Genomic DNA, 57,671 nt, shown 5'->3' with positions numbered 1-57,671 from the left:
ACTATAGCTTCTTACAGTGACAACAAAGCTCTTGCGCTCTACCTGCACCTGATTGATGTCACCATCGCCATTATCCCGTGCTGTCACGGTAATAGTATAGTCGCCACGATGTCCTGCTTGCGGTGCAAAACGGATCACACCTTTAACATTGCTGCCAGACTGGGTTTGAGTATACGTTGCAAAGCTTGGTAGACCCTCGATTTGTAACTCAATTGGATTGCCATCTTTATCTGTTGCGGTCACTGGAATTTCAATCACAGCACCTTTATCCACAATCACACTTTCAAGGTTACCAATTTCTGGCATACGATTGGCATTGAGTACGTTAATGCTAAAGATTCGCTCTGTAGAAAGTGGCTGACCAGTACCATTACCGTCATCAGTCGCTACCACTCTAATCTTGTAGATACCTGCTTGTTGATAATTTGGATTCCAATAGATTTCCAGTGTGTCAGGGTCAAAGGTTGCTCCTTCTGGTAAACCTGTAACCACATAACTGACAGAAGCAGGCACATCCGACATCTGCACTGCCTGTCCTTGTGGGTGTGATTTAAAGGCAGGTTCAAATCCTGGATTGTCAGGGTCAAACGCAAATACACTTAAGCGAACACTTGCACCCTCCAACACAGTCCATGTTGGACTAGATTCAAATTGTGGTGCAGCATTGGCATTATTTACTACCAATGTCAATGTTTGCGTTGCAACTGTACGAACAGGAATACCACCATTACTTGGAGTATAGGTTGCCACTAAACGGATTGGAATATCATAACTACCCGCCTGTGCATAACCTGGTGTCCATTCTAGCCAGCCCGTATCTTTATTTAGGATCGCACCACTTGGTAACCATTCAGCACTATAATTCAGTTTGATATCCTGACCAGAATACTGCATCAATCCATGTGGTAGGTTTCCTGCCAGTTGTAAACTAAAACGCTCACCCTCTCGTAATTGCTGTGCTGCCACAGGCAATAACACAGGTTTTTCGTAGCCTTGTTTTACCGTAATATTGAATTGATAACGGCTTTCATGTTTCCCATCAGATACGATCAACTCAATATTTTCATATTGACCTGCCTGATCATAAGCTGGTGTCCAAGTTAACATGCCTGTAGCGACATCAAACTCAGCACCAGCAGGTAAATTACGCACAACCATACTGAGACGATCACCATCCTCATCTGCTGCCAAGAGTTGCTGACTGAGACTTTGTCCTTCCGTTAAGACGATATCTCGTATCGAAGCAATCACTGGCACATGATTTGCGCCATCCACCTGAATTTTGATTCGTTTAAGGGCAACGCCACCACGACTATCCACTACTTTAAGCAGAATTTCACTATCTACACGATCTTGAGTCGTTGGAGTCCAATGCAATTGTGCATGTGCTTGATAGCCTTGATCTGTAATTTGACCGATCTGATCAAAACTCAACTGTACACCTTGTGGTGCTTCCACAACACTCCAATAGAACTGATTACCGTCCTGATCAGTGGCTGTTAAATCCAGATTCCAGCTTTCATTGACATTAGCCTTGAGTTTAGTTTCATCATAACTCATCACTGGTGGCTGATTGTCATAAGGAAGGGCATAGACCTGATGTGCAAGATCGAATTTTAATAAACGAGCAGCATCATTCGATAGGGTGATATCTTCCGCTTTGACCACAGATACAGTAATACCTGTGAGGCTTTCTCCAGCTTTTAGACTGCCACTATGTGCCTGTAAATAACTGCCAATGTCCAGTAACCACAATTCATTTTGTAATCCTTGACCCTGTATTGCTGCAACAATCCCACCATTAAAATAATGACCTGGATCAAGTAACAATAACAATGGTCCCTGAATATTGTCCTGACCAATATTGGTGAGTTTTACATCATAACTGACCGTGCCATTTAAACGATCTGCACGGGTTTTATCAAACTCAATGTGAACAAAGGCACTGTAGTCAGTCACTGTAGTAAATGCCGCGGTATACACACCCTCAAGTCTAGTTTGTTTCGCACTCTGTAGATTAGAGGACACCTCAAGTCGCCATTGTCCAGCAGCAATATTTGGTAAAGTCACAACGATACTATTGGTGGCCTTATTCCATTGCACTGATTCTGGAGTCAGGACTTGATTAACATTCTTGCCTACACCGACGAAACGATAGTTTGCTGGATTTAAAACGCTGGCAACATCAGTACTATCATTACCATTATTTCCTAACCACATTGCCTGATCAAAGCTGATGGTTGCATAGCTTAATGGTAGTGGAATATAAGCACCATCCTGAATTGAACTGGCAACGACCGTTGGAGCTTTCAGCAAAGCAATTTCATCAATCGTATTAGTTTGTGCAACCAAGATACGCTGGTCATGTGTAATCAGAATCGATTCACCACGAGAACCCCCTTGGGCCAATTGAATTGCCTGACGTTTTGCCAAGCTAATCATCCAGACAGCCGCATTATCCTGCTTTGGTAATGGTTTGCTGTTATTGCTGAGCTGTTGGCTATTATTGGCAGAAGCAAATAATAAACCTTCAAACGCAGTACCTTTTTGTCCAAAGACCAAACTATCAATAAGACCATTTAAGGTATATTCAACTTCTGCTCGACCCTTGGTTTTTCCTGTCAATGGGAAACTGATGATATCGGTTTTGCCAACATGAGAGAGAATATTGGCACTGGTCCAGCGGACTGCCCATAAACGACCATCTGGTGCAAAACTTAAATCAGACACCAAAGCATTAGAGAAATGCGCCCATTGCTGACCTTCTGGTGCATTAAAATCAAAAATCTCAATGCCATTACCAGATGAAACATAGATGCGATCTGTTTCAGGTTCAACCGTCAAAGCATGGGTCAATGGTTCATTGGCAGGTCCTTTGATTCGCTCAATAATCTGACCTGTTGAATAATCCAGTAACCACAATTCCTGTCCAGTGAGTACCCATAACTGGCCTTTTGAATCGACTGCCATATCCATAATCGGTTGATCAAAGGTATACAATGGTTTTTGTTGAGTGCCACCATCTTCTCCATAGATAAACAATTGATTACGATACTGTCCAGCACTGACCAAAATACGATGGTCAGGCAATTCAACCATAGCCAATGCACCCACTCCGCCTTGACTGGCATTAAAACCACTGGCAAAAATATTTAGAGTAAAAGGCGATAAAATAGAATTTAAATCAGTATTTTGATTTTTATCAATTTGCCCTGCCAAACCTTTTTGTGTCTCAGTAAATAGTACATTATCTTGATAATGACGATCCTGAACTGCTTGAGGAATCTGTGCAGTTTGCTGCACGGACTCAGGGCTACCGATTTCAGTCAATAATTGTTGTCTTGAACCATCATCGGGAATCACAGCATTGCGCACATGAGCAATCTCCTGATTTCCTGCAATATCTGTCGCAACAGCAAGAAACTCATACTGTACACCCACCTCCCCAACAAAAAGTAATTCACCTTGAGCTTGAGTCAGTTGTTTATGCCAAATTCTAAAATCACCGCCATTTTCTGCCACATATAAAGTGACATGCTTAATACCACTCACATCATCTTGTGCAATCCATTGCACCTGATAATGTACTTGATCTGCTGTCGTACTTTGTTGAGAAGTAACTTGTAATATCGTCGTTGGACGTTGATTGTCTAAAATATAAGTCAATAATTGGCTATCGACAGGTGGTGTTTGATTTAAATAAATACGAGCCTGTGTCACGATTTCTTCATTGGATTTTGCGGTTGCAAGTGACTGAATGGTATAACCAACAAAGCCTTTATTATTGCCATCCAACTTTAATAAATGGTGCAGATTCTGTGTTGAGACCTCACCTGTATTTGGATCAATGGCTTGGATGAGCCAAGTGAGTACTCGATTTTCTGCATCAATACCCGCACTGATTCGTAAGATAAAGCCTAGACTGCCTGTAAAATCAAAATCACTACTAAAGCTACTACGGTTTTCTGGTATATGGATATTGATATCACCAATTTTGATATCTGTTAAACGTAAGGTATATGGATCAAGCTGTTCATCAATTTCTGTTACTAGACGAATTTGATTTAATACAGACTCTGTTGTGTTCTGGAAACTGATTTTAAATGGTAATGCAGTATCACTTGGCACGTAAGTTTTTCCATCCACATGTGGCATGACAGATGGACCTTGCACATGGACAATATCTTGATTAATCGCAGCCATTTGCTGTAGGTATTGCGTCAATGCAAGTGCTTGTGCCCCAATCGGATTAAACTCTTCATCCAATAGACCTAAGTAGCGCAAATACTCTAATTGAGATTTACCACCAGCAAAAATATTAAAGTTAATAAAATGTTTGTTATTGTCATGATTTAAAATCAAATCTTCTGATGTGATATTCTTTGGAACAGGACTTAATGCAAAAGCACCATCTTCACTTGTACGAGCTTCGTAGTACGCAATTTGCGCTTTTAAAGCTTCTGGATCACCTGCCCATTTTGAAGTATCTCCATACCATTTTTGCATTTGTTCAAAAAATGCCAACAGACTTGCCTGAGTTTGATAATTTTCACCAGCTTTAGATAACAAAATCCCTGTAGCTAGATTTGCTGTTAAACTCAATACCTGCACATTATCTCGAATCGCTGGTGCCTGATTTTCTGGGCGTAATAATCCAGCATCTTCTAAGGCAGCCAACCACCCTTGTACCCACTGATCTGCATCCGCAGCCAATGCTTTTAAGCTTACACTTGCCATCACATCTGCCAAAATTACATCACGCATTTTTAGAGCATGAGTCATTTGATCTTGTATAAACTCAACACGAGTAATTGGTGTTGCAGCAGCGGCAATATTAAAACGAAAATCCAATGCTAAGAGTTCTACCTTAGTTAAACGCTCTTCAGGATCAAGGAAACGTGTTGCCAATCCAGCCGAAATTTTATTTAAATCCTGAATACCATTATCTAATAATCCTTGTACTTTCCATTCTGGATGAATCATATAGAGTTTTTCACGCAACCCTTCAAAATCCATATTTATCCATTCTGTTAAACCTGGATAAGTTTGAATATTAAAGGTGAATCCAGTAAACCCAGATGCATTCATGTCAAAGGCATAACCTGGGGCAAGGTTAATCCCTGAAGTATTTAATGTTCCATCTAGACTCGCCCAAGGAATATTTTTTAACTTATTAGAATCTGTTGGGGTTGCACCATAGTGCTGTGTATTTGCTTGATCCCCTAAAATAATACCTGATGGTTGCCCACCCACATTTGAACCAAAAATAATGAACGGTAAATTAAGTCCTTCAATTAAATAATCATTATACCCCATCTCTACAGCACCAATATCCAGACGCACGTATGGGGTATCAACATTAGTTAAACTTTGGAGGGAAACACTATAAATACCAGACTTACCTGGTTCAATTTGGCTTGCACCTCCCAGACCAATGGTGACATCAGGTTCAATTGCTCGTTCCACCAAATAGCGATAAGGTTCAACAACCCGATCACCATTTGGATTCGTCACAACAATATCATACAAACCGTGTGGCACTTGGCGTAAATCAAACACTGCACGAATATGCGTTGCATCAAGTACTTGCCAACGTTCTGGTTCAATCTCAAACACACCAGGACGACTCAGTTTAACTAAAGCTCCTGCTGCAAATTGAGCACCATAGATATCCATAGTCACCCAACGGTAATCATCTGTACCTGTTCCACCCTGATCTGGTGTCACCTTAGTAATAGATAATGGTAAAGTTTCTGCAATAAGGGTTGCGGCTGTATTTTTCGCAGAATGACTAGACTTAACTAGAATATAATAACGTCCAGCTTGTGTTATTGGGACAAGAAGTTCTTGATCAGGTGAGCCAGCCAAAGTATAGGCATAATCATACTGCCCACTACTTGGAACAGCTTCATAACGAATATAGATTTCATTTGAGCCATTAATTGCACTTGAATCTAAACGCACTCTTAATGTTTCACCTTCACTTACTTCAGCTTTATATAGATATTGGTCACCTGTACTTAATTTTAGATCTGTACTCGTATTTAGCAATAGCTGTGGAACAGTCACTGTAAGTGTAGAAGCAGATGAGGATTCATTATTTGACTCAGCCGGCGCAATATTTAAACCAGTTTCAGTGTAAATAATATCCCCTTCATATACTTCATTATAGATATCAGGTCGAACAATAACATACCATTCACCATCTTGAACTGTAGGCAATAAGGTCTCAATAAAGCCTGTATATTGCTGTTGAGCATTTAATCCACCTTGATGATTAAAACGCCCCAACAAAATATCCTGATTATCCCATATATTATTTTTAGATAAATACACTGCATCTGACCATTGACCATATGCTTGATAATCAACAACGTTTTTAACAGTATATTCAATACGAACTTTTTCACCTGTTTTTACTTGGTTTGGAATTGTAATATCTGTGACCTGTAAATCTACTGGATCAGGTTGAATAATCAGTAGGGGTTGTTCAGCAGCAAGCATATTATTGAGATCATTACCAAACTCTAAGACCTTACCTGTTGCACCATCACGATAATAAGCAGGATCAGTCACCACAAAGACATAATACGTCCCTTTCATTTCTGTTGGAATTTGTGCCTGAATAGAAGCAGAATACTCTGCATTTTCTGCCAAACCTCCATGATGATTGACATAGCCTAATAGTTTATCTTTATTTAAATCTAAGACCCGATCAGTAGATAAATAAATTAAATCCGTCCATAAACCTTGATCTGATGGTGTTTTACCTCCAAGGTTTTTTACTGTATAGCTAATATCTATTTTCTGTCCTGAAATTACATTCGTTGGACTCGTTACACTGATCACTTGTAAATCAGGTGGGCTCACATAGTTAATAGTTAGACCAATTGATTTTTCATTATTACCCTCATCTTTAAACTCTAGAACAGCGGCTTGGTGATAACCTTGTATCTTTTTGACTGTCTCTAAATTTTTTCTAATACTAGACACACTTTCTATTGGTGTTTTGCCTGCACTCACATAATTTGTATCAGCCTTAATAATAAGATTAAAGTCTCCACCAATTCCAATAGGTACCGTGAATGTTGCAGACTGTGTATAGGATTCGCCTACTTTTAGTACATCATTCAAGGATACTTCTTTTACTTTACTTGAGACTTCTACGAATCCACCACGATCTACAACAGGGTAATCAGAGGCATCAATTGTATTATCAATAGATAAGTAGACTCCATCAATCCAGTTCTTCACTCGAGTATCACGAGTTCCCTCATTTTTAACCGTCCAAGTAACAGTAATCGTCTCACCTGCATCTGGATTAGGATTTGAAATTTGAATATCCTTTATAATTAAATCTGGCTCACGGTAAATAATATTTAACGATGTTGAAGCCATATTATCTTGTGTTTGATTTTTTTCAAAAACACCTTTTTGATAAAACTCTAATACCCCTACATTATATGAACCATTTGTTGCATCTAGAGGAAAATATGGTTTTCCGTTGCGATCTAAATTTGCATCACTAAAGATATAAATATAATATTGTCCGTCATAGCCAGCAGGAACACTAAATTGTCCTGTTGTTGTGTAACTTGCACCAGATATTAATCCTTGTGCATTGGAATGAACGACACTCCCAATCAATGTTGAATATTCAGGTCTATATTCTGGATATGCACTAATAACAATATAGTCTGTCCAAAATTGTGTTCCTGACCAAACATCAGCTCCCTGATTTTCTACAGTCCAAGATACTTCAACTTTTTCACCTGAGAATACCTGTGGATCCACAGTAATCTCTGTCACGACCAAATTTGATGCAAGTGCAGTAATTAGAGATTCAACGGATAAAGTATTATTTTCTTTAATCTTCTCCACTTTAACTTTGTTATTTTTATCTTTTAATTGCTTGGTATTAGTCTGTACAATCAACTGTAACCCTGTAACAGAAGGTGCTAATACTGGAACCATTTGCTCAACAGTATAAGTCTCGTTGTAACCTAATTTCCGAGTCTGGTTAAATTCTCCCAATTTCCATTTTATTGTTGCTTTAGACAAATCAGTATGATCAGCCAGCCATACCTCATCTGTCCATGAGCCTTCAAATTCATCAGCTCTGTTTTTAACAGTATAACTAAATTGATAGCTTCCCCCTGCAACAGCTTGTATCGGTGCCTGTATATCAACCACTGTAAAATCTGGTGGTGAGAAACCTAAAATATCAATTGCTCTTGCTTTATAATTATTATTATCAACCTGAGTGGCATCATCCAAATTGATATTCGTTGCTAAAGTATCTTCTAGAATTGCATCATAGGTATCACTCCAAACCGTAATATAATACTGCCCTGAATATACACCTTCTGGAATCGTAACAGTGAAATGCCCTAAATAATCCTCTCCAACTTCAAGATGCCCTGTATGTCTTAATTCTCCTAGCTTAATATCACCTTTTGCTGGATTTGGCTGGCGTTTATCAACAGTTAACCAAATACTATCAACCCAACTATTGATACTACTATGATCACCTTGGGTTTTTGCAGAACCTTTATTGCTCACCTTATAATCGACAGTAATTTTACTTCCATGACTTGCCTGATCTGGTGCAACCACATCACTGGTAATCAAATCAGCAAAAGGAACAGGTTCAACATAAACTTTTTCTACACGAACATTATTATTCTCATTTGGATACTCATCCACCTGACTTCCAGAATCGGAAACCACAATAACATAAACATCACCACGATAACGTACTGGGATGGTAAATTCATCTGTAATTGTCGTATAACTTTGTGTTGGTGCTAATGCTGACCCACTATCATAACGGCCAACCAAAATATCATCCGCACTTAATTTACCATCAAGAGATAAATAAACAGAATCTTTCCATTGATTACTGGTCACCAATGGTCCCATATTATGAACAGTAAATTTTATACTTGCTTTTCCGCCTGCAATTACAGTAGCAGGTGCTTCAATTTGGGTGACACGCAGGTCTGGACGAGGGTTTAAATCCACACGCAATATATCATCAGAAACAAGTATATTATTTTGACGAGCAAAGGCATATTCATAAATTTGAGAAGAAACACCGTGCTTACCTAAATTTGCATTAGTGGTAACCTCTAAACGCCAACCCCCTTCTAAACGAGCAGGTAAACGTAATTTTTCTGTTCGAGTATACGTTTTACCCACCTCTAAACCTTGTGTATAACTAAAGCTACCTAAAGAAATTGGGGATTTAGCTGGATCTAATGAGATTAAACGGACATTATCGACCCAATGTCCTGTTGCATTATTGCCACCTTGATTACGTACTGTCCAACTAAATTCAATTTCATCTCCCTCCATTGCAATCTCAGGAAGTACAATATCCTCAACAATAAGGTCTGGATAATCGGCTAAATTAATTGGAATAGAAAGGCCTAACTTCTGATTATTATTTCCATAAACAAACTCAAATACACTATTTCCTACATCCGTACCAACGTTTAGATAATATGTTCCAGATAATCCATCTGGTAATGTTACCGTCAGTGCATGTTCATAGTTTTGGTTAACTGCCAAATATCCTAAATGTTGGATTGAACCCAATGCCCACGTCTGCCCTTTTCCATCGACCTGACTACTTAACCAAATACGATCAACCCATGCATCCTTATCTGTAATCCCTATACCATAATTGCCTACAGACCACTGAACCGTGGTTGTTGCCCCGCTTATAAATTGTTGTGTATGATCAATTGATAATGTATCTACCTGTAAATCAGCATAAGCTTTCGGTATAACATCAACAGCATGCTCAGATTTAACTGTATTATTTGACTCTAAGTTATTTTCCCAAACTTGCTGTAAACTGTCCGTTTGAACAAATATATAGCCATGTTTAGTAAAATTAGGACCAAAACGATATTGAATAGATGAAGTGTAACTTTCATCTATTGCTAAAGCACCATGATGTACAACTCGACCTAAAATAATATCATCCGAATTTCCAATCACATCATCACTCGAATAAATAACCGTATCTGTCCAAGTCGTACTTAGTCCAGCACCTGTTCCAATGTTAGAAACGGTCCACTCGACTTTTAAAGTAGCAGGATCGGCAATTATCTGTGTAGGAACACTAATATTTGTGACAATTAAGTCAGCATATTCTGCTTTAGCAATATTAACTTGTTCAATATATTGATTATTATGCTCAGCATTATATTCTGCATTGTTATTAGAAGCATCTGTCACAATGATTAGACGCCATTGACCTGATAAATCCTGTGGAATTTTATAACTTAATTGTCCTGTTGCCGCGCTACCTGCCAAAATTTCAGTATGAACAACCTCACCAATTTTAATATCTTTACTATCAACAGTATCATTTAACGACAAATACACGATATCTTTAACGTTTTTGGCTTTTGCTGTTCCCTGATTCTGGGTCTGCCAGGCAATCTCTATCGTTTGACCACCTTGTAAAACTCCTGATGTTGTGACTTGATCTACTATCACATCTGGACTGATGACTTCAATATTCTGTGTCAGCTGGTGATTTACCTGATCCAATTCACGAATATAATTATATACATCCGAAATGACCTCTAAACGCCACTGTCCTAAGCTGATATTCGGTACTGTAATTGTGATTTGTTGAGTGAAACTCTCATCTTTAGCAATATGACGATTAAATGATGGTGTAGTTAAAATATATGTTTGATTTGGATTCGCGATATTGACTAAACGTATACGGTCGTAAACAAATCCCGCAAAATCTGCTGTTCCCTTATTTTGTAAAGTATATTCAACTACAACTTGATGTCCTGCTTGCCAGTACTCGGCAGTATGAATCTCAGACACTTGCAGATCAGGCAGTTTTTCAGACTCTACAGTGATTGGAATTGATGTTACATTATTTGCCGTATAATCTGGTTCATAGGCAGCTCCATAACTATCTGTTTTTACAAATAGATAATATTCACCCTCATTACGATTTAACTTAAAATCCAAATAAGCTTCATAAGTCTCATTTAAACCCAAATACCCCACATGAGTCACAGAACCCAATGCAACAGCTGTTGCATCAAAAGATGATTTACTTGAAATATAAACTGTATCTACCCAACGATTAATATCTGTAGCGAGATTACCTAAATTAGAGACTTTCCAAGTAATACGGCCCTGTTCATTAACACTTATAAGATTCGGTGAGCTTAAAATTTCAGGAGTGAGATCAGTAAATGTCTTAAATACATTAAAACCATTTGAGATCAAACGATTATTTAAACGTGTATCAGGCTCTTTGATGCTTTGATTAATATCGCTAATTACCACAATATAATACGTACCCTCCAAACGAGCAGGGACTTTGACAGATACATTCTGTTGGTAACTTTCTCCAACAGCTAATTCTTTGGTTCGATTAAAATTAGCAAGTACAATATCATCTGCATTACCAATCGTTGCATCACGACTTAAAATAACACGATCCACCCATTGTCCTTGTGCGGCTTTCTCCCCTTGATTGCTGACACTCCACTGTACTTGCGCAAAAGCACCCGAACCAACTTCTAATGGTACAATAATATTCGACACCACAAGATCAGCATAAGTTTGAGCAACAGCAGAAAATGCTGTAGTCAAGCCATTATTATTTTCCGCATCGCCTGCATCGTTGACCTCATAAATCACGCCCTGACCCACAATATTACTATCAGCAATGACCTCTACAATAAACTGTCCTACGCCTGCCAGACCTTCTGGCAAATTAAAGCTAAAGTGACGATCTCGAACCTCTCCTGCCAATAACGGTTCAGCATCTTGCCCGGTAAACGCGACAGCAAAATTAAGTACAATTTTACCTGATGAACCATCGGCATTCTTTTCTCGAACAATAATACGGTCTTGATAGTTTTTAGGGGTTGCAACACTGCCCTGATTATAATCCTGCCAGCGTAATGTCACTTGATCACCAGCTTGCAAATGCTGTTGTGCTATTTCTAAATGTTTAACAATTAAATCCGGACCTGCCACAACCTCTAAGCGAGTTTCATTATCAAACTCCAAAGAGCCAGTTGCATCATGCTCGGCAACCTCATTGAGTGCATCTACTTTCACTATCACCACAAAACGTCCAGTCGCATGATTTGCTGATGGCCAATTAAAAGCGATTTGACGCGATACGCCGTGGTCAGAAGCTATATCCTGATTGTTTTGTTGAATATCCTGCCGTGCAATGACCGCACCAGTGGTTAAATTGATGACCTCAACACGCTCCACCCATGAACCTTGCGCTGCGGCACTACCTATATTTTTTGTTTGCCAATTTAATAAAACAGTATCACCTGCTTGCCAATTTTCATGCGGAGATAGGGCAACATTCTCTACGACCAAATTTGCGTAATCTTTGAGTACACTGTTAAAAGTCGTGCTTAAATGATTATCTAGTTTTGCTTGTACAGTTTCCTTCTGTGCATTGTAATAGTCACTATCGATCACAACTTCAAACTCACCCGTACCTAATATGCCTTCAGGTAACTGAATATAAGCATTACGTTGGGCTATTTGTTGAGGTAATAAGCCTCCTGATTCATATTCAGAATATGGCACTAAACTTTGTGCCAAAATTTCCCCAGTATCTTTACGCTTAATTAATACACGATCAGTAAAATCACCAAAAGTTACTTGTTCACCTAAATTTTTTACTAGCCACTGAACCTCTAACAAACTACCTGATTGGATTACTTGTGATTGAGAGACCTTTACAACAAGATCGCTGATACTTAAATCTACTTTTCTTTGATTATTATAAATATCAATCACTAAAGGCTCAGATGGCGCATGAACATACACTGTCATACGGTAAGGCAGTTCTATATCCCGAGCATCAGTTTCATCTAATAAAATGGTATATTGACCAGATACAGACGCAACAAACTCTGAACCTAAATTATGTGCTTCACTACGTGAGATTGATTGTGAACGCCCATAAGGATCGATAACGATTAAGTTTGTAGAATAGTTGTATTTCCAAACATTATTATAATAACCAGTTGTTCTAATGATTAAATCTTCAAAATCAATAAAAATTCGATCACCAACCTTAACCTCTATTTGATAGACTTGTTTTTCACCTAGCGGTTTTAAACGATCTTCTACAACTTTTCCACTTTCAATTTGCTGAACTTGAGTGAGATCAAGCAATTTAAATCCATAATTTTTGGTCGTAAACTCTTGTGTATAAATTCTAAGTTGATAACGGCCTGCTGCTAATGTAATTGGTGCATAATACGAATTTAGTGCATAGTTTCCTATTGTGCTACCAGCCTGATTAACAACTTGTAGAGTCACACCACTATTGTTAGTATAATTTAAATGATCTAAATATAGCGTAGACACTTTCTCAAGATTCAACTCATAATAATGACTTTGATTCTCAGCAGTTAGAATCCCACTATTGATTTCATTCAAAAAAATAGACTGAATATTATTGATTCTTTGATCACCTAGCCAATCAATTTGAAACGTGATTTGACCTGAGTAAATAGATGTTTCATGACTTTCACTATAGTTGTTGTTATCAAATATCAGATAGTATTCACCAGCCTGATCAACATAAATTGGAGTTGAATCAATATTGCCTGCTTGATTCGTTGAGGATACTAATTGTCCATATTGATTATATACTTTATAACGTAATACCGTACCAGAGGATGCTAGGCTATTAAATTGAATATATCCTGCTTGCTCAACACTAAACTGATAAATATTATTTGCTTGACGTGTTTGTGTGTTGGTTGTGGTAATCGATTGACCTAACTCAATGTTTTGCTTTTGTTCTGAAATATTGACCCATTTGAATTCAGCAGTACCGATTGAGTAGCTAGATAGACTTCCTCTTACCACATAAGTACCCAGATCCAAGTAAGCTAAATGATTCGAACTCGATAAAACCTGCTGGTTATTAGCAATATTAATTACCTTTGTGCTACCATAATGATAATACTCATAACTTACTGCCATACGATCTAAATAATATAAGCCAGGCTCTTTGACTTCAAAGTAAAATAAATTTTGATCGTTTACGCTATTATTAATAGCCCCCCCAAAAATACTTTCAGAAACAATTGCTTCAGGAAATACTTGAGGTAAAGTATAGTTAACAACAGGGCTTAACGCACCAGCACGACGCGCAATTTGAATACTATTCTGTCCAACTGAACCCGCAGTGAGATTTGTATTATTGATCGCATTATAATTATTATTATATGCGCTTAAACCAATATAATAAACGCCTGTGCTTGGTACAACATATGTATAACTATTACTAGTGTTACCATAGCGTGTACTATAGACCTGCTGACCGCTGGCATTAAAAATACGGGTATTATAATTTGTACTGGTATAGGCATTGATCACCAATGTATCACCTGCAACAAGCATCAGCTGATACATGTCTACATCTTTATTAGTATTTGCCCCATCGCCTATATAGGTCTCCAGCGTATATAAAGTACCTTGTGGTACAAAAATCTCTTGTGCAGTTGCTAGGGTTTCTCCCGCATCGGTTGTCACTGTTAATTTACTATTTTGACGTTCTAAATAAAACTCTTGCTGTTCTAATGCTTGCTGACTGCTGACTTTCAAATAATAAACATCTGTAGATATAATTGAGAAATTACCCTCGTTGTCAAAAGCTTGTAATTGCTCACCATTTTTATTAAGCAACGTAATCTGGCTATTGACCAACCGTACAAACAACTGATCATCTTGGTTCAGCATCACGCGATAATAACTTTCTTGTTGTGCTGTCTGATTAATAGTTAATGTTTTAATGCCATCAATAAATAATTCTTGTGCGTTTGAAGTAGTTCTTTTTTGATGGCTAATAACATCATCAACAATATACTGTGCATTAAACTTATAAGCACTATGATTATCATTATTTGAGCTGATTTCAAGTCGATACTGGCCGGCTCTCAAATAAACTTTTGCCTGCTGTAAAGTCGTTAAGTTGTTATATTGTGATAACAGCGTGTTATTTGGTCCCAAAAGTCTTAAATACATGGCAGACTGATTAAGCTGCAAATCTGTTAGATTCAACCAACCATCATTTTCCAAGTTAAACTGATATGAATGTGTGCTATCAAAGGTGTAGAGTGTATCAGAAACCGTCTGATCAAAAATCAAAGTGGTCTTTCTGCTTTCCACAGGATAAATTTGAGCTGTAATAGGTTTTACTATCGTTGAAGTATCTGTACGTTTTACCAATACATATAAACGTTGACTATTAGCAATAAACGATGGGGCACCATTACTCGAGTTATAGGTATTAAGTAAAATGCTACCCGAATCATTAAATATAGAATAATATAAATTATTAGAATCAACAAAATCAATATTATACTTTTTCCCAATCTCAACATTTATCGCATATATTGCCATTTTTTGATTTACGGCAAGCGTTGCTGTTAATGGCTCAATATCATCAATCACCGTATAATGGTCTGGTAATGATAATAATCTGAGTTGATAGCTTCCTAAGGCTGTACGATTAGAGTAGAACTCAAAAGTGTGTTCACCAGCAGGTAAATAAATCACTTGATATTGATTCGAAGCTAAATTAATACTTAGCTGGCTACCAGTCACATCTTTCAAATAAGCATAATTTACGTTTCCAGATAGTGAGTCTAAAATGACTGTTTGTGGCTGCGCTAATGTGAGCTTATAGCGGTGTACTTCACCAGCTTCTGACAATACACCTGACATTGATTGATTTAGCTCAATTTCTTGCATGATGATCTGTGGTGTACCAACTCTGATGCTTGTAGAGCGTGCCTGTTGCCGTTGTGACTCATCTGAACCTTGTAGGCTTAAATAGTATATCCCATCTTTTTTTAGATTAACTTTAACAGCCGTATCTGAAGTGCTAGATTGCGTAGCAGATGCAATCTGATTACCCAAATTATCATATAAATACCATACTAGATTACGTGCAGTCGTACTGGCAGTTGTACGCGGATCAATTATCCAATCCTGTCCTGCTTGTCCAGTGATCTTCCACACCGTTGTTTTTGCACTTAGATCTAGTGTTGTCGTGACCAGTTCATCTAAAGGTAATTCTACTGCTTGAGTTAAATCTGTAATTGTAAAGTCAAAACGACGCGTAGCATTTGTGTAGTCAAAATGATTACGGATGACCAGATCATAACTACCTGCATCTAAAGTTAATGTTTTATTTAAATACGTACTCCCTGCACTGACAGTCCATAACGCAGTCGTAGAATAAGTTGGCTTTAAAATAAACTCTAAGCCATAGCCTAAAGTTGCTAAATTTATGTGTGTTTTCTCAGCAACATCAAATCTATATATTTTTTGATTATTATCTACATAGTTAACAGTATTAGAAATAAATTCACCAATATTATAGTTTTGAATTGTCTCCTTGCTTTCCAAACTAAATGTAATGTTATTCCTATAACCTCTAATTGCCCATCCGCTAGCAGATGAATACTCCTGTCCAGAAGTAACTAAGTAATAGCTTCCTTCAACATCAACTTTAAAGTTAGCTCCTCGATTACCTTGTAAACTATAGACCAATTGTCCATTTTCATTAAATAAATAGTATTTTAATTTAGATGAATAAGCGTAATAATCATATGGATAATAATCATAACTATACTTAGACAACAAATCATATTCCTGCCCTGCTATCAAATCCAATTTTAACACTGTATTCGGCACACTATTGCTATAACTCACTGTAACAGGCATATCCACAGCAAGGTATTTTATAGCTTTACTTTGTGTTATGTTAAGATTTAACTGACGAGACTGATTGGCAATTGCCTGTGTGTTAGTTATTTTTACTGTATATTGACCTGCTTCTAAAAAATAAGCCTTATTATCACCGTACCAATATAACTGCTGAATGATTTGATTTCCATTTTCATCAAATACTTGATAACTATATCCTGCTTGACTTGGAATTAGTTCAACCAGACCTGTTTCTTCAATATTAAATTGCAGGATTTTAGTTTGATTTTGTTGATAAAAATAAACTGTTGAATTTTCATCTAAGTTAACAGGTATTGCTAAACTGGTACTTGTGAGCAATGAGAACTGCATGTTGTTGAGTACAGCATTGCCATTTGTGGAGTAAACAACCAATCGATAGTCTTTTTGATACTCATTTAAATTCAGGGCAAGAATATTATCCGTGAGCACGCCATTCTGTACTAATCGCCCGGCTGTATTATAAAGGCGATAATTTAATCCTGCCCAGCTGGAAGCATTTTGTGCCTGAATATAATAGGATTGGTTCTGTTGCGCATTAAATTGATAAATAAAAGCAGGTTGGGTAGAAAAATTAACTGTTTGAACGGTATTTTCTGTTAAATTTATTGCCTGATTGCTAATGGTAAGAGTAAATGCTTGAACTTGTTGCAGTCCCGAAAACTCAATACGGTAGTTTCCTTGTGTTAACCACTGTACAAATCCAGCATAATTTAAATCAAGATTGCCTAAAAAAACAGTACCCTTTTCCAGATTAATGATTTTTACATCATTAAATGGTAGTCCAGCAAATGCTAAGGCATATGAATCCGATTGATTTATCGTAAATGCAAATGCCAGATTTTCACTCACTTGTTGCGCAGGAACGAGTTTAATCTGATTAAGTTGAATAGTTTGTGCTACGCTTTCTGGTATTGGTGTGGTTGCACTTTCGGTAGGATTGATAGATAACGATTGTGATGTTAATGTCTGGTTTAATATTCCAATATAAATATTTTGTGAATATTGAGATAAAATCTCCAGATTCGTTGCAGGACTAGCACTTTGTACTAATATATTACCTAGATCATCCCATACGGTAATAAGAACACCACTCTGTAAAGGTTGCTCAAAATGAATGGTGTATTTTTTATCTTTTTGAGTATTGAGTAAAAATATCTGCGACTCTAGATTTTCAATCTCTAATGGAGTTTCTTTATTCAACTCAAGTTCTTCATATAACTTTGTAGAACGAATTGATATTGTTTGTTTTATATCTTCCAATATATTTTTATGAACAACAATCTGATATTGACCTTGCTCTAAATAAATTGCTTGTGTTCTCGCCTGTTCATCTCTGGACAATGACTTATCTAAATTTTTACCGACTATTCTAATATCGGTAGCATATCTTGTACTATCTACATCAAGAAAATACAAACCACTTTTTGCAACCGTGATATTATAAAGTAATTTCTGATTATTTATAGAATCATCTAAATTTACATCCAGAGACTGATTATCATTTAATGTAAAGTTTTTCTCTTTTAGTAAACTTTCATGATCAGCATCAATCATTGTATACTCAACTTTACTAGATTTAGTATCATTGGGCATCAACCATAAATATGATAAACCTTTTGTAATATTAACTAAATTTGTAACACCTTGTCCTGTTACTACTCCAAAACTATCAGTTAGATACCACTTGGCATTAAAGTCATAAAAATCTAAAACAGTATAATTAAAATTAGAGTTAGTACTACTCTGTTCTACTTTTGTTAATCGAACTGTTAAATTTAACTCTCCAGTATAATAACCACTAGTGTTTGCACCAGTAACAATATTAAAATTATCTCTACTTCCATATGAATGGAATGCAAGATAAAAATCACCACTGTTATTAAATGTATAGTTTAATGGACTATCATCTGTTACTACAATTCTATTACCTTGAGCATCATATACACTTAAATAACCATCAATGCTACCATTTGGGGTAGAAACATATAGTTTATCACCTTGCTGCACTCTGATCTTATAAACATCTACATCCCCCTTAGAGTCGTTATTATCTCCAAAAACAACTTTAAGATTTTGATCTTGGTTGGATCTCAATCTTAAATATTGAGCAGTACTTAAACTATTTCCAACATCGCCCACAAAATTAAAACTCTGATTTACTTGATATGAGTTATAAATTTTTAGTTTGATAAGTCTATCAGTCTCATTACTTAAATTCTCACTATCAAAAATATTAAATAATTGGTTTTCTACTGTGGTAATAGCAATAAAATATTCTTGATCTACTTTTGATGTAAAGCTAAACTCTTGAGTATTTTCTTTTTTCAGAACGTTGCCATTCTTATCGTATACTGTAAAGTTAACTATTTCATCTGTCTTAAATTTTAATACCTCATTTGTGAGTAAATAATACGAATAAACAGCTGCTTTTTGCTCTCCAACTTCTGCATCATAAACTCTAGTATTATTATCAATAAAGACCTGACTAATATTATCATCAAGTTTGATCACTTGAGTTGTCTGCAATGAAGATTCTAAATCTATCTGCCCATTCTGACCAAAAGTGGCGGCAGGATTGACGCTTGATTTAATTTGAAAACGAATACTGCCTAATGTATTGGTTAAGCTTCCAACCTCAATTCGGTACAGTCCTGTTTTTAGAAAAACTGGCGCATAATTAATATCATTATCTGTGGTATTTGATGAGCGTACTGTATTGCCCCATTCGTCTTTAATAATAAAAGTATAGTTATTTAGACCTGATGATAGCTTATCCAGTGCAATCCATTGATCATCCTGCAAGTTTAACTCGTATACACTCAATTGTGACGGAGTCGTAAAATTTGCATCAATTTCTTGATCAACTTGAATGGATTGAACTACTGGATGAGAGTGAAACAATTTAAAACTTGCTCGAAGTGAATCCTGTAACTCCGAACCCTCGATACTTAACCAATATGTCCCTGTTTTATCAGCAGTAAATCCTTGATCGCTATTTAGATTATTTTTATTAATTACTATTTTTGCATCGGGGTCAAAAAGACTCCACGTTCCATAGGATTGTTGTACTGACAATGCATCAAAGAATAAACGATCCCCAGCCTCTACATCAAACCGATATAATTTAGCACTCGAGGCTGGTGATAATTCTATTCCAGTATTTTGATTCAATACCAAAGATTCTGCACTATTTTCGCCAATCAGATGAAATTCGAAAGAGGTTTTCATGTCATCCAAAGCATCTACCGTTAAAGTATATGTATCCGGCTGTAAATCTAAGAATAGATGGCTTTGGGTTGTAAAATTGACTGTACTAAACTGATTTCCTGTTTGGGAACCGTGCAAGTTCCACTGCATCTTATTGTTATCAATTCCATCAAAGAAAAATTTTGTTTTTTCATTAATGACAAATTCATATCTTTTCTGTTCACCAGGTTGATCTATGGTACCTGAGATCTCATGTACTCCAGGCATAAGATCTGCAGAAAGCAAAAGTTTTGGTTCAAGCTGTTCCACAGTCCACATTTGTTCTTGTGTACTTGTATTCATTTCTTTATTGTTCATAATCCCCCCAGATTGTTATGAATTTGTATGCTTTTAGTTAAGTATAAATGCCTTAGATATTAGTGATTAATTTTCTTTAAATCAATTTATTATTAAAAAGAATTAGCTAGTTAGCTAAATAAAGCTTTAAATTTTAAAATAATTTTACTTAATCGTCTGATTGTTAATTACAGATAAAAAATAGACTTCTTTCATAATTATTGCCACTCTCTTTTTATATCCCACATAAGTAGAAATAAAGGGGATTTATGAAAGAAGTCTATTAATCTTTTTTAGATCACCCAGCTCATTTTTAGAGGACTTGATATGTGCTGAATTGAAAACTTATTCTTACTATCATAATGATAAAGTACAATTTTATTTACTTTAACCATCCAATTATTTTCTTTCATATCCGTTCCCTGATAATGAATCTGGAATGGATAAAATGGTTGTCCATTTTTGTTGACTGGGATTGCGGAAGAATAGCCGTACTCTGGTTGTCCTGAAACTCTTCCTTCTTCGAACATTTGTTCAACAATATAGCCTCCTTCATTTATCAGAAGAAGTGACCATACGCTTTCCCCATAACCATTTCCGTAATAACCATCAATGATACAGCTTCCTAGTGTATTATTTCCAAACGCTTGTAAGTTCTTTTTAAATTCTTGGGCATTCCATGAGGTTAGACCATATCTCTCAATACTTTTAACTTCCTCTGAGCTGTTTTGAAATCATTTGGAATTGACCATTGTTCAATTTTTTAAAGAGATATAACTCCAAAGTACCTCGTGTCGTATATGAGGTTTCTATCCTGCCTTCGATCGCTAAAATTTCGAATAGTGCCAAAATTGTGCCAAAGAAAAAGGGAATCAAACTATGTATTTGATTCCCTTTAAGATATTTGGCGGAAGCGGTGAGATTCGAACTCACGGAGGACTCACACCCTCGTCGGTTTTCAAGACCGGTGCATTAAACCGCTCTGCCACGCTTCCAATGGCGGCTATCATATAAATAAAAGTGCAAGTTGGCAAACCTTTTATTCAAATTTATAAACTGAATGCTCAAAATAAACTCAACAAGCTGAATTTTTATAGATTTTCTATTTTTCATAACGAATTGAGTTGATATACCAAACCTTTTTGCCCAATGGGGTATGCACTTCAACCTCGTCATCAACTTGTTTAGTTAATAATGCACGCGCCATGGGTGATTCAATCGAAATATGTTGAGGATGATGATCATAAATCTCATCAATACCAACTATTCTCAAAATTTTTTGTTCACCCGCTTCATTTTCGATCTCGACCCAAGCCCCGAAGTAAACCTTTCCCTCTTGTTCAGGAACATAGTCTACAATTTTTAACTCTTCTAAACGTTTACCAAGATAGCGTACTCGTCGATCAATTTTCCTGAGCAATTGTTTGTTGTATTGATATTATAACCCCATGACTAAACATACTATTTACAACCCAATCAAATTGACAATTGATCAAATATTGTTAGCCTAATAATTAAACACCCAATAATATGTACTAAAAATTATATGCCTTATGTTCGAAAGATTTATGTAAATTACACTGACTGTACTACAAGAAGAGTATTAACGTTACCATCGATCCTTACTGAAAAAGGTGTGGTGATTTCTCACTTAAGGTATTTGGCTTGGTTCAACTCAAAAAGCGAGGCTTGGAAAGAACGCTCAAGTTTCGCTTTGCAGCTTTTGCTGAAATATATCAATGCCGTTCCAAATATTGAAAGTGCTACGATACTACTCAAATCATTTACAGAATCTCTAGCTACAGGGACAATCAATTATAAAACCCTTAGTGATCCTCTCGATCTTTATTGGCGACCTAGAACTATCACTGACACTAATAACTTATTATTTCACATCACACACTATACTGACTTCTTAGCTCTACAAGATGAATATAACTCTCCAAGAGTTAACCCTTTTCGTAAAGCAACCAGCTATGAGGAACGCCTTAATTGGTGTGCCTATTACCACAAACAAGCAAATGTATTCCTAAACCATTTAACAAATAAAGACAAAGCAAATATTACCCAACAACAAGTACGCTTAGTTGGCTCATTACAAGAAAATCAATATGATACGGAATATGCAATCCGTTTCCCTGAAAACCAAATCGAAAGGCTTCTCTATTTAGGTTTTGAGAAAAATGGGCTATTCGACTATAAATCACAAGCTATTACAATGCTTATGAATTATGGAGGGTTAAGAAAAAGCGAGGTTTTTCACCTTTTCATTTCTGATATTACTTTACACCCGAATCATTCGAAGGAAGCTTTGGTTCGTGTTTATCATCCAATTATAGGAAGTTCACCTGATCCAAATTATAGAAATAGGCAAGAGTATCTTCTTTCCAAAACATCATATAAGCCAAGAAGCACCTACTCATTTTCTGAACGATTATACTCAGGCTGGAAGACACCGTTATTAACTTCTAAAGATGGCTACTTTGAAGTACTTTTTAACCCACCTGAAAAAGCACGAGAATTTCTAGCAGTTTGGATAAACTACTTAAAATATCAACGTGTTGAGCCGCCAAAAAATAATCCCCACCCTTTTGCATTTACTAATAGCTTAGGAGCACCAGAAACAATTAAAAACTTCCAAAGACTTCATAAAAATGCAGTAGAACGCATCGGCCTAGAATGTAAAAAAGAACTTGGTACAAGTGAACATGGCCATAGACATGCTTACGGCTTCAGAGCTAGAACAGCGGGTCTAGATCAAATAGCAATTCAAAAAGCAATGCATCATAAAAGTCCTATCTCCTGTTTAGTCTATATCAAACCAACGCTAGAAGAAGTCAAAGAAAAATTAAGAGGCATAAAATGATAAAACACTTCAATCTAAGAAATATTAGTAAGTCAGGACTTGCAACCTCTTATTCACCCTTTCCAAATTTTGAAGACTTGAAAAAAACTTGTAAGCAATTAGGGATTACAAATTCTGTTATTTATAAGAAAAGCTATCGTCAGCATAATTTACCAGCACATCCTGAACGTATTTATGATGAATGGATAAGCTATAAGGACTTTTTTGATATTCCAGAAATTATTACTTATCTAGATTTAAAGAAAATTATTCATGCACAAAACTTAAAGAATGCAAAAGAATATAAAGACTTTGTTAACAAACAAAATGATTCATCAATACCACTTGATCCACAAGGTAGCTATGGAGACGAATGGGAGAATTGGTTTAAATTCTTAGGGAAAGAGGAGCCCTTTAAACCCGAATTTATTTCTTATGAATATCATGAATGGGCTACTAAAATAATTGAATTTATGAAAGTAGCTCGAGGTGGTGGTACAAAAGAAAGTCATTTATGTCGATTTGTACGTCTATACATAGAAAGATTTGATAAAAGTAAATCTCCTCATATTTTTCTAGTTCAGAAAAAATTCGACGTTAAACCCTTTCGAAATATTCTTGAAAATTGCGAATCTGATCATATGAGAAGAAAACTTGTGATTGCGGTAAACGAGTTTCTTGATTATATCATTAATAATGACCTGACTATTGAAGATGAAGATACAGGAGAAATTGTACGCGTTGATAATGCACGTAATCCCTTTACTCTATTATTAGTTCAACAGAATATTTCATCTTCCTCTTTACGCTCTGAAACAACCAAACCTTGCTTACAGTATCATTTTGTTAAAAAAGTACAAAATTGGATTATTCCCGTAACAGCAAAGAATTTCAGAGATCTTGCCCACTTACAAAAATTTGATGTTGACTGGGTTAAGATTAATTCCCACTTGATTGACCCTAATGACCAGGATTGCATCTACAAAAAAATAGATGATCAATACTATTTGTGGTGTCCAATTGATTGGATACATACATATACTTTAACAAAGGTGCCATTGAGGGGTAGGCAAATTGCTTATAACGACTCTGGTGAAGCCGATAAGTACATTGCTGATATTGATGAACATAATCAAATTATCTGGATAGAAAATCCGTCATTATTTGCTGGCTTGACCAAAGAGCAATCCTTTATAAAACGTATGCCAGATGGACAATTGGGTATGTTCACTACTACCAATAAAACCAATAATAATGGATTAGGTTATACCGTACCCTGGATTCCAGAAGATCTTGCATATTGGCTAATAAAATTAAGAAAATGGCAGCAAAAGTATAATGCTATTAAGGCCCCTAGCACTTGGTTAGATTGCCAAAGAACTAACTTAAATGAGTTACAAAGAAAATCTAAAGGTATAAATTGTTTTTTATTTAGAAGGTTTGGGGATTTTGAACCGGCAGCGGTGTCTAATGCATTAACACCTCGATTAGCAACCGCTCTTTACTATATACAACCTACTAATCTTAACTTATCAAATCTTGAAGGTAATCCAGCAACAATAGGTGCATATAAATCAAAATATACCCCACATAGTATGCGTGTAAGCCTCATAACAGCATATGTCATAGAGATGGGCATGCCTATCGAGATAGTTATGAAAATTGTTGGGCATAGTTCAGTAATTATGTCCATTTATTACTGCAAAGTTTCTCAACAGGACATAAGGACGAAGCTAGAAGAAAGTGAAAAAGTTATATTAAAGAATGAAGCTGAAGCAATTCAACATACAATTGAACAGAACAAAATTGAAGATATCAAAAATCAACTAGTTGGCAGTAACGCTGAACTATTACAAGCATTAAATAATGATATACCAGCTGGAAATTATATTTTTAGAGACTATGGTATTTGCCCTTTTGCAGCATCAAGATGCCAAGATGGTGGAGAATTAATTCAAAGTAGCTCATTCTATACCCCGACCCCTCAAGGTTATTTGGGGATTCAAAATTGTATTAGATGCAGACATTTTATTACTGGACCAGCATTCTTAGGTGGACTTCTAGCGATTGCAAATGAAATTTTACTACAAGCAAATACTCAATCAGATGCATGTAGCCAATTACAAAAGAAAATTACTTCACTAAATCATGAAATTAATAAATTAGAGCAAGAAGAATATATAGCAAATCTCAAACAACAAGAATTCTTAGGTAAAACACAACGCCCTAAGCTCGAAACTGAATTACGCAATTTTGAATCAGAATATGAGTTAACAGCGAAGAAATTAGATATGTTGCTATGTGATATACAAGCAACATATGGGCATATAACTCGTTGTCATAACTTAATAAATAGTACCCCCTCAGATGCAAGTACAAATGAGCTAACTCTCATTACGATGCGAGATGCAGAACTCATTATTGAAATGGAGGAGGTCAATCATTATCAACAACTTCAGGAAGTCTGTGAGAATGCAGTAATCTATAAATCATGTAATGCTGATCAGGCAATTTATCCTAGAACGCAATTGATTGATAGAATGGCTATGTTTAATGAAATTATGCCTAGCCTTTTCACTCTCACTAAAGAACAGCAACTCATGGCAGGAAACCAAATTTTTAAATTATTAATGAACAGATTAAAAACTTGGGATAAAGTCCAACAGGTAATAGACTGCCGTATCAAATTCACAGAATTAGCAGACACTGAGCAAATTTCGAAGTCAGATATTGAACTTATCATGACAAATTCAAAGAATCTTATTGAGGGCTAAAGATATGAGTCCTGAAGAACTACTTGAACATTTAAAAAGCGATGCTTCAAGCAAAATACAGCAATCATTGACAGCTATTTATGATATTTGCATGGAACAACAAGAACGAGGAATATATGACTTTTCTGTTTCTACAATTGCAAAATTAGGATGCAAACGTGGAGTTCCCCAGGCACAAAGTATCCGAAATAAAACAGGAGAAAAATACCGAGCTTTGATTCAAGCATTTACTGATTCAACCTCCAGCAAGAAGAAACTTAAAAAACTTTCTAAACAAGAAACTGATTGGATTTCCGAAATTGACAATCCTAAGCATCAATTATTGATTAGGATCATGGCCTCAGAGTTAAAAGAAGCACAACAAATGCTCCGAGAAATTATTCCTCCAAAACAAAGAATTGATATTTATGATCATAAGCATATGATATCTGACCAATCATTTAAATTAACAGATCAAGAAGTTCGAGCTTTGCAATATTTACTATCATCTGACTTTCAGAAAAAGTGGAATTTGAAATCCACAGAATATGGTGCCCTAGTAGATGAAAAGAACCTGCCTGTGTTTAAGGTAGCAACTCTAGATGCATTGCGTAAAGCTTTGGAATATTTATCATGAATCGCAAATTACTAACTGCTGAAGGATATCAACGTTTACAAGATGAACTTAATGACTTGGTTCGCAAAGAACGTCCTGAGATTACAAAAATTGTATCCTGGGCAGCAAGTTTAGGCGATCGGTCAGAGAACGCAGATTACCACTACAACAAAAGAAAATTGCGAGAAATTGATCGTAGAATTAGATACCTAACCAAACTATTTGAAGTCGCACATAAAGTTGAATATAGTCCTGAACAAGATGGGAAAGCATACTTTGGAGCATGGGTTGAGTTAGAAAATGACGAAGGTGAAACTATTAAATTTCGTATTGTTGGAGATGAAGAAATTTATGGTCGTAAAGACTATATTTCTCTCCAATCACCTATTGCTAAAGCCTGTTTAGGTAAGTCTGTAGATGATGAAATTCAAGTACAGACCCCAAATGGAAAAAAAAATTGGTACATAATTAATATTAATTATGTTCCTTAATATCCGTAAAGTACTTATTACGACGATTATTAAATGCCCGCAAAGTACCTTCAAGAATATCAACAGAATGTTTATTAAGTTCTGAGCTTTCAATTGAACCTGATTTATAACTAATAGAAAAATTATTTTCTCTATGAAAATCAGTATAAATAATTTGTTCAGCATCACAAACTATTGCTAAATTAGGGTTATGGGTAACCATAATTATTTGTCTTGTTTTTTTTGCCTCATTTAAAATAGGTACTAGAGAATTTACTACAGTATCATTATCTAAGTTTTCTTCAGGTTGATCCAAAATTATTGGTGTTTTATCTTTATCAACTAGTAAATAGAAGATTAGTAATAAAGCACCGCGTTGACCTGGTGAAAGTTTTTCAACCTCAACATTCTGAAATTTTAATGAATATTTTGATTGGATAAAGTCTAATCCATAAATAAAATTGTATACTTCTACTGAAGTGGTATTCTTTCTAAGCATTTCAGAAATACCAACAGTACCATTAGCTTCTGTCAATTTAGCAATTAAATTTTCTAAAAAATTAATTACTCCCTCTTTTGTCTCGAGATCTTCATTTTTTGATAGATCTTCTAAAGTATTTTTAATATTATCAGGAGTGAAATCAAAACGCTGCTGTTTAATCAGTGAAGTTAACTTTTCTTGGAAAGAATCAAAATTAAAGTCTAATTTAGATAAAAATTCGAATTTATTCGTTTCATTAATAAAATCATTTATTTCAATAGATTTTTGTACAGGGTTATAAAGTGACTCCCTTACTTCTTTTTTTCTCTCTAATATTTCATAAAGAGATAACCCAATCTCTTTTCTCTTAGATTTTTTCTCATTTAGCTGATCAGGAATCTTTTCCAATTCACCAATTTGGTGTACTATACCTAACAAAGATTCTGGATAATTAATACTTCCATTTAATTCCTTACTTTTATTATCCCAAGCCCTCATTACTTCTAAATAATTATTATATTTTTGATATGGTTCTGATAATTTCCCGTTAATATCTTTAGCTATTTTTTCACAACTCAAAATATCAACTTCCAATAACTCTACAGCCTTCAAATTAGCCGCTATTTCAGCCTCCAATTTTAACCTTAAAGTTATCAACGGCTGTTTATTAACTTCCAATGAAACAGTTTCACTTTCAATCGACAAGGCTTTTAAATCCTCATTATTTTTATCTTTAAACAATTCAACTTGTTTATCTAAGTAGTCTACCTCATCGACAATACGATTTATTATTAAGATTTTAGACCTATTATCTTTTATTAATTTATTTAAATCTAAAATATTATTAGACGAATTAATAGATTTCAAATTATTTTCTTCTAATTGCTCTTTTAACACCAATTGCTCAGGAGTCAAAGTATCACTTGGTGACATAACCTCATCAGGCTTAATCAACTCATGATCTTGTATTTCCTGTATTTTTTCTATTTTTTTACTTTCTAAGAGCTTTCTTACACTAGGCTGAGCTCTTAATTCTAATTGAGCTATTTCATCATTTATTTTATTTAATTCATTTTTAAAATGTAAGACACTATCATTTAAAGAATATTCTTTTTCTTTAATCAATGATTCCAAATCAATAAAACCCTGTTTTTCATCATCAGATAAGTATGAAAAAATTACAGAATTTAGTTCATTTTGAAATTCATTATTTTCATTATCTGGGTTACATAGTTTTTCAAAATAAACTTGAGGAATGTACCTAACTTTTTCAATACTTTCTTGGTCTATTTTAGAGTCTAGAGATTTAGTTTCCTGTTTCCCATTTAACCAAGTAATTGTTGCTTCAAACTCTGTAGCAAATCCACCTTTCCCTTTAAAACGCCCATCTTTGAGAAATGAAAAATAATTACTACTAGATTTAGAATTTCCTAATAAAGATATAACATCGGCTAATGCACTTTTCCCACTACCCTTTTTTCCGATAATTGCTACTAAATCATGGTTAAAATTAATTTCTGTGGAATCCAACCAATTCTGATGACATTTTGCATTAACATGCTTATTTATTTTAATCTTATCTAAAAAGTATGCACCTCGTCCTTGCTTCTCAATATATTTTACAGGCACCTCTCCAATAAATGATCGATTTTCAGGCTCTTTAATTGCTTGCAATAAGCCTTTAAAGGTCGTATCAGCTTTTATCCATGTTTTTTTATTAGATGGAAATTTTCCATAATCTGAAAATTTATGAGCATCACTTCCTGCAACAACTAAGCGTGGGATATAATCTAGAGCTTTTTTAAATTGTTCAATAATATTTTTATTATCATTAGTTTCTTTCATGAGAAATAGATTTCTATATTCTTCTTTTCTCGATTCCATTATCGTTGATTTTTTAAAAAGACTCATTACAAAACTATAATTTTCTAAAACATCAATTTCTTTCAATCCGTTATAAGTATCCCATGGCATGAAAGCTATACAGTCATGAAATTTTTCAATTGATGAAATATAGTTTTCTCTTTTTAAACTTGCTAATCCACATGCTTTCTCTAAAGCATATTTATCATCATTTTTTATTTTATCTATATCAATATGTTTTCTACGTAATAAATCTTCGCCAGTATTTCTAATAAAATGAATTAAATTATCTTCTGATAGTTTTTTATTATTTTCTTCAATTTCTTGTTCTGCTAAAAAATCTTTTAAGTCCTGATCCCTAACTTCATCAGAAAAAATAGCATGTACATTTAGTCTAATTCTTGGTGCACAAACTCTTAGCTCTATTCCTGGAAAAACTTTTTTTGTTAATTTAGGAGCTCCCTCTTCACTTAAACGTTTTTTAAGTTTGAACCAACCATCAAATGTAAAATAATCCATTAAAGCAAAAGCATCTGGTTCAGAATTATTTAAATGTTCGATCATTTGATCAATTAATTGATCATCATGCTCTTTATCACCATTAAATTTTTCACCTCTCCACTCATAAGAAGCTGGAGTGTGAATATGTAAATCCCAAACTCTCCATTCTGAACCCCGTCTAAACATATTACCCTCCAAATTTTTAAATAAAGTATTTAATCTTAATAATTCCATTCTCAGAATATATGATTTTTAGCAGAATTTTATTAAGAAAACTTAATACCCCTAAAAGTTTTCTAGTTCAAATAAGCTAAATTTATAGCTCTATATCAATTTGAGAATTTTGAAAGATCTTTTTCAGTTTAATGTGCAAATTTAATAAAATCTATAGATATTAGGGAGTAAGAGAGAAACTTTATAAATATTTTCTTCTTTTTTTTAAGTAATAATTAACAATTGTTTTTTTAATTCTATAAGTTTTTGATGTTGTGCTTCCACACAGCTCTTATGACGCTCAAAAAATGGATCTTTATTATTTTTCCAATTGTTAAGAATATCTTGACCCTCTTGAAATTCTTTTTCTAGTTTATCAATCTTCATTTGCAGCGCCACTTTTCGATCCCATTTAAGTAGTAGCTCAGATTCAATCTCTTCTCGTGTAACCTCTCCACTAACAATTCTCTCGAAGTCTTCCTCAGATCGCTTTTCCGCAGCCTCTATGACATTTTGAGGGTAAGAGTGACCCATGATATTTTTTGCTAACATATGGGCTGTACGGAGCTCTACAGCTTCTTCATCTGTATATACATGTCGCTCTACATTCATTTAGATTCTCCAAACCTCTTCGGAATATCCTACCTCTACTACAGAAAACATGGAATACTTGATCACTCTGATTTTATTGATACTTTACTCAACCATGCAGAAATGATTTCCTTTGTATTCATCCCAGTCCAATTATGTTGATTATCAAAGAAATTTAAGCTTATAAATTGCTCAATTTGGGAGAAGTGCCAATTATCAGGTAGTTTTTTAGGATAGTTTGGCTTCTTTTTTGAATCTACTAAATATTTAATGTAAGAAGCAATTTTGTTCGAGTATTTGTTCTTATGCTTTTCATGATCAATTTCATCTTTCATTTTTTCTATAAACAAATCTCCTGCTAGCATTTTTGCCTGATAAAACAAAAGGCTATATGAATGTTCTAAATCAAAGTATTCTGAAAGTTGGATTAAATTAGTTTCTAAATTTAAATTTTTCTCATAAGGAACTGGAAATTTCGAGAAGACCTCAGGAATTAAATAATATATTTCTTGTAATCTAATATTTTTAACAAAATTTTCTATTTGCTGGATATCAGCCATATCTAATTTAAACATATCAATAAAACCGCCAACAAATATTTTTAATTCATAATTACTAACATCCTCATCTATAGCCAAATAAATACCATTTTGCACTCTAACTTGAAGAATTCTTACTAATGAATCATATTGTTCGTTACTGAGAGTAGAGCTATTTTCTTGCAAAAATAAACTTATTTGCTCTTTTAAGTTATTTAAATCTTTGTACTTATCAATTATGGCTCTTTTATCAAACAAGGATTGAAGCACAATATTTGCCCCACCTCGTTCTTCTTCATAAAAACTTTCCCACACCTTCTTATTGATAAATCTTTCTTCTCCAATTGTGTCAAAAGATAGGAATAGATAAATGTATATTATTTCAAGATAGCTAAAATCGAATTCAGAAAAGGCTTTTTCCTGCAATATATTTTTATAATCATCAATAAAATCCTTAGCTTTTTTATTATTCTTTTTTAACTCACAATTTACACATAAATAGCCTTTCTTAAAAAATTCTTTATACATAGTCCTATTCTTAAATCCTACTCTTGAGTGACATTTTCTACATTCAAAATTAGTATCCACAAGTTCTAGGCAGCTATGCAATTCAACAAAATCTGATAATTCTTTTGCATTTGTAAAGTTATATTGTTCTGTAATTGTTTTAGCAGTATTTGCAAATTTCAGATCACCAGTTGTTGTGTACGTTTGTAACCAATAATCCTTAACTATTTGAAGATCTTCACCCTGTAAGTTGCTCAATAATTTTATTTCAAAAGACTCAGGTCTCATAAGGCTCACCTTAATATTTGGATTGAGTAGTTCTAGTTATTCGTTTTAATCGTCAAATCTTTTTATAGTATATTTTTTAGTATATGTACTATTTCTAAGGTTATGTTTTTGTTATTTTAAAAATAAAATAGTACAAATCATAGGGTTATAATCAAAAATCAGCGTTCTCAGAGCGATCGCCTAAACTCGCAGCCCAATTCACTTTTTTAGTGATTTCAGGCCGTTCATCATGCCAAAGTTTCTTTAATTCAGCGACCAATAAGTCATGGCCCGTACGGGTAATTAAGTTTGATTTCATAAGAAAAAAATACGTGAAGATAACAATCCGTTTACAAGTTTTTGCATTGTATTCCTTATTTCACCATCACTAAAGTGTATAAATTTTATTCTTTTTTAAATCATGTGTTTGTGATGTATTTATCATTTATTTCTTGCTCAAAATTTGACAATCTGTTTTTGGACGCTTATTATGCGCCCCTAAGTTAGTTTTTTGTTTATTTTTTATACACTTTGTGAATGATGTGTAACATCTACATCATTTTCCCGATTAACCCAATGTCATTTTGAATGACGTCATGACTTGCCCACCCTTATTGAATTTATCAACTTTTAAAAGTTAAGGCATCGTTTTGCTGAACTTTTAGGGCATAAATTACCTGTAGCGGAGACAACATGCACAGTAATTCAAGTTCTGGGTCTAGGCCTAGCCTTAACTCTTTATCTTCTAAACTCCCGTTTCAAGCTTTAGCATTAGGTGTTGTAATTATTCCCTTCAATAGCTTAAGCGCAGAAAAATCTCACCAGTACAATACTGTTGTAGCAAAAAATGTTTTAACTGTGGTTGCCGTAGAAAACCCAACCATCGTATTTAAAGAAGATCAATTCTTACATGGCTTTGGTTACGATTTAGTGCGTAACTATGCACAAAGCTTAAATGTAAAACTTGATTTTAAAACAGTCCCAGACAATGCAACTGCATTGAAATGGATTGCACAAGGCAAAGCCAATTTCGCAATGACCACTTCAACAATTGCAGATATTGAAAAGAAACAATTGGTTTCATTCTCAGCAAGTTGTGGTGATCAAGCAAGTTTAAGTAGTAATGGTTTAAACCCCCAATTAAATTGGGTATTTAAACAAGCTGATGATCCTTTAACACTTACTGCCAGTGGTTTTGTGTGCCAAAGTAAACAACTGGGTACGACTCAACAACTTGCTTCCTTTTATAATCGTAATGTGGTTAAGCCAGAGTCATGGTCTATCATTCAAAAAGACTTGAATCAGCGTTTACCTATTTATAAGGCAAGTTTTAAGCAAAGTGCTTCTAAATACAATCTAGACTGGCATCTATTGGCTGCCATTGGTTATCAGGAATCCTATCTAAAACCGACCTCTGTTTCACCAACAGGTGTACGTGGGATTATGATGCTCACCAATAACACGGCGAGAGCAATGGGTGTAACCAATCGCACTGATCCTGTACAGAGCATTCAAGGTGGTGCAAAGTATTATGACTTGATGCTGGATCAGTTTGCACATGTCCCTTATCCCGACCGTAATTGGTATGCGCTTGTAGCGTACAATATGGGACCTGGAGCAGTCGGACAAATTCAGAAGCGTATCCAAGCCCAAGGAAAAGATCCTAACCAATGGGTGAACTTATATGATTATTTACAGCGTAACCAAGCTCGAAATGGTCGTTATAAACAAGCCGTGCAATACGTAAAACGTATTCGTACCTATTTAGAACATATCAAGACCAGTAACTTGATCAATGTCTAAAGCAAAAAAAAGCTTACCAATGGGTAAGCTTTTTTTTGCTGATCACTTAAGCAGTTTGCTCAAGTACTCTTTTAAATAAATCTTTTTGCTCTTGGCTTGGTTTTGCAGTTTGCAATGCCATTAATTGAGACATATCGCCTTGGACTTTGATTTTACCTGTCATGAATGCTTGCATTGCAGCAGCCATGTCAAATTCTAAGAATACTTTACGTAAAGTCTCAGCATCCATATTTAAAGTTGTTTTAGCATTTGAAGACAAACCTTTTTGGATCTTACCAGCATCAAGAGCTAGCTCAGTATTACCAGCTGCATCTGTTACAACTAAGTTAATCGCTAAATTCGCAAGCGCTGGTGGTAAGTTTAAATCACCTGCTTCAGCAGTAAGTTTATCGACTGTTGCAAACCAATCATCAGTTAAAAATGCAGCCATGATTATTCCTCAAATGTATTTGTTCAATTTCTTGTGTTATCTATCCAGACAACATCACATGAAGCAATTTGCTCGTGCCATGTTATAGCACGTATATTTTATTTTAGGCTATGATTTTTTGTACGTAGGATCCAAATTTTAAAAAAATTATAAAGAAAAGGCACTTAACAAAGTGCCTTTTAAAAATTTTTACATTTTAATCAGCTGCAAAACTTAAATTAACCACATCGAGACGATTTTTCAGCTCTTCAGGATCTTTGAGATCAAACTCACGCTGCCCATCTAAAGCTTCAAAATCAAATAATTCGCGGTCAGCCAATTGTGACGGTGATACGTTCTGTAAAGCACCGAAAATGCTGTGTAGACGTTTTGGATATTGCTTATCCCACTCACGCAACATATCGTTGATTATAGCGCGTTGCAGGTTTTCTTGAGAACCACACAAATTACACGGGATAATTGGGAACTTACGCATTTCTGCGTATTTAATAATATCTTTTTCTTCAACATACGCTAAAGGGCGAATTAAGATATTCTTTTTATCTGATGAAAGAAGCTTAGGCGGCATCGCCTTTAAACTCCCACCATGGAATAAATTTAAGAAAAATGTTGCCATAATGTCATCACGATGATGACCTAATGCCACCTTAGTTGCGCCAATCTCTTGTGCAAAACCATACAGCGAACCACGACGTAAACGAGAACAGACCGCACAATAGGTCTTACCTTCAGGCGTTAATCGCTTGGTAATGGTATAAGTGTCTTTTTCCAAAATGTAATATGGAATATTATTTTCTTCCATATAACGTGGAAGAACATCTTCTGGGAAACCAGGTTGTTTTTGGTCAAGATTGACCGCAACAATGTCAAAATTAATCGGTGCGATACGTTTAAACTGCAACAAAATATCAAGTAAGGTGTAGCTGTCTTTACCACCAGACACACACACCATGACTTTATCGCCATCCTCGATCATTTTATAATCACGAATTGCATGCCCCACTTGGCGACGCAGTTTTTTCAACAGGCGATAATAGGCCGAACTAGTTGGAAGTTCTGGCTTGAAATTAAATCCTTGGTTGGACTCCACTGGCGCGTACATAGACGTGATTAACTCATAAACAAAAACACTGCGAGATTTTATCTGAATTCGAAAAAAACCGCACCAAAAGAATTTTTCAATTTCTTTCTATCGTCATATTCAGATTTCATACTGGTAAAATTCTGATCAAAAATTATAAAAATTGCCTAGATTGCTTATATTTCAAACTTTTCCACAGTTTTCCACAAAAACTGTGGATAAAATTGTGGATTTCTTAGCTATTGACAAACTGTTTTGATCAGATAATAAGGCTTTTGATTAAATTGATCACTTTTTGATCAGTTATTTTAAGCATTAATAATCAATAGCTTATATAAGTCAATACTTCAATTTTAAAAAAAAATTAAATTTTTTTTTGCTGAACATTCGAACAAAATGACTTGATTTTTTGTTAGACAGCAAAATAAAAAAAATTGTATTAAAACTCCATTTTTTGCATTTTTTTGTTACACTGCGCTAAGGAATTAAAGCTCATCTATTTGTGAATATTATAACGATGAACAAAATAACGTATTTGATGACCTTCTGTTTGGGGACAATCGGTTTTTTTTATAACTCTGCACATGTTCATGCAGGGCAAACCATCTATCAATTCAAAGATACTAACGGTACAACCTTACTCACCAACAAGAAGAAAGCGGAATATAGCCATTTAAAAGTCGTTAAAGCGACTTACTATCCTGACAGTAATATTCACACCTATAGCAATTGGGGTAAAACTGAGGCCTCTGTGCTTCCCAGCTATAATCGTAATAGAAATGCTTTTGATCATCTGATCAGACAAGCAGCGCAACAACACGGTGTATCTGAAGGATTAATTAAAGCAGTCATGCATACTGAGTCGGGATTTAACGTCCGCGCGCGCTCCCCAGTAGGTGCCCAAGGCTTAATGCAATTAATGCCTGCAACCGCTCGACGATTTAATGTTAGTGATGCATATGATCCACAACAAAATATTTTTGCTGGTGCTCGCTATTTAAGCTGGTTATTAAAACGTTTTAATGGCAATACTGAACTCGCACTGGCTGGTTATAATGCGGGCGAAGGTAATGTTGATAAGTATGGTGGTATTCCACCTTTTCGTGAAACGCAAGATTATGTACGTCGCGTAACTAGCCGTTATCAAAACTTGTATGCTTCTGGTCTAAGCAGTGTGACGACGAATAATGCATTGATGGCACAATCCGTCAGTTATTCAAATGCTGACTTACCAAGTAATCTATCCACTAGCAGCCCCGCCCCAAAACAATATAACCGTCAAATTATTACACTGGCAGACGGAACATTTACAGATGCACCTGCGGGCACCTATTCAACTGCAAATGCCTCAGCATCTGCACACATACGATTGAGTGATTAAACTGTACATTAAAACAACGATACATCTTCATAATGTGTACTTATTTGCTGCATTAAAATGATTTTAAGTTGTTGTTTCTTCATTCATTCATCGTTTTAATACTGAAATACAATTCCATCCATTTTTTTCTTGAATTTTTAGGGTTCAGCCTGCATATTATGGGGATGATTTATATTTATAAATCAGATCACTTTTTCTTTATAAGAGGGTTTTCTCAATGATGCGGATTGGTTTGTTCTTGCTAACCAACCTCGCGGTACTGGTTGTAGCTGGCATTATTTTGTCACTCTTCGGTGTCGGTAGTTACCGTAGTGCGGGTGGCTTAAATCTAGGCAACCTATTAGTCTTCTGTTTTGTCTTTGGTATGGTGGGTTCATTTATTTCCCTCTTCATGTCAAAGTGGATGGCTAAAAAAACCACTGGGACTGAATTAATCGACCCGAATGCACCTCGTAATCAGGCTGAAGCGTGGTTGTTGCAAGAAGTTTCTCAATTATCTCAACGTGCAGGTATTAAAATGCCTGAAGTGGGGATCTTCCCATCTTATCAATCAAATGCATTTGCAACTGGTTGGAATAAAAATGACGCACTAGTAGCTGTTTCGACAGGTCTATTAGAACGCATGAACAAAGATGAACTTCGTGCCGTACTTGCACACGAAATCGGACACGTTGCGAACGGTGACATGGTTACACTTGCCTTGATTCAAGGTGTAGTCAATGCCTTCGTTATGTTCTTTGCGCGTGTTGCAGGTGACTTTATCGACCGTAATGTCTTTGGTCGTGAAGATGGGGAAGCACCAGGTCTTGCTTATTTCGCTATTACCATCGTATTAGATATTGTGTTTGGTATTTTAGCATCCACAATCGTAATGTGGTTCTCTCGTCAACGTGAATATCGTGCAGATGAAGCTGGTGCTCGTTTAGCAGGTAAAGATGCCATGATTTCTGCACTGCTTCGCTTACAAGCTGAGTCAGAAATGCCGGATCAAATGCCAAAAGAAATGAAAGCATTTGCAATTACGGAAGGTAAGGAACAAGGCTTTAGCTTAGCTGCTTTATTCCAAACTCACCCAAGTATTGAGCAACGTGTTGCTGCGCTCAAACAATTGAATGTTCATTAAATCAAACAGATTCAAAAACAAAGCCTCCTATATGGAGGCTTTGTTTTTTATGAGTATCTCGCTCAATGAAAGGATTGATACCATTGCCATAAAAAACTAAATCCAGCCCATATAGCAACCACCAATAAAATAAGAATGGCAATGCCCAATAAATCAGGTATCCGCAACCAGATCCAACTCACAATAGAGTTACGCCAAAATGCTGAAGTTTTTTGCTTTTGTTCTAATGCTTCATGTAAAAAAGGATGCACCACATGGATATCACTTCGCACCTGATATTCTTCACGAATATGATCATGTACGATGTCTAAGGTCTTGCGGCTAGGACGGATAAACACATCAAAAATTGTCCCGACGATCGGGACAAAACCAACAAGCATATCCAAGATTGCCAGCTTCACCACTCCATTCAATTTATGTTGTGGAACACCAACCTCTCTGGCTTTTTTAAATGCATAGAGCGTTAAAATAAATCCTGCGATGTCACCTGCAAAGGGAATGGTACTCAATGCGGCATCGGCGCCCACCCCTTGTTTAGTAAATGGGATACGCACCAAACTATCCATGGTGTTGGCAAATTTTGCTAAATCACGCTCTACTGCAATCGCCTGCTGTTGCGTTAGTTTTTTTTGTTGGGTCATTCAGTCAGCCTAAGATACATAGTTCTATTGATGATAAATTAGCATATCAATTTTTTCGGTATATTTTGTTCTGTAATTAGAACAAAATCATCGATGCAATAAAGAGATAGATCAATACTCCCATTGCATCACAAATCGAAGTGACCAAAGGTGCAGATGCACTGGCCGGGTCAAAACCAAATCGATTTAAAATAAAAGGCAGACTCATACCAATCAAGCATCCCATGAGTACGATTCCAACCATACTAAATGCCAAAACCAATGCAACTAATGCATCACCACGTACATAACCAAGGAGTGAAACAGCAATTGCCATCGTTCCACCTAAGCATAACGCGACTAAACTTTCACGCCCTAATAAATAAAACCAATCTCTAAATTGCACATCACCTGTTGCCAATGCTCGCACCATTAATGTTGATGACTGAGATCCTGCATTTCCCCCACTCCCAACTAAAAGTGGTAAGAAAAATACTAAAACAAGATGTTGCGCAATGACATCTTCATAATGTGCGATTCCAATACCCGATAACAGACTGCCAAATACTAAAAAAACCAGCCAAAAAACACGTTTCTGATATAACTGTAAGATAGGTGCTGACTTAATACTTAATTTAGTGGTTGCGTTGACAGCCCCTACTTTTAAGAAATCTTCTGTTGCTTCTTCACTGGCAACATCCATAGCATCATCGTAAGTAATAATCCCCACTAAAGCTTGTTGTACATCCACAATCGGTAAAGCAAGTAAATCATAACGTGCCATAATTTTAGCAATGTGGTCTTGATCGTCATCAACACGCGCACTAATCACATCACGTACCATCAACTGTGCAACTCGTGTTTCTGGTTGTGCCAAAACCAATTCACGCAAAGACACAACACCGATCAGATGCCGTTGTTCATCAATAATATAAGCCTGATAAATCGTTTCTGCGTCTGGGGCATCCTTGCGTAATGCCTCTATTGCTTGAGCAACAGTAAATTCAGGTTTTAGCGTCACATAATCCGAAGTCATGATCGCCCCCGCTGTGCCTTCGACATAATCTGCAAGACGGCGGATGTCTTCTCTTTCAGCTTGGGCTAATGCGGGTAATAGAGTTTCCTGTTCACTCGGATCTAAGCGTTTAAACAAATCAGCACGATCATCGGATGGCATTTCACTTACAATCTTTGCTAGTACTTGACGAGGCATTTCTTGTGCGATCAGCATTTGCTGTTTCGCAGGGAACTCCGCAAAAATATAGGCACGTTGTGGTAAATGCTCAAGCAAATAAGCTGCATAACTTGGGATCATTTGTTGTAATAATTCAGCCAAGTCGGCAGAGGGAACACCTTTGAGTAAAGCGAGTGCTTGATCGAGGTGATGGTTTGCAACAGTTTCGTTGAGTAGTGTGATTAATTCATTTCTTGACATGCGAATCTCCTAGCCCAAACACATTCGGCTAGGTCGCAGACATAATTAATCGTGCGCGTAAAAACCTAGCGTATTTAGGGAATATTTAAGGTAGTAAGTACTTGATCGAGACCTACAACTCTGTGTATCCATTTTTTAGATAAACTCTCAATTGAACCGTTTATACGGCGCATGAATAATAAAGGCTTGAACTCAATGGCTCAAGCCCTATCTCTATGAAATATGTCTTATTTTGTTTCAATCTAAACGACGTTCATCAAATATGACATTTTTCGCAATTTAATGTTGAATGACCGTATTCGCTTTGAAGATGGAGCGAATCAGCACATACATTAATGGAATAAAAATAAGTACTAATATCGTACCAAATACAACACCTCCAAAAACGCTATAACCGATTGCTTGGCGGCTCAAAGCCCCGGCTCCCGTTGAAAACATTAATGGAATTACCCCTGCGCCAAAGGCAATCGATGTCATTAAAATTGGGCGCAATCTTAACCCCGCAGCACGCAAAGCCGAATCCAATAAAGATTTTCCTTGCTGTTGTAAACTCGCAGCAAACTCAACCATTAAAATGGCGTTTTTACAGGACAGTCCTATGGTCGTCAGCAAAGCAATTTGGAAATAAATATCATTGGCGAAACCAAACCAATAACTAAACAAAATTGTTCCACCGATCCCTAATGGAATTGCAGCCATCACCACAGATGGTATCGACCAGCTTTCATATAAAGCAGCCAAACATAGAAAAATGAAGGCAATAGAAATCACGTATAACCAAATTGCTTGATTACTAGACTGTTGCTCTTGATAAGATAAACCACTCCATGCCAAGTCAATACCAGGCATATTGTTTGCAAGTTCTGTCAAGGCTTGCATGCCTTGACCACTACTAAAGCCATTCGCGGAATCAGCTTCTAACTCTATCGAAGGATAGCCCATAAAACGTTGTAAAGATGGCGGTGCACCCTGCCAAGACACTTGACTAAACTGGGTAAATGGAATCATTTGACCTTGTGCATTTTTTACATGCCAAAAGCCCAAATCTTCTGGTTTTGAGCGATACGGTGCATCACCTTGTAAATAAACACGCTTAATTCGGCCACGATCAATGAAGTCATTAATATAACTGCCACTCCAGGCTGTCGAAATCGTTCGATTAATTTCACTCACATTTAAGTCATGCAACATCGCCGCGCGATGATCAATTTGAAGGTTTAAAACCGCCTGATCATCATTGGTTTTTTTATCTAGATTTTCAATACTCTCTAGTGCATTACCTTGTTGTTGTAACTCTCTAAATGAGGTTAATAAATTATCCCGCCCCATTCCCTGAGTATCTTGTAGCCAAAAATCAATTTTATCGGAATTACCTAAGCCACGAATTACAGCAGGCATAACTACCATGATTCTTGCTTGATTGTTTTGTGCAAAATGTTTCATTGCCCGTGCACGAATCGCTTGTGCACTATTTTCACTTCCCTGACGTTCATCCCAATGTTTTAAAGATACAAAAGCTTGTCCAAGATTTTGCCCTGTACCTGAAAAATTACGACCATGAATCACCATAATGCCATTGAGATTATCTTTTTCCTCACTCAAAAAGTAATCTGAAATCTGCTGACCCACAAGTTGAGTTTGACTCATGGGAGTCCCTTCTGCGAGACGGAATTGTACCCCTAAAAGGCCTTGATCTTCTTGTGGTAAAAAGCTGGTCGGTAATTCGCGATAAACCCAAGCAAAGGCACTGATTAACACGATAAATGAAATAATCGCCACCGACTTTACCTGAATTGCTTTTTTTGCAAGCGCTAGATAAGCAGCCCTAACCCGATCTAACCCTCGCTCAAAGCTTTGAGCCCACTTTGCTTTTTGATGCTGCTGTTTTAAAAGAATTGCGCATAAGGCAGGTGTCAAAATTAAAGCAACCAATAAGGATAAAGACATCGCTGCGACTAAAGTAATCGAAAACTGACGATAAATAATGCCCGTCGCACCTGTAAAAAACGACATTGGAATAAATACGGCGGTCAACACTAAAGTGATACCAACCAATGCTCCACTGATCTCTTGCATGGATTGAATACTGGCTTGTTTAGCATCCAACTTTTGCTCATGCATGATACGTTCAACGTTTTCAACTACCACTATCGCATCATCGACGAGTAAACCAATCGCCAACACCATGGCAAATAAAGTCAAGGTGTTAATACTCATCCCTAAAACTGCGAGTACAGCAAAGGTTCCTAAAATCACAACAGGAACTGTAACCGCAGGAATCAGCGTTGCTCGCCAATTCTGTAAAAACAGGAACATCACCAAAACCACTAAAATGATCGCTTCAATCAAGGTCGCTAATACTTGAGACATTGACTCTTTAACAAATGGCGTATCATCCCGAGGATAAACGACGATATATCCCTCGGGTAAATCCTTCTTAATTCGTTCTACTTCTTGATAAATAAGATCAGCCGTTTGCATCACGTTGGCACCCACAGCTAACGATACCGATAATCCAGAAGCTGGGTAGCCATTTAAACGGTTAAACACTTGATAGTTTTCTGCCCCCACTTCAATACGCGCAATATCTTTTAAGTAAACTAAACTGCCATCTCCATGGGCTTTTATAATAATTTGTTCAAATTGCTCAGGTGTTTGTAACAAGGAGCCTGAAGTCACTCTTGCATTTAAATATTGATCTTCGGTACTAGGGAGCTGTCCAATGGCCCCAGCAGCCACTTGCGCATTTTGACTTTCTAAAGCTGTTCTAACTTCACTGACACTTAGTTGGTATTGTTGTAACTTTTTTGGATCTAACCAAATTCTCATCGCATATTGTGAACCAAACACACTGATTTCGCCCACACCTTCAATACGGCTCAAATTTAGTTCAAAATGATTGGTTAAATAGTCAGAAATATCAATATTGGTAGAACGACTAGATGAATCCGCCAATCCAATTACCATAAATGAATCACTAAGAGATTTTCGAACAGTTACCCCTTGTCGTTGTACATCTTCCGGTAGACGGTTAATGGCACCATTAATTGCGTTTTGCACTTGAACCTGTGCTTGATCTGGATCAGTACCTTGTGCAAAAAACAGACTGATCCGGCTATTACCGCTAGCGTCACTACTAGAACTAAAATAAAGTAAGTGATCAATCCCTTTAATTTGTTGTTCTAATACTTGGGTAACACTATCTTCTACAGCTTGTGCATCTGCACCACTATAACTCGTTGCGACAGTGATACGTGGTGGCGCAATATCTGGATATCGCTCTACCGGTAAGTTTAATACCGCGAGTAAGCCAACAGCCATGACGATAATTGCTAAAACACCAGCAAAGATGGGACGATGAATAAAAAACTTAGATAACATGGCTGTTCATTCCGTTCCAGAAACAGTCAATTTTTCAAAAAGATAGGTGGAAGATCAATTAAAGTAAGTACAGATTTTAAGCTTGATCATCTCTAAGTCATTCTCAAAATACCATCCCTATTAACATATCATTTCAAAAAGTGCTAATTAAGGAGGAATCGTGGATTTTTACGATTTAATATCGACCAAATCTCCATCGATTTGCTACAGATTATTTTGACTAAAAAGTATTTAATTTAAATCGCTTTGCTATCAATTACTTCATAAATACAGATTGACAGCCACGTAAGTAAATCAGATAGTAGCACGCTTATTGCCACCCCCTATTTTATTCGTCATTTATGAAAACCACGCTGCAAAACTTTAATATTCTTCTATTAATTTTGCTGCCAGCATTAATTACTGGTGGTTTATTAATTTTTTCTGGCAATTTATCTGACGGATTGAGACTTGGTTTTTTATCATTACCAGGCGTTATTTTCCTAGTTCTTGCAGCAACACAACGCAAATTTTATTGGTATCTTCTTTCTATCCTTTGGTGGTTTATTTTCTGGTTCGATTCGTTGCTTCGCTCAAGCACATGGATCTTGTTCAGCAGTGATAATGAAGCTTATTTTATTATTGAGGCGATTGCGAATACCAGTTATGCAGAAACGTGGGAGTTTTTCCAGCTTCATATGCTCACCATTCTATCGGTATTGTTTGGTCTCATCGCATTGACAGTTGGATATAACATTGCGGCATTTAAATACTTAAAAGAAAATAGCTTTAAACAACTTTGGAATAGTCGGTTCTATCGTATTTGTATCATTTTTTTGGTGCTATTAACCTTAACCAGTTATCTCATGAAGCCTTCTCGCAAAGTACATCCCGTTGTATTTTGGACGAATTATCATGAGAAAATTCAAGATTTCCGCGATCGAATCAAACAACATAAGAATGTACATCAACAATGGGATCAAAGTGCACAACAGAACCTGATTATTCAAGATCCAAGCAAACTAAAACAAACCCATGTTTTAGTACTTTCTGAAAGTATCACGAGTCTTGATTTAGGTCTTTGTGGTTATAGCAGAGACACTACGCCAGAACTTAACAAACGAATAGATCAACTTAAAGTCTTCTGTAATGCTTTTTCACCATCGCCTTCGACGATTAATGCTTTGCGTGTGTTACTGACCGAAAGCCCAGCAGCAGAATATAAAACATATTCACCCGAAAGTATCTTGGCTTACGCACGAGCAGCTGGTTATAAAATTTACTGGATCAGTAATCAAGATGATATTTATCTTTCATCTTTATTCGGTGCTTATGCGGATAAAGCCATCTATAAAAACACCCGCTCAGGTCGTAGTAGCACATCTTTAGATGAAAAATTAATCCCTGCTTATGAACAAGCTTTGGCTGATCCTGAACCTAAAAAACTAATTATTCTGCATATGATTGGCACACATCCAAACTATCAAGAACGTTATCCAATTGCGTTTAATAAATTTAATAGTAATAGTAATGATGCTGTAGAAATGTCACTCAAGAAAAATGATATTGATCCGTGGATTCGTTCAATGCGCAATCATTATGACAATGCCATTTTATATCAAGATACTTTATTGGCTCAGTTCTTTGATGCCTTAACCACTCAAAAGGATCTAGATCAACGTTCATTTACCGTGGTATCCGATCATGGCAATGAAGTAGGTCACGAGTTAGACTATGCAGGACATAGTCCAAATACTAAAGCAGGTTATCAAGTGCCTGTCATTATGTGGTATGACCATATGCCATCTGTTGGCGTCGATCTCACTACAACTTTAAATACGGCTGAACTAGACAATAATCTGATGAAGATCATGGGTCTGAAAGACAAATATGCGCCGCCTCAATCGTATTGGTTTGATTCCAACTATCACTTTAGCCCTGAAGTAAATTGGCCCTATTGGCAAAAGAAGCATTAAGTATCATCGATCTGAGTAGAGTCTAGTGATACACACAAATACTCTTGATTGATCATTTTTAACAAATGATAAAGCTTGTTGCTTACCCAGCAAGCTTTACACCACAATTTTCTTTTTATTTTCACAAAATAATCATCAAACTGTCATCCATTTGATAAATTTTATTTGCAAACTAATACAATTAATAAAAGCACATGAGTTTTACGATGTTAAAGAAATCCGTTCTTAGTCTCTGCCTTTTTACGCTTGTTGGTTGCAACAACGATAACAACGATCAATCAAATACTGGAAAAACAGAATATCAGCTCCCCCAGATTTTAGTGGTTGGGCATCGAGGCGCGAGTGCACTTCGTCCTGAACATACATTGGAAGCATATCAAAAGGCCATTGATGATGGCGCAGACTTCATCGAACCAGATTTGGTTTCGACTAAAGATGGCGTTTTGGTCGCTCGTCATGAAAATGAAATTAGTGGAACAACGAATATTGCCAGTCTTCCAGAGTTTGCAAATCGAAAAACAGAAAAAGTGATTGACGGAGTTCGCTATGAAGGCTGGTTCACTGAAGATTTTACCTTGCAAGAATTACAACAACTCAAAGCACGCGAACGCATCCCACAATATCGACCGGCGAATCAACAATATAATGATTTATATACAGTACCGACATTAGAACAAATTATTGAATTGACGGAAGCACACTATAAAAAGACAGGTAAAATTATTGGTCTTTATATTGAAACTAAACACCCAACGTTCTTTCAACAACAAAACCTTGCTATGGAAGATACGCTACTTAAAACCCTAGCAAAATATCGCTACACAAGAGATATCGCACCAGTCTATTTACAGTCGTTTGAAGTGGGAAATCTTAAATATTTAAAACAACAGCTCGACCAACATAAAAGCATTAAACATGCACAACTCATTCAACTCTATGATGAGCCAACCGCAAGTCCTGCAGATTATGTGGTGCAAAATATTAAAACAACTTATGCAGATATGGCGACTGCTCAAGGCCTAAATGATGTTGCTGCTTATGCAAATGGCGTGGGTCCATGGAAAGTTTACATTTTTAAAGATAACAATATGAAAGAGACCACGACTTTTGTTGCTGACGCACATAAAGTTAATTTGAAAGTTCACCCTTATACTTTCCGCCCTGAAAATTATTATATGCCCGAAAGTTTAAAATGTGCGGACAAAGAAAATGTTTCTGAACGCTGCCCAGATAGTGCGATTAAAGAAATGCAGTTATATTTTAAGGCAGGGGTAGATGGTATTTTTGCTGATGATCCAGCTATTGCCCGCAAAGCAGTCAAAAATTATTTAGGTCAAAGCAAATAAGTTTTATCATTGATGGGGAGAACCACATGGTGCTCCCCTACACTGTCATTTAATTTGTTAACTGTTTTTGTCGAACTTGTTGCCATTGCCACCAACCATAAGTTGCCAAACCAACAAATGCTGCATAAAGCCCTGCCGTCAATAATAACTCTTTGTAGAGAAACATTCCCACATAAACAATATCGATGATGATCCAAAGTAACCAAGTAGCAATGTGCTTTTGGCTGGTCCAATAGGTTGCAAGTAAACTAAAGGCTGCAAGTTGAGAATCCAACATAGGAAGTGAAGCATCGGTACAATACTTCAAAACCATGCCAAAAATTAGACCACCAGTTGCAGCTAAACATATTTGGGCCAATGCACTCGTTCGATTGATCGGCTCGATACGAATCTCATGATCTTGACGTTGCCCTTTTAGCCAATAATAAAAACCATAGAAATTAAACACGATAAAGAAAAATTGTAAGATGGTTTCACCATACAATTTATAAGTGAAGAAAAGGTACGCATATAATGAACAAGCCAAAATATTGAACCACCAACACCACATATTCCGTTGTATGGTTAATGTTACTCCTATCACGCTAATGATGACGGCAATAATTTCTAATGCAGACAAAAGACAACTTCTTTGAATATTCGATCGTGACATTATGAAAAAATCCTAGATTTAAGCAACAGCTAAATCTCAAAATGCCTCACTGATTGTTTTTCTGTTCCTTCGTTTTATATGGAATGATTTATTACCTTTTTATATTTTAGTTAAGGGCCGAAATAGAATTTAGAAAGCATTTTAATTTTTAGAGTGGCTATTTATTCAGCAATGGTTGTGTTATAAAAATACATAACTATTTTTTATGATCTATCAATGTTCACACTACAAGTTTCCTCAACTCGCACAAATCACATCGTTGATTGCACTCACGTCAGTGCCGCATGGCGACGTGTCTGCATTTTATTGCGAGGAGACTTTATCCATCGATTTCATCTCATGAATATCTATAAATAGAACATCATATGAAATGACAAGGTCACCTCAAACGTGGCCTTTTTTGTTGCCTAAAAATCAAGATGACGTTGTCATCACTGGAGTTTACCCATGTCTCAACTACATGAAAAAAGTTTACTGCCCACCACACAGATACAGCCGACTGTTGTGTCTACATACCCTCGCCTCGCAACAGTCGGTCAATTTATTGCAGTGACTCTGATTTGGTCATTTACCCCTTTAGCGGCGGTATGGACAGTCAATGAACTGCATTGGGCGTGGGGCTTATTTCTACGATTTAGTCTCGCCATTCCTTTAGTTTACATCTGCTTGTTATATTTCAAACTAAAGCTAACATGCAATGCAAAAGCTTTACTTAGCTATGCTGCTGGTGCAATTGGATTATTTGGGTCTATGGCGTTTTGCTATCTGGGCGCAACACGTGTACCTTCAAGTATGATTTCAATCATCTATGCAACTGCTCCACTATGGTCGGGATTAATCGCGGTATTTATTTTAAAACAAGAACGCTTTTTAATTCTGCAATGGGTTGGTCTAGTATTAGCGATATTTGGTCTAGTACTGACACTCGGTCTTGCAACTGAAGAAATTCAACTGGATATGCTTGGTGTTGCTTACCAAATTATTGCTGTTTTGCTGTATGTACTGTCCATGTTTGCAGTAAACAAAATTAAAGCCGAAATACATCCAATCGTACAAACGGCTGGATCAACTTTAGTTTCATGGTTAGGTTATCTCGGTCTTATCGCTTTTTTTTATAGTGAAGTGCCGACACAGTTGCCGAACTTACAAACATCGTTAGCTTTAATATATAGTGCTTTGTTTTCCTCTGTTCTTGCGATGATGTTTTATTTTCATTTGATACAGAAGCTCAAACCCACAACAGTAATGCTCACCACAATTTTAACCCCAGCTTTGGCAACACTCTGGGGAATAACGCTAAATCAGGAACCTTTTAGCTCGCACTTATTTATGGGTTTGGTTTGCTTAGCAATCGGGTTAATCATGTATGTCTATCCCAAACAATGGTCTAGATAAGATATAAAAACTGCTGAGTCTGATAAATGATCAGAACATTTGTATTATATTATGCAATGACTCACGGAAAGGAACTGAAATGATGCTTAAACAGATCAGTTCCTTTTGATTTATAGCGTGACTTCCCAAAGATTTATTCAAGGATGAAAAATCGATGCGTACTTACGTTTTGTGGTTTATTTTAAGTTTTGCTTTGGTTTTACAAGGCTGTGCTTATCATACCCATCAATCTGCCTTGCATCCACAGAAAACAGCCGTTTTAAAACAACGCTTTTATCAAGCTAAAACAATCACTGCCGACGGCACGGTGCTGGCATTTACGGTATACCAGCCTAAGTTAGAGGCCAATCAAACAGCACCGTTGCTATTGCATACGCATGGTTTCGGTTTATCACGCATGAAACGTCCTGAGCTGAGCTTATACGGTTTTTTATTACCGACTGGACAAGTCGCCAAATCGGCATGGAAACAAGGCTATTGGGTCATTAGTTACGACCAACGTGGTCATGGTAATAGCCAAGGAAAAATCCGTCTAACTGATCCTGAAAAAGAAGCTCAAGACATCATTACCATCATGGACTGGGCAGAAAAGAATTTACCTCAGTTAGCAATCAATCAAAACGGCGTGCGTACGGGCATGATCGGTGAATCCTATGCTGGTGGCGTACAATATCTAGCCTCAGCCTTGGATCCGCGCTTGCAAGCGATTGTTCCTATTACGACGTGGTATGACATTGTAAACAGTCTGGCCCCAAATGGCGTCCCTAAAAGTAACTGGATCAGTTTTCTAAACCTAATTGGGGATTGGTGGAATTGGAATAAATTTGATCCAGAACTCAAACAGGCCTATAGATCTACTCAACAAGGACAACTAGATCCTTCTTCTTACCACTTCTTACAACGACATCAGGCAAAATGGTTTTGCGAACACAATCAAAAACCACAGGCCAATGCATTGATTATTCAAGGTTTTAGGGATGTATTATTTCCATTTAATGAAGGTGTAAAAGCAGCAAAATGTATTAAAAATGCGCAAAAAGATGTGCATCTAATCGGTGTTGAAGGCGGACATTTACAACCTTTTGCACAAAGTTCACCATCAGGTCAAACACCGTTTTGGTATATTGGCAAAACAGTACAATGTGGCAATAAGCAGAAATATAATTTACAAGACACGATCCTTGCTTGGTTGAATCATCAACTTAAAGATCAAAGTGAAAAACCAAATCTCGATGAACTGTGTGTGGATAACAGTCCAGTCCGCTCTTTGCAAGATCTAATGGCAAATACAACGTACACAATCACACCAACAAAAATTACGGCGACAAAAACCCAAGCCGTATTTGTACCTATTCAAGTTGCTGAACATGTACAACATATTACAGGTAGCCCATTATTAAAATTGAAAGTTGAAACTGAGCAAACGACATCACCTACTCTATTCATATCTCTAGCCATCAAGTCTAAACAAACAGGTAAATATCAAATCGTAAATGAACAAACCACACCATTTAACCTTGATAAAAAGCATCAATACGACCAGATCATATTAGGCTCAGCTCAACACGGAGTAACCCAAGATATTGAACTATCAAGTATCAATACAAGATTAGAGGTCGGTGACACTTTAGGATTATTCATAAATACTGAAAGTATCTATTATAAAAGAATTAAACAGCCAAGAATTGAAGCAGGGGTTTCAGGAGAAATCATTTTACCGAAGCTTTGGTCGATAGAAAATTCAGTACAATAATGACTTAGCCAAGTCGTCGAGAGTGGTTTATCACCACTCTCGATTGGCAATTAATTCTTCCATTTCAATTTCTAAATGCCCAACATCTTGCACCACCATCATCATAGCTTCAGCAATATAATCCGCTGCCGTATCATCCAAACTCGAGTCTAGATCTTCAAATTGCGGCTTCATTTCATTAATTTCAATCATGGTTTGATGAGCAAAACGATAGATTTCAGACTCAGATAAATCTGTGCGCCCCACTTTTTTTGCAAACTGTTGAATATGTTGTTTGACTTCCGCAACCAAAATATCGGGATAATATTCGTCGTCAAACATCGGGAGAAGTAAATTTTCAAACATAAAAAATCATATGCCAATAAAACGCCTTGCTTATAACATACTCCAGCATAAATCACGATATTTAGGCATAAAAAAAGCGGTCTTTCCGACCGCCTTCTATAAATAAATACTAATCTTTGTTTACACTTAAACTCTTAGCGATTTTAGCAAGTTCAATAAACTCTTCTCTCATCTGATAAGGATCTGGTTTTGACGATTGTTGCGCCAACTGAATAATTTGATCCCACCCCATTGAACCATTATATTGTCCACCTTTTAATTGTTGAGCATACGCTGCGACAGCCACGGCAAAACGAGTATCTCCATGCGCTTGAGCAAGTGTTTTACTCCCCACTTTTATTGGCTGATTCAACAAAATACTCTTCTCTTGATTCGGCAACTTATAACGTAGATTCACAAAGGCATATTCGGATTTTTTCGTACTGTCCATTTTAACTGAGGTTTGATAACGTGAATCATTGAGCCAACCTTGCTGCCCGACAGGAATGATTTCATATAGTGCTGTGACATTATGTCCAGCCCCAATATCTCCCGCATCAACCTGATCGTTGTTAAAATCTTCTTGCTTCAACATACGATTTTCATAACCCACTAAACGATATTCTTTTACGGTCGCAGGGTTAAACTCCACTTGAATTTTAACATCTTGTGCAACAGTGGCAAGCGTAGAAGAAAGTTGCCGTTGTACCACTTTCTTTGCTTCATTTTTATTATCAATATAGCTATAGTTCCCATCTCCGGCATCGGCTAGTTGTTCCATGAGCTGTTCATTATAATTGCCCGTGCCAAAACCCAATGTCGTTAGAGAAATCCCACTTTTACGTTTTTCAGCGACCATCCCTTTCAGGGTACTGAAATCAGTAATACCCACATTAAAATCACCATCTGTCGCCAATAAAATTCGATTAATTCCATTTTTGACAAAAGCTTTTTCAGCCTGTTTATATGCCAATTGAATTGCTTGTTCACCTGCTGTTGCTCCGCCAGCACGTAAACCATTAATCACAGCCAAGATCTTTTCTTTTTGTTCGCCAGACGTCGGTTCAAGTACCAACTTTTCGCCACTTGCATAGGTAATGATCGTGACTTTATCTTGTGCTCTTAATTGTTCAGTCAATATTCGCAAAGTTTGTTTCACTAAGGGTAATTTATCTGCAGCACTCATACTGCCAGAAACATCCACCAAAAAAACCAAATTCGCAGGTGGTAATTGTTGAAGTGCAAGATCTTTTGCTTGAATACCAATTCGAATCAGTTTTGCATTTTCTTTCCAAGGGGAATCAACTGTCTCGGTGGTGACAGAAAATGGATGTACGCCATTTGGCTGCGGATATTGATAATCAAAATAATTAATCATCTCTTCAATTCGTACCGCATCAACAGGTGGTAATCGACCATCATTTAAGAATCGACGCGTATTGGTGTAACTTCCCGTATCCACATCTATACTAAATGTTGAAACTGCCTGATCTGTAACAAGATGAACTGGATTAACCTCATTTTTTTGATACTTTTCAGTATCTTGTTCTAGACGTGGTCTTTCCATCGTAGGCATCACAGCATTATAAGCTGCTTGATGTGCAATATGACTCCGCGCAGCAATAGGTGCTGGCATAATGACACCGCTTGTTTGAATGCTATGCTGTTGAACAGGATAACTACATCCTATCACTACCAAACTGAGTACACTCAAGGTCAATATTTTTGCTGAATGCTGCATTTAGTCATATTCCTAATTTTATTGTGTTTCCAAACATACGGTATAATTCAAATTATTTTATGTAGAAAATAAAAAGACACCATATGCAAATTGATCTTCAATATTTTATTTAGCTTAATCATTCGATCGCGTAATTAATAGTCACCACAACACGAGCAATTTTGTTAATTGTCGTTTTATCATAAGCCCCACCATAATCACTATCACTATCTGAGCCACTCTCTGGCAGAATATAGAAAGCACCCTGACTGGCTGAACGCATAGCGCCTACTTTAACGCTACCAACCTTTGCAAACTCATTCGCACGTAGATAGGCATTTTGGGTTGCATTGGCAATTAGCGACATTTTTATTTCTTCTAAATTGGAGACCAAATAGTCTGGTCGCTGCTGAATGCTAATTCCCTTTTCATCGAGTAAATAGGTATCTTTTGCAGCATTCTCAATCTTTGCAATATCTTGACTATTCAAGACTATTGTTTGCATTGCAATATAGCCTTTAAATTCCCGTTTGCTTCTGCCATCACCAAATTCAACATCTTCATAATAAGATTGAGAGCTTTTATTGCCTAACTGCAAATCTTCCTTTTTAAATCCACGATCAACAAAAAACTTTTGCACAGCTTTCATCTGCTCATCCAATAATTGATAAGCTTCCGCAACCGTATTTGAGGTGTTATTTGTTTGTAAATGAATTTCCCAACGTGCTGAATCTGCCTGAATTGGTTTTTCAGCTAATCCTTTGACTGTAATTGAATTTTTTGTGCTATTAAACTGTTTGAGTGAATATCCCATTACCGCAGCTGAAATAATAAACCCTAAACTCAGAATAAATGCAAAAACCCATAAACTTTTATATGTTATTGTTTTATTTTCCATTTTTATTTCACTCAACCCAGTTATAGCTTTGTTATATTTAATCTAACCCAGCAAGTCAATAGCATGTCCTATGCCATTAACTTGCCTATAGATTTAAGTTCTGTTGAAACTTCAACCACAACCCAAATTTTTTTGCATCATTTTCCATACATTGATCGCATCATGGGTCGCTTTCACATCATGCACCCGAACAATGCTTGCCCCCTGCTGAATACTCAACATATGTCCCATCACGCTTCCTACCGCACGTTCTGGTGCAGGTACACCATTTAATGCCTCACCAATAAAACGTTTACGAGATAGCCCAGATAAGATGGGATAGCCCATCTTATTTAGCTTCCAAAACTCATTCAACAGTTGAAAGTTCTGTTGGGCATTTTTAGCAAAACCAAAACCTGGATCAATAATAATATTTTCTTTTCTTATTCCAACTGCTAAGGCTTGATCAAGTCGTTGTTGTAACTCAAGCATCACATCTTCAGTTACATCATGATATTGATCTAATTGGTTCATATTGGTTGGTTCACCGCGCATATGCATCAATATCACAGGAATATTAAGCTCACTTGCAGTTTCCAATGCATGAGGGCGTGTTAAGGCACGAACATCATTCCAAATGTGGGCACCTGCTTGGACAGCGGCCTTTATGACTTCGGGCTGACTGGTATCAATCGACATGATCACTTTATATTGAGATAGTGCCTCAACAACAGGTATTACACGGCGAATTTCCTCTTCGATGGCAACAGGGGATGCATTTGGACGTGTTGACTCTCCTCCAATATCGATGATACTTGCACCATCTTCAATCATTTGTAACGCACGGGTTATGGCTTGGTCTTTTTGATAATGCAATCCACCATCGCTAAATGAATCAGGTGTAACATTCAAAATACCCATAATCTGTGGCTGGGATAAATCTAAAGTAAAATGTCCACAGCTTAATTGAGATTGTGGTAATGGCATTAACTGCATCAAAACTCTCCACATTTTAATCAGACTATCTTAGCAAGACAGCCACCCACTCAGAGTTGATTTATTTTCAGCTTCATCGAAAAGTTAAACAAAAAAAGAGCGACCGAAGTCGCTCTTATATTGGATCGCTACATTAGCTCATCGCTGGCAATGGTGGTGGTGTAGATGGACCATCTTTCGGTGGTTCAAAATCAGCCACAGGATTTTCAGCGACATAGACTTTTGGTGGTTGTGGTTCACGACCTTCCATGATGTCACGGATTTGGTCACGATCTATAGTTTCCCATTCCATCAACGCTTTTACCATCGCATGTGCAATTTCTTGGTTGTTTTCTAAGATATCACGTGCAACTTTGTATTGCTGATCAAGAATACGACGAACTTCTTCATCCACTTTCTGTTGAGTTGCTTCAGAAATAGTACGACTACCAACGTTACCAAAGAAGCCATTGTGATTCTCATCTTCATAAACCATGACACCAAGCGCATCAGACATACCGTACTTAGTGACCATTGCACGTGCCATTTTTGTCGCACGCTCAAAGTCATTTGATGCACCAGTTGACATTTGATTAATGAAAATTTCTTCAGCAATACGTCCACCAAACAAGATAGATAGTTCATTTAACATCTTGTCTTTATAGTGGCTAGTTTGATCCTGTTCAGGAAGCTGCCAAGTGACGCCCAGTGCCCAACCACGTGGCATAATCGTTACTTTATGCACAGGATCAGTACCCGGTAAGATCTCAGCAACAATCGCATGCCCTGCTTCATGATAAGCTGTCGCTCGACGCTCTTCTTCACGAATCACCATCGATTTACGCTCAGGTCCCATGTAGATCTTGTCTTTTGCATCTTCAAAATCATGCATATCGACCGTGTTTTTATTACGGCGAGCAGCAAATAATGCAGCTTCGTTCACCAAGTTTGCCAATTGTGCACCAGAAAACCCGGGTGTACCTCGTGCAAGAATCTTAACGTCCACACCAGTGACTGAAGGTAACTTTTTCAAGTGCACGTTGAGGATTTGCTCACGACCACGAATATCTGGCAATCCAACCATCACTTGACGGTCAAAACGTCCTGGGCGAAGTAAAGCTTTATCTAATACATCAACACGGTTGGTTGCTGCAATCACGATCACGCCTTCATTGCCTTCAAAACCGTCCATTTCAACAAGCATTTGGTTTAAGGTTTGCTCACGCTCATCATGACCACCACCTGTACCTGAACCACGGTGACGACCAACAGCATCAATCTCATCGATGAAGATGATACACGGCGCATTGCGCTTAGCTTGTTCAAACATATCACGAACACGCGAAGCACCTACACCAACGAACATTTCAACAAAGTCTGAACCTGAGATACTAAAGAAAGGAACTTTAGCTTCACCAGCAATTGCTTTGGCCAATAAGGTTTTACCAGTACCTGGTGGACCAACCATTAACACTCCACGCGGAATCGTTGCACCAAGACGCTTAAACTTAGAAGGGTCTTTTAAGAAGTCTACGATTTCAACCACTTCTTGTTTGGCTTCATCGCAGCCTGCAACATCAGTAAAGGTCACTTTGATTTGGTCTTCAGAGAGCATCTTCGCTTTTGATTTACCAAAACTCATCGGACCATTTTTACCACCGGCTCCCCCACCCATATTGCGCATAAAGAACATGAACAACAGAATAATTAATAAAATAGGGAAACTTGCAATGAGAAGTTGCATCAAAATGCCTTGGCGTTGTGGTGCAATACCTTCAACTACGACATTGTGCTTATTCAAGCTTGGTAGCAACTGAGTGTCTTCTACTTGTGGACGAACAGTCTCGAATGAAGAGTTATCTGTTTTCTCACCACTGATATTTAAACCATCAATTGTAACTTGTTTAATTTGTCCAGCATTCACCGCCGCAACGAAATCAGAATATTTCATCGCCGCAGGCTTATTTCGGTCACTGACGTTGCTAAAAATCAAAATCAGAACACCGAGTATGACGAGCCACAATACGGCATTCTTGAAGTAATCGCTCAAGGCTTTATTCCCATATCAATCTAATTTGATCATACCTAATCTTGGCTGACCTTCACAAAAACAGCAATGGATTTGCGTTACAAAAAACTTAAAAGGTACAAAATGCACAATTTTTAGCAACTTGGCAAGTATACTTTTTATCGCAACGCTTTCTTGCGGCCTTGACCAATCAAAAAAACCTCTTTTGATCGAGCACGGGATGCCGCAGGTTTTGCCGTCTTTAATACATCAAAACTATCGACCACTTGCTTTCTAAACTCATCAAAGCCAGAACCTTGGAACACTTTAACCACAAACTGTCCATTCGGTCCAAGCACTTTTTGAGCAAAGTCCAAAGCCAATTCACACAAATAAATTTGACGTGGTTGATCAACAGCCCTATTACCTGATGTATTGGGGGCCATATCCGAAATTACAACGTCTACTTGACGTCCATTTAAAATATTTAACAATTTTTCGAAAACTTCTTCTTCTCGAAAATCACCTTGTAAAAAAGTGACATCTGGAAGTGCATCCATTTCTAGGATATCAGATGCAATTACAAGACCATTTGATCCGACCAGTTTACCTGCAATTTGAGACCAACTTCCGGGTGCTGCACCTAAGTCAACGACCGTCATTCCCGGCTTAATCATTTTATATTTTTCTTGGATTTCAAGCAGCTTGTACGCTGCACGTGCACGATAACCTTCCTTTTGTGCTTTTTTTACAAAAGGATCATCTAAGTGCTCTCTCATCCATGCACGACTGCTTTTCGACAATTTTTGGTTGGTAATGCGTATTGCCATAACTCACTAAATTTCAAAAAACTTCTGATTGGTCATTGTACGTTAAATTTGGGCTGAATACAGTACAAACACTCATGGATAATACGATCTTTTGTAGATTTTTCTGATTATCATGATCGATGAAATCAACACCAACTGGGGTATTCAAACACATTTAAAACAAAACACCTTTGCATTTTACATGGTAACAAAGCATCAATTAAAATTCCGCAAGCACACCTAAGTTTTGTTATACTAGGTCGTTTTTCGAATCAGGTATTTTTAATGGCGGCTTTATCTATCCATGAACGTAAACGTTTACGTCAAATTGGTCATGCACTTAACCCTGTGGTTATGATTGGCGGTCAAGGTCTTACTGAAAGCGTCATTGAGGAAGCTCAACGTGCACTGAATGACCATGAGTTGATTAAAGTTAAAATTGCTGGCGAAGATCGTGATGCGCGCGCGGCCGTCATTGATGCAATTGTTGAAGCAACAGGTGCTGAAGCTGTTCAGAAAATCGGTAAAATCGTTTTGCTTTATAAAAAAGCAGCGAAACAAAATCAACACCTTTCAAACTTAGTTCGTTTTGCTCATTTAAGTAATAAGTAATCAATATG

Annotated in this window: 29 protein-coding genes, 1 tRNA gene and 3 pseudogenes (2 of these 33 cut by a window edge); 13 read left to right on the top strand and 20 right to left on the bottom strand. The window is 36.6% G+C overall.

The window, feature by feature from the left end; all coding sequences use genetic code 11:
- The 4 genes and pseudogenes from DS737_RS16210 to DS737_RS04150 form a co-directional block, all read right to left on the bottom strand.
- On the bottom strand, nt 1–20,358 hold the 5' portion of the coding sequence (locus DS737_RS16210; protein ID WP_113996841.1) for a tandem-95 repeat protein. 14,304 nt of this gene lie to the left of the window's left edge; the window shows 20,358 of its 34,662 coding nt (coding positions 1–20,358); its start codon is at nt 20,356–20,358; the stop codon falls past the left edge of the window.
- 272 nt (nt 20,359–20,630) lie between these two features.
- Nucleotides 20,631–21,168, bottom strand: a pseudogene (locus DS737_RS16345) (sel1 repeat family protein); the annotation flags it as partial.
- A gap of 74 nt (nt 21,169–21,242) precedes the next feature.
- Nucleotides 21,243–21,332: transfer RNA gene (locus DS737_RS04155), tRNA-Ser, on the bottom strand.
- Between the two features lie 107 nt (nt 21,333–21,439).
- Nucleotides 21,440–21,775, bottom strand: a pseudogene (locus tag DS737_RS04150) (GreA/GreB family elongation factor); the annotation flags it as partial.
- A 108-nt stretch (nt 21,776–21,883) separates the two neighbouring features.
- Between DS737_RS04150 and gmtY the strand changes: the two are divergent.
- From gmtY to greB, 4 genes are read left to right on the top strand one after another with little or no spacing between them, the layout of a single operon-like run.
- Nucleotides 21,884–23,203, top strand: a complete 1,320-nt coding sequence (gene gmtY / locus DS737_RS04145) for a gamma-mobile-trio recombinase GmtY (protein WP_113996840.1) — start codon at nt 21,884–21,886, stop codon at nt 23,201–23,203.
- Nucleotides 23,200–25,956, top strand: a complete 2,757-nt coding sequence (gene gmtZ / locus DS737_RS04140) for a gamma-mobile-trio integrase GmtZ (protein WP_113996839.1) — start codon at nt 23,200–23,202, stop codon at nt 25,954–25,956. The genes gmtY and gmtZ overlap by 4 nt, the downstream gene beginning before the upstream one ends.
- Nucleotides 25,957–25,960: 4 nt before the next feature.
- Complete coding sequence (gmtX, locus tag DS737_RS04135) at nt 25,961–26,572, top strand: gamma-mobile-trio protein GmtX (RefSeq protein WP_113996838.1); 612 nt, start codon at nt 25,961–25,963, stop codon at nt 26,570–26,572.
- A complete protein-coding gene (greB, locus tag DS737_RS04130) occupies nt 26,569–27,042 on the top strand; it encodes a transcription elongation factor GreB (RefSeq protein ID WP_113996837.1) in 474 nt (157 codons plus the stop codon). The genes gmtX and greB overlap by 4 nt, the downstream gene beginning before the upstream one ends.
- Here greB and DS737_RS04125 read toward each other — a convergent pair.
- The 4 genes and pseudogenes from DS737_RS04125 to DS737_RS04105 all read right to left on the bottom strand — a co-directional run.
- Nucleotides 27,026–30,052 (bottom strand): TrlF family AAA-like ATPase, encoded by a 3,027-nt coding sequence (locus DS737_RS04125; protein WP_162784520.1) that lies wholly within the window; start codon nt 30,050–30,052, stop codon nt 27,026–27,028. The two genes, greB and DS737_RS04125, sit on opposite strands and share 17 nt — an antisense overlap.
- A gap of 252 nt (nt 30,053–30,304) precedes the next feature.
- Entirely contained in the window at nt 30,305–30,691 is a 387-nt protein-coding gene (locus tag DS737_RS04120; RefSeq protein WP_113996835.1) for a hypothetical protein, read from the bottom strand.
- A gap of 62 nt (nt 30,692–30,753) precedes the next feature.
- Nucleotides 30,754–32,004, bottom strand: coding sequence for a hypothetical protein (locus tag DS737_RS16245; RefSeq protein ID WP_228206842.1), 1,251 nt, complete (start codon nt 32,002–32,004; stop codon nt 30,754–30,756).
- 154 nt (nt 32,005–32,158) lie between these two features.
- Nucleotides 32,159–32,302 (bottom strand): annotated as a pseudogene (locus DS737_RS04105) (transcription elongation factor GreB); the annotation flags it as partial.
- 374 nt (nt 32,303–32,676) lie between these two features.
- Here DS737_RS04105 and DS737_RS04100 point away from each other — a divergent pair.
- Entirely contained in the window at nt 32,677–33,786 is a 1,110-nt protein-coding gene (locus DS737_RS04100) for an MltF family protein (RefSeq protein WP_113996832.1), read from the top strand.
- 46 nt (nt 33,787–33,832) lie between these two features.
- Here DS737_RS04100 and DS737_RS04095 read toward each other — a convergent pair whose 3' ends face one another.
- Both DS737_RS04095 and ttcA read right to left on the bottom strand, forming a co-directional pair.
- Nucleotides 33,833–34,216, bottom strand: a complete 384-nt coding sequence (locus DS737_RS04095) for an SCP2 sterol-binding domain-containing protein (RefSeq protein ID WP_004640249.1) — start codon at nt 34,214–34,216, stop codon at nt 33,833–33,835.
- Between the two features lie 196 nt (nt 34,217–34,412).
- Entirely contained in the window at nt 34,413–35,318 is a 906-nt protein-coding gene (gene ttcA, locus DS737_RS04090) for a tRNA 2-thiocytidine(32) synthetase TtcA (RefSeq protein ID WP_004640251.1), read from the bottom strand.
- A 496-nt stretch (nt 35,319–35,814) separates the two neighbouring features.
- On the opposite strand from ttcA, the gene DS737_RS04085 reads away from it, so the two are divergent.
- Both DS737_RS04085 and htpX read left to right on the top strand, forming a co-directional pair.
- The gene (locus DS737_RS04085; RefSeq protein WP_113996831.1) at nt 35,815–36,678 is read left to right on the top strand and encodes a lytic transglycosylase domain-containing protein; all 864 of its coding nucleotides are present in this window, start codon (nt 35,815–35,817) and stop codon (nt 36,676–36,678) included.
- 217 nt (nt 36,679–36,895) lie between these two features.
- A complete protein-coding gene (gene htpX, locus DS737_RS04080; RefSeq protein ID WP_004640254.1) occupies nt 36,896–37,801 on the top strand; it encodes a protease HtpX in 906 nt (301 codons plus the stop codon).
- A gap of 62 nt (nt 37,802–37,863) precedes the next feature.
- Here the strand turns inward: htpX and DS737_RS04075 are convergent, their stop codons facing one another.
- From DS737_RS04075 to DS737_RS04065, 3 genes are all read right to left on the bottom strand, one after another.
- On the bottom strand, nt 37,864–38,442 hold the full coding sequence (locus tag DS737_RS04075) for a DUF4112 domain-containing protein (protein WP_113996830.1): 579 nt from the start codon (nt 38,440–38,442) through the stop codon (nt 37,864–37,866).
- 76 nt (nt 38,443–38,518) lie between these two features.
- Entirely contained in the window at nt 38,519–39,856 is a 1,338-nt protein-coding gene (gene mgtE, locus DS737_RS04070; protein ID WP_113996829.1) for a magnesium transporter, read from the bottom strand.
- A gap of 279 nt (nt 39,857–40,135) precedes the next feature.
- Nucleotides 40,136–43,237, bottom strand: a complete 3,102-nt coding sequence (locus DS737_RS04065; protein WP_113996828.1) for an efflux RND transporter permease subunit — start codon at nt 43,235–43,237, stop codon at nt 40,136–40,138.
- 341 nt (nt 43,238–43,578) lie between these two features.
- Here DS737_RS04065 and DS737_RS04060 point away from each other — a divergent pair, with 341 nt between their 5' ends.
- Nucleotides 43,579–45,192 (top strand): phosphoethanolamine transferase, encoded by a 1,614-nt coding sequence (locus DS737_RS04060; protein ID WP_113996827.1) that lies wholly within the window; start codon nt 43,579–43,581, stop codon nt 45,190–45,192.
- Between the two features lie 206 nt (nt 45,193–45,398).
- Entirely contained in the window at nt 45,399–46,538 is a 1,140-nt protein-coding gene (locus DS737_RS04055) for a glycerophosphodiester phosphodiesterase (protein WP_113996826.1), read from the top strand.
- Between the two features lie 49 nt (nt 46,539–46,587).
- On the opposite strand, the gene pnuC is transcribed toward DS737_RS04055, so the two are convergent.
- The gene (gene pnuC, locus DS737_RS04050) at nt 46,588–47,190 is read right to left on the bottom strand and encodes a nicotinamide riboside transporter PnuC (protein ID WP_113996825.1); all 603 of its coding nucleotides are present in this window, start codon (nt 47,188–47,190) and stop codon (nt 46,588–46,590) included.
- A 447-nt stretch (nt 47,191–47,637) separates the two neighbouring features.
- Between pnuC and DS737_RS04045 the strand changes: the two genes are divergently transcribed.
- Together DS737_RS04045 and DS737_RS04040 are read left to right on the top strand one after the other, a co-directional pair.
- Complete coding sequence (locus DS737_RS04045; RefSeq protein ID WP_113996824.1) at nt 47,638–48,585, top strand: DMT family transporter; 948 nt, start codon at nt 47,638–47,640, stop codon at nt 48,583–48,585.
- A 154-nt stretch (nt 48,586–48,739) separates the two neighbouring features.
- Nucleotides 48,740–50,338 carry an alpha/beta hydrolase family protein gene (locus tag DS737_RS04040; RefSeq protein ID WP_113996823.1) on the top strand — a complete coding sequence of 533 codons (1,599 nt, stop codon included), beginning with the start codon at nt 48,740–48,742 and terminating at the stop codon, nt 50,336–50,338.
- A 30-nt stretch (nt 50,339–50,368) separates the two neighbouring features.
- On the opposite strand, the gene DS737_RS04035 is transcribed toward DS737_RS04040, so the two are convergent.
- The 6 genes from DS737_RS04035 to rlmE form a co-directional block, all read right to left on the bottom strand.
- On the bottom strand, nt 50,369–50,683 hold the full coding sequence (locus DS737_RS04035) for a DUF5713 family protein (RefSeq protein ID WP_005084371.1): 315 nt from the start codon (nt 50,681–50,683) through the stop codon (nt 50,369–50,371).
- 109 nt (nt 50,684–50,792) lie between these two features.
- Entirely contained in the window at nt 50,793–52,298 is a 1,506-nt protein-coding gene (locus DS737_RS04030; RefSeq protein WP_407641407.1) for a vWA domain-containing protein, read from the bottom strand.
- 223 nt (nt 52,299–52,521) lie between these two features.
- Nucleotides 52,522–53,280, bottom strand: coding sequence for an SIMPL domain-containing protein (locus DS737_RS04025; RefSeq protein WP_004640279.1), 759 nt, complete (start codon nt 53,278–53,280; stop codon nt 52,522–52,524).
- Between the two features lie 111 nt (nt 53,281–53,391).
- Nucleotides 53,392–54,255: a dihydropteroate synthase gene (folP, locus tag DS737_RS04020; protein WP_113996821.1), complete on the bottom strand. Its 864-nt coding sequence runs from the start codon at nt 54,253–54,255 to the stop codon at nt 53,392–53,394.
- A gap of 133 nt (nt 54,256–54,388) precedes the next feature.
- Entirely contained in the window at nt 54,389–56,284 is a 1,896-nt protein-coding gene (ftsH, locus tag DS737_RS04015; RefSeq protein ID WP_004640283.1) for an ATP-dependent zinc metalloprotease FtsH, read from the bottom strand.
- A gap of 137 nt (nt 56,285–56,421) precedes the next feature.
- Nucleotides 56,422–57,072: a 23S rRNA (uridine(2552)-2'-O)-methyltransferase RlmE gene (gene rlmE / locus DS737_RS04010; RefSeq protein ID WP_004640284.1), complete on the bottom strand. Its 651-nt coding sequence runs from the start codon at nt 57,070–57,072 to the stop codon at nt 56,422–56,424.
- 264 nt (nt 57,073–57,336) lie between these two features.
- On the opposite strand from rlmE, the gene yhbY reads away from it, so the two are divergent.
- Both yhbY and DS737_RS04000 read left to right on the top strand, forming a co-directional pair.
- Complete coding sequence (gene yhbY / locus DS737_RS04005) at nt 57,337–57,663, top strand: ribosome assembly RNA-binding protein YhbY (protein ID WP_004640287.1); 327 nt, start codon at nt 57,337–57,339, stop codon at nt 57,661–57,663.
- A 5-nt stretch (nt 57,664–57,668) separates the two neighbouring features.
- On the top strand, nt 57,669–57,671 hold the 5' end (the start) of the coding sequence (locus tag DS737_RS04000; RefSeq protein ID WP_113996820.1) for a DOMON-like domain-containing protein. 534 nt of this gene lie beyond the right edge of the window; the window shows 3 of its 537 coding nt (coding positions 1–3); the start codon lies at nt 57,669–57,671; its stop codon lies beyond the right edge, outside the window.

This window comes from Acinetobacter haemolyticus, from assembly GCF_003323815.1.
GTDB lineage: Bacteria > Pseudomonadota > Gammaproteobacteria > Pseudomonadales > Moraxellaceae > Acinetobacter > Acinetobacter haemolyticus.
The sequence above is the reverse complement of the archived record's forward strand: the minus strand, read 5'-3'. Positions and strand labels throughout refer to the sequence as shown.

Coding starts and splice junctions, on each gene's coding strand:
- gmtX (WP_113996838.1), top strand. CDS start 25,961: ATGAGTCCTGAAGAACTACTTGAACATTTAAAAAGCGATGCTTCAAGC.
- folP (WP_113996821.1), bottom strand. CDS start 54,255: ATGCAGTTAATGCCATTACCACAATCTCAATTAAGCTGTGGACATTTT.
- DS737_RS04035 (WP_005084371.1), bottom strand. CDS start 50,683: ATGTTTGAAAATTTACTTCTCCCGATGTTTGACGACGAATATTATCCC.
- DS737_RS04060 (WP_113996827.1), top strand. CDS start 43,579: ATGAAAACCACGCTGCAAAACTTTAATATTCTTCTATTAATTTTGCTG.
- ttcA (WP_004640251.1), bottom strand. CDS start 35,318: ATGTACGCGCCAGTGGAGTCCAACCAAGGATTTAATTTCAAGCCAGAA.
- DS737_RS04040 (WP_113996823.1), top strand. CDS start 48,740: ATGCGTACTTACGTTTTGTGGTTTATTTTAAGTTTTGCTTTGGTTTTA.
- DS737_RS04030 (WP_407641407.1), bottom strand. CDS start 52,298: ATGCCAGCACCTATTGCTGCGCGGAGTCATATTGCACATCAAGCAGCT.
- DS737_RS04075 (WP_113996830.1), bottom strand. CDS start 38,442: ATGACCCAACAAAAAAAACTAACGCAACAGCAGGCGATTGCAGTAGAG.
- DS737_RS16245 (WP_228206842.1), bottom strand. CDS start 32,004: ATGAGACCTGAGTCTTTTGAAATAAAATTATTGAGCAACTTACAGGGT.
- htpX (WP_004640254.1), top strand. CDS start 36,896: ATGATGCGGATTGGTTTGTTCTTGCTAACCAACCTCGCGGTACTGGTT.
- DS737_RS04045 (WP_113996824.1), top strand. CDS start 47,638: ATGTCTCAACTACATGAAAAAAGTTTACTGCCCACCACACAGATACAG.
- DS737_RS04055 (WP_113996826.1), top strand. CDS start 45,399: ATGTTAAAGAAATCCGTTCTTAGTCTCTGCCTTTTTACGCTTGTTGGT.
- DS737_RS04085 (WP_113996831.1), top strand. CDS start 35,815: ATGAACAAAATAACGTATTTGATGACCTTCTGTTTGGGGACAATCGGT.
- DS737_RS04100 (WP_113996832.1), top strand. CDS start 32,677: ATGCACAGTAATTCAAGTTCTGGGTCTAGGCCTAGCCTTAACTCTTTA.
- DS737_RS04065 (WP_113996828.1), bottom strand. CDS start 43,237: ATGTTATCTAAGTTTTTTATTCATCGTCCCATCTTTGCTGGTGTTTTA.
- DS737_RS04095 (WP_004640249.1), bottom strand. CDS start 34,216: ATGGCTGCATTTTTAACTGATGATTGGTTTGCAACAGTCGATAAACTT.
- gmtZ (WP_113996839.1), top strand. CDS start 23,200: ATGATAAAACACTTCAATCTAAGAAATATTAGTAAGTCAGGACTTGCA.
- rlmE (WP_004640284.1), bottom strand. CDS start 57,072: ATGGCAATACGCATTACCAACCAAAAATTGTCGAAAAGCAGTCGTGCA.
- DS737_RS04120 (WP_113996835.1), bottom strand. CDS start 30,691: ATGAATGTAGAGCGACATGTATATACAGATGAAGAAGCTGTAGAGCTC.
- DS737_RS04025 (WP_004640279.1), bottom strand. CDS start 53,280: ATGGAAAATAAAACAATAACATATAAAAGTTTATGGGTTTTTGCATTT.
- gmtY (WP_113996840.1), top strand. CDS start 21,884: ATGCCTTATGTTCGAAAGATTTATGTAAATTACACTGACTGTACTACA.
- mgtE (WP_113996829.1), bottom strand. CDS start 39,856: ATGTCAAGAAATGAATTAATCACACTACTCAACGAAACTGTTGCAAAC.
- pnuC (WP_113996825.1), bottom strand. CDS start 47,190: ATGTCACGATCGAATATTCAAAGAAGTTGTCTTTTGTCTGCATTAGAA.
- DS737_RS04125 (WP_162784520.1), bottom strand. CDS start 30,052: ATGTTTAGACGGGGTTCAGAATGGAGAGTTTGGGATTTACATATTCAC.
- greB (WP_113996837.1), top strand. CDS start 26,569: ATGAATCGCAAATTACTAACTGCTGAAGGATATCAACGTTTACAAGAT.
- yhbY (WP_004640287.1), top strand. CDS start 57,337: ATGGCGGCTTTATCTATCCATGAACGTAAACGTTTACGTCAAATTGGT.